Below are 57,005 nucleotides of genomic sequence, written 5' to 3' on the forward strand. Positions count from 1 at the left end.
ATAGCTGTGCAGCACGAAGGCGGGCTGGCCATTGACCCGCGTTTCGCGGATCGGGGTGCGGCTGCGGCGCACGGCCGGCGGCGGCGCATAGGCCGGGCTCGCTTCTGCGACTCCCAGGACGGGCGGCTGCATCTCTGTGATGCGCAGTTCCGCCACCGGCATGTCGTTGACGGCCGGAGACGCTGCCGGCGCCTCCGGCACATCGGGCGCCGCCGCAGCGTGGTCGGGATCGTGGTTGTCGAGGCTCGTCATGCGTGGGAGGCGAACCGTGCAGGCTTATTCGTAGCCGTAGGCGCGCAGGCCGGCTTCGTTGTCGGCCCAGCCGGATTTGACCTTGACCCAGATCTCCAGGTACACGGGGCCGTCGAACAGCTTTTCCATGTCCAGGCGCGACTGGGTCGAGATTTCTTTCAGGCGCGCGCCCTTGTTACCGATGATCATCGATTTATGGGTATCGCGTTCGACCAGGATGGCGGCAAAGATGCGGCGCAGATTGCCTTCCTGGATGAACTGCTCGATCACCACGGTGCTGGTGTACGGCAGTTCATCGCCCAGGAGGCGGAACACTTTCTCGCGCACGATCTCGGCAGCCAGGAATTTCTCGCTGCGGTCGGTGATGTCGTCCGGCCCGAAGATCGGTGGATTCTGCGGCAGGTGCGAACGGATTTCGCGTTCCAGCGCGTCGACCTGGAAGCGCAGCTTGGCCGACACCGGCACGATGGCCGTGAAGTCGCGCAGGGCAGCCACTTTTTGCGCGAACGGCATCAGCGTGGCCTTGTCCTTCATGCGGTCCGACTTGTTGATCACCAGGATCACCGGCACGTTCTTCGGCAGCAGATCCAGCACTTGCTGGTCGGCCGGGCCGAAGGTGCCGGCCTCGACCAGGAACAGCACCACATCCGACGCCGTCAGCGTGTTCGAGACAGTCTTGTTCAGGGTTTTGTTCAGTGCATTCGCATGACGCGTCTGGAAACCCGGTGTATCGACGTAGATAAACTGGGCATCGTCGTGGGTCTGGATACCGGTGATGCGGTGGCGCGTGGTTTGCGCCTTGCGCGAGGTGATCGACACTTTCGCGCCGATCAGCACGTTCATCAGGGTCGACTTGCCAACGTTCGGGCGGCCGACGATGGCGATATAGCCACAGCGGAAGTTTTCTGGCGTGCCGTCGTTGCTGTCGGCGTCGTCGTGTGGGAGGTCGGTGTTCATATCAGGATGCTTGTTGGGTGTTTGCGCCATCGGCAGTGCCGTCGCCTGCGTTGTTGCCGGCGTTGTTGTCTGCATTGTTATCTGCATCACGGCTCTGGACGGTGGCGATGCCGGCCAGCTTCAGTTGGGCCACGCGTGGCTTGGCCTTGCGCGAGGCGGCGGGGGTCTTGCGCAGCGCCAGTTCGGCCGCTTCGAGCGCCAGGCGGGCAGCGGCCTGTTCGCCGGCGCGGCGGCTGCCGCCGCGGCCGAAGACCTGGATGCCGAGTTTCGGCACCAGGCATTCGATCTCGAATTCCTGGCTGTGGGCGGCGCCATGGGTGGCGATGACGTTATAGGTCGGCAGCGAAATCTTGCGGCTTTGCAGGAATTCCTGCAGCAGGGTCTTGGCGTCCTTGCCCAGGGTGCGCGGGTCGACCGTGTCGAGCAGCGGAATGTAAAAGGCGCGGATCACGCCGCGCGCGGCCTCGAAGCCGGCGTCGAGGAAGATCGCGCCGAGCAGGGCCTCGAGGGTGTCGGCCAGGATCGACGGGCGGCGGAAACCGCCCGACTTCAGCTCGCCCTCCCCTAGTCGCAAAAACTGCGAGAGTTCCAGCTTCTGGGCGATTTCGTAGAGCGACTGCTGCTTGACGAGGTTGGCGCGCAGGCGCGACAGATCGCCCTCGTCGAGGTTGTTGAAACGCTCGTAGAGGATCGAGGCCACCACGCAGTTGAGGATCGAATCGCCCAGGAATTCCAGGCGTTCGTTATGCAAGCTGCTGTGGCTACGATGGGTCAGGGCCTGTTGCAACAGGCCGCTATCCCGAAACGTGTAGCCCAAGCGGGTTTGCAATAACTGTAGATTCATTGTTTATTTTTCGTAGTACAGGCCGGTTCCAGAAATGCCGCAGCCGAAACACCGAGGATACCGGCATTTCGGCTTCCGGCGCGCATGCCGGGCTTTGCGTTGACGGCAGGCGACAAAAGCGCCTGTCCGATGCTGCCAAATGATACGGGCAAATGCGGCCGGCAATCAGTCGGCGCTGGCAGCCACGACGCCGCTCGGGTCGGTCGTGCCGTCGTAGTCGATGACCAGGCTGGCCTTTTCGGTCAACGCAATGCGTTTCTGGTAGGCGAAACTGATTTCAGGCTCGCCGCCGTCCTTGCTGATGATGAGGTCGCGTCCCTTCACGGACTCGACGTTGTTGATGTCCGCAAACTTGTCGAAGGCGCGCTGCATCTCGGGCACGGTGCCGCCTTCCGCCTTGACCCGGACGATGCCGTCCTTGATCGAGCGGTATTCCAGCCAGGACGGGAACACCTTGATGCCGACCACGGCCACCAGGCCGACGACGATCAGCACCAGGATCACGCTGGTGAGCGAGACGCCCTCTTGCTTGCCGAGATGAGTGTTGCGGTGTTCCATCCTGCCTCCTTTGCGAACCGGCCTTACTGGATGCCGCCGATGCGCTTCGGATCACCGAAGTTCATCCACACCAGGAAAGCCTTGCCGACGATATTTTTGTCCGGCACAAAACCCCAGTAACGGCTGTCCGCACTGTTGTCGCGGTTGTCGCCCATCATGAAGTAGTTGCCTTCCGGTACGATACAGGTAAATTTGTCGTACGAATAGTCGCAGGCTTCGCGGTTCGGGAAGTTCTCCACGCCGTCCAGGTTGAACGAACGCGCCGGCTCGTCGTTCAGGATGCGGTGCTCGCTGCCCGGCAGCTTTTCTACGAACTGCTTGTGGTACACCGGCCGTTCTTCATCGAGGTAATCGTCGAGCGGGGTGTATTCCACCGCCTTGCCGTTCACCGTCAGGCGCTTGTTTTCATAGGTGATCTTGTCGCCAGGCACACCGATGACGCGCTTGATGTAGTCCTGGCTCATGTCCTTCGGATACTTGAACACCATCACGTCGCCACGCTGCGGATCGTTCAACTGGATGATCTTCTTGTTGATGATCGGCAAGCGGATACCGTAGGTGTACTTGTTCACGAGGATCAGGTCGCCCACTAGCAGGGTCGGCACCATCGAGCTCGACGGGATCTTGAACGGTTCCCACAAGAAGGAGCGCAGGATGAAGACCAGCGCGATCACCGGGAAGAAGCTGCCCGAATACTCGACCCAGGTTGGCTGGCGCAGGTGCGCCGCCTCGATGGCGGCGCGGTTGCCGTTCGTGTCGACCTTGATGCCTTCGCGCGTCAGCTTGGCATTGCGTTCGTCGTACTCGGCCAGGGCAGCGTCGGCCGCGGCGCGGCGCCCCTTGGCCAATACAAAGACGTCCAGGCACCAGATGATGCCCGTGACCACCATGAGCACGAACAGGATGAGCGCGAAATTCCCCAGGATCGGTTGCAGGTTCATTTATCTTCCACTTGAAGGATAGCCAGGAATGCTTCTTGTGGAATTTCCACCGAGCCCACCTGTTTCATGCGTTTCTTACCGGCTTTCTGTTTCTCGAGCAGTTTCTTCTTGCGGCTGACGTCACCGCCGTAGCACTTCGCCAGCACGTTCTTGCGCAGCGCTTTCACGTTTTCGCGCGAGATGATGGTGGCGCCGATGGCGGCCTGGATCGCCACGTCGAACATCTGGCGCGGGATCAGTTCGCGCATCTTGGCCGCCACCTGGCGTCCGCGGTAAGGGGCATTCGCGCGGTGCACGATGATCGCCAGCGCATCGACCTTCTCGCTGTTGATCAGCATGTCGACTTTTACCACGTCGGCGGCGCGGTTTTCCTTGAACTCGTAGTCCATCGAGGCATAGCCGCGCGAAGTGGACTTCAGGCGGTCGAAGAAGTCGAGCACGATTTCCGCCATCGGGATTTCGTAGTGCAGCTTCACCTGGCGGCCGTGGTAAGCCATGTCCATCTGGATGCCGCGCTTGCCGTTACACAGCGTCATCACCGCACCGACATATTCCTGCGGCATGTAGAGGTTGACGTCGACGATCGGCTCGCGCACTTCATTGATCTTCGAGGTTTCCGGCATCTTCGACGGATTGTCGACGCGGATGATGGAACCGTCGCGCATCTCGACCTCGTACACCACGGTCGGGGCCGTGGTGATCAGGTCCATGTCGAATTCGCGCTCCAGGCGTTCCTGCACGATTTCCATGTGCAGCAGGCCCAGGAAGCCGCAGCGGAAGCCGAAGCCCAGCGCCTGCGACACTTCCGGCTCGTACATCAGGGCGGCGTCGTTCAGCTTCAGCTTTTCCAGCGAGTCGCGCAGGGCGTCGTACTGGTTCGCTTCCACCGGGAACAGACCGGCGAACACCTGCGGCTGCACTTCCTTGAAGCCCGGCAGCGGCGCGGCGGCCGGCTTGTTGGCCAGGGTCACGGTGTCGCCCACTTTTGCGGCGGTCAGTTCCTTGATGCCGGCGATGATGAAGCCCACCTGCCCCGCGGTCAGTTGCGGCAGCGACACCGAGCGCGGCGTGAAGACGCCGATGTTTTCCACCAGGTTCACCGATTCGGTGGCCATCAGCAGGATCTTGTCCTTCGGACGCAGGGTGCCGTTGACCACGCGCACCAGCATCACGACACCGACATACGGGTCGTACCAGGAGTCGACGATCAGGGCCTGCAGCGGCGCGTCCGGGTCGCCTTGCGGCGGCGGCACCTTGGCGATCAGGGTTTCCAGCACGTCTTCCACGCCGAGGCCGGTCTTGGCCGAGCACACCGTGGCGTCGCTGGCGTCGATGCCGATGACGTCCTCGATTTCCTTCTTGGCATTGTCGGGATCGGCGTGCGGCAGGTCGATCTTGTTCAGGATCGGCACCACTTCCACGCCCAGGTCGAGCGCGGTGTAGCAGTTGGCAACGGTCTGCGCTTCCACGCCCTGGGACGCATCGACCACCAGCAGCGCGCCTTCGCAGGCGGACAGCGAGCGCGAGACTTCGTAGCTGAAGTCGACGTGGCCGGGGGTGTCGATCAGGTTCAGGTTATAGGTCTGGCCGTCGCGCGCCTTGTATTGCAGGGCCGCGGTCTGCGCCTTGATGGTAATGCCGCGCTCGCGCTCCAGGTCCATCGAGTCGAGCACCTGCGCGTCCATTTCGCGGTCCGACAGGCCGCCGCACAACTGGATGATGCGGTCGGCCAGGGTCGATTTGCCGTGGTCGATGTGGGCGATGATGGAGAAGTTACGTATGTTGTTCATTAACAAAGCTCAAAACCAAAAAAGGCGAGGCAGGTTACCAGGCGGTGACCGGCGCCGCGATGATGCCAGCGCAATACGAAAAAAGCGCCCCGTGCGGACTGGTCCGTCCTCAGGCGAGCGCCTTATCGCTACATGAGAAGCTGATGTGCTATCGACAGAAGCTTTTCCAAACGGGGCATTTTACCGGATTTCAGGGTAGAAAGCCCGGTTTGTGAGGGAAATTGGCATTGGAGAGGCCGATGTGAGCATCGCAACCGGAGCCGGCGGCAGGAACCGTACGGTGGGCACGCCGTGCCCACGCGAAACGCCGATCAATGTTGGCAGTTGTTCGGCGCGTAAAACGGTGTGTGTTGGCGACGTCTCCACGTGCGTTTCGCTGGCGTTTCCATATGTAGTGACGTTTTGGGGCGAATCATCACGGTTGCAGGCCAACCGGATACGCACGTAACAGCGTGGGCACGTCATCGATTCCCCCGGAATCGATGACCCCACCGTACGTTTCAAGCCGCGTGCCGCGTTTGGCGCTCGACGTAGGCGCGCACCGCGGCTTCGTCGAGGAAGTAATGGCATAGCTCCGGCTCCGCAAGATCGCCATACAGCACCGGCACCAGCTCGTTGAAACGCGCCTCCAGCGCCGGGTCGGCATCGACATCGATCACCTCGACGTCGAACGCCTGCCCGGGCTGTTCGAGAGTGCGCAGGGCCGCCAGCATGTCTTCGCACAGGTGGCACCAGCTGCGCGAATAGAGCGTGAAACGGATCACTTCGCGGCAGCCGGCTTCACGACCAGGTACTGGGTCACGTTCTCGCGCCGCACCAGCACCGCCACGCTCTTCTTCGGATCGAGCTTGCCAGCCAGCGCATTGAACTGGGCCGCATCCTTGATCTCGACATTGTTCATCTGCAGGATCAGGTCGCCCGGACGCACGCCGGCCGTGGCCGCCCTCCCCTCGCTCGAATCGACCAGCACGCCGCCTTCGATGCGCAGTTCGCGGCGCTGTTCAGGCGTCAGGTTCGACACGTGCAGGCCGAGCGCATTCGGGGCCGGCCCCGGCGCCGGCTTGTTCGGTGTCGGCTTTGTGGAGGCGGTCTTCTCGTCCTCGAGCTCGACGATGGTCACCGGCACGTCGAGCTGGGCGCCGCGGCGCCAGACGGTGACGATGGCCTTGGTGCCCACCTTGCTGGCGCCGACCAGGCGCGGCAGGTCGCGCGTGGTGTCGATCGCCTGGCCGTTGAATTTCAGGATGATGTCGCCGACCTTCACGCCGCCCTTCTCGGCCGGGCCGCCCGGCTCGACCATCGAGACCTCGGCGCCGCGCGCCTTGCCCAGGCCCAGCGACTCGGCGACGTCGCGCGTGACTTCGCTGATCTGCACGCCCAGGCGCCCGCGCGTCACGCGGCCGGTTTTCTTCAGCTGGTCGGCCACGCGCATGACTTCGTCGATCGGCACCGCGAACGAGATGCCGTTATAGGCGCCCGACAGGGTGGCGATCTGCGAATTGATGCCGATGACTTCGCCGCGCATGTTGATCAGCGGGCCGCCGGAATTGCCCGGGTTCACGGCCACGTCGCTCTGGATCAGCGGCAGGTATTCGCCGGTGTCGCGCGACTTGGCCGAGATGATGCCGGCGGTGACCGTGTTGTCCAGGTTGAACGGGGAACCGATCGCGATTACCCATTCGCCGACCCGGATCTTGCTCGAGTCGCCGGTGCGCAGGTAAGGCAGATTGGTAGCGCCGACCTTCAACAGGGCGACGTCGGAGCGGCGGTCGGCGCCGAGCACCTTGGCCTTGAATTCGCGGCGGTCGGTGAGCGTGACCGTGACTTCGTCGGCGCCTTCGACCACGTGGGCATTGGTGAGCACATAGCCGTCGTCGGAAATGATGAAACCCGAGCCGACGCCGCGCTCGACTTCTTCTTCCTGGGGCTGCTGCTGGGGCGCGCGGCGGCGCGGGATGGGCTGGCCGAAGAAGCGGCGCAGGAATTCCTGCATTTCTTCCTCGCCCGGACCGCCCTGCCCCAGGCGTACCTTCTCGGTGGTGCGGATATTGACCACCGCCGGGCCGGCCTTGTCGATCAGGTCGGAGAAATCGGGCAGGCCGGTCACGACCGGGGTCGGCACCGGGGCCGCGGCCAGGGCCGTGTTCGTCAGGGACAGGCCGGCGCCGGCCATCAGCAGTGCAGAGAGGACAACGCGAAGGGATTTGCTTGTCATGGGAGTGGGGACTCAGGTCAGGAATTGACGTTATGGTAAGCCAAATCCTGCCGTCTTGTCGCGCAGGCCGCCGCGGGGCGATGAAAGCGGGACGCGCCCGGCAAGCGAAACGCTGCAGCTTGCCCCCAGCGGGCGACGACGCAGAGGTACGTGGATGCGGCGGACACGCAGCGCGCGCCGCCGCGGCGCATCCGCCTCGACCGGCTCAGGACGAGGGCGCCGCGGCCGCGAGGGCTGCCGGCTTGCCCACATCGAGTTCCGCGCCGCTGCTGCGCCGCCCATGCAGGGGCTCGGCCGCCAGGCGTGCGGCGAGACGGCTCGCGAAGCCGTTCGAGAGCGGCGGCGTCTCAAGCGCGCGCAAGGTGTCGCCGATCAGGTGGTAGACTTCCCAAGCTGCGGCCCCATCGGCTGTGCGCAGGGCCAGGCCCGCCAGTTCCAGGTCTTCTTCCGGCAACGCATCGTCGCTGAGCGCGGAGATGTGTTCGCGGTTTTTCTTGTTCGTATCCATCGGTAATTCCGTCACGGTAGTCGTGTGATCCAAAAAGTTAAACAGGTTGTGGTGCAATCATCGCTACCGACGTTTATCACCTGAAATATCGAGCAAAGGCTTCAATTTTTCGACGATGACTTCGCGCGCGCGGAAGATCCGGCTGCGTACCGTGCCGATCGGGCAGGCCATCACTTCGGAGATTTCCTCGTAGCTCAAACCCTCAATTTCGCGCAGGACGATCGCGGTCCGCAGTTCCAGCGGCAGCGCTTCCATCGCGGCATTCACCGTATACGCGATCTGCTTGCTCGCTAACACGGATTCGGGTGTGTTAATGTCGCGCAAGCTGTCCGCATCGTCAAACGCTTCAGCACGTTCCGTATCTGCCTCGGTCGAGGTTGGCGCGCGCCTGCCCTGTGTGACGAGAAAATTCTTTGCCGTGTTGATGCCTATCCGGTACAGCCAGGTATAAAAGGCCGACTCGCCGCGGAAGTGGCGCAATGCGCGGAAGGCCTTGATAAAGGTTTCCTGCACCACGTCTTCGGCCTCGGCGGGGTCGTGCACGAGGCGCGACACCAGCCGCATCAGCCGGCGCTGATACTTTGCCACCAACAAATCGAACGCCTGCCTGTCACCGGCCTGGACGCGTTCGACCAGCAATTGATCACCCTCGCGTTCTGTTGTCACTGACCGCTTCCCGTTCAGCTCGCAACCGGGCAAGCTGGCTCAATCGACCTGCGCCGGACTGGCGGCCTGCGCTGCGCGCCCTGCCAGCTGCGCCCTCGCCTGCTACCGTCCGATCCGCTATGGTTTCTTGAACCGCCTCTCGCTTAAGAGTTGGCCCGCTGCAATAAGTTCAAAGTATTTCGATGCCTGCTGCGGAACGCGCCACCCGTCCATCGAGGACGCCGAGCGCGACGCGCAGGCGCCGGTATTCGGTGGGACTCAGGCTGTCGCGCAGCACCGGCACCGTGTGCGTGGCGCCACCCGCATCGCCCAGGCGCAAGAGCATGAGTTGCGGCCATAACAGGCTCCCGGGCAACAGGCTCACGGCGATGTCGGTAGCGGCCGCAGGGCCGGTTCCCAGCTTCTGTTGTACCGTCAGGTGCAGGGCGCCGGTTCCAGATACATCAATCCGGTGCGTCTTATCGGGACGGGTGCATCCGTGCAGCAAGAAGAGCGCTGCAATGAGGAAAAACAATGCGCATACGGAAGAGAAAAGCAGGCGCTGTGGCAAGACCACGAGGCAGAGCCAACTTGCGCCGAGATGGGCGAACGCATACACACCGAGCGTAATCCGCAAACGGCGTGAGGGAAGGACGAGCGCACTGACGGCGATCGAAGACATGAAAAAGGGAAAATAAAACGGAACGCCTGCCGCGCGCGGGGTGCGGCAGGGTCAGGCGCCCGTTCCGTTAGACAGGAACGGGCGCGGCAGGTTCAGACTTTGGCGAAGATCAGGGTACCGTTGGTACCGCCGAAACCGAAGTTGTTCTTCACGGCGTAGTTGATCGTCATGTCGCGTGCGGTGTTCGCCACGAAATCGAGATCGCAGGCCGGATCCTGGTTGAACAGGTTGATGGTCGGCGGCGACACCTGGTTGTGGATCGCCAGCACCGTGAACACCGACTCGAGGCCGCCGGCGCCGCCCAGCAGGTGGCCGGTCATCGACTTGGTCGAGTTGACGACCAGCTTGTGGGCATGGTCGCCGAAGGTGCGTTTGATGCCCTGCACTTCGGCCAGGTCGCCCAGCGGCGTCGAGGTGCCGTGCGCGTTGATGTAATCCACCTGGTCGGCGTTCAGGCCGGCATTCGCCAGTGCCGAGACCATGCAACGGCTCGCGCCGCTACCGTCTTCGACCGGCGCCGTGATGTGGTTCGCATCGGCGCTCATGCCGAAACCGAGCAGCTCGGCGTAGATCTTCGCGCCGCGCGCTTTCGCGTGCTCGTATTCTTCCAGCACCAGCACGCCTGCGCCCTCGCCCAGCACGAAGCCGTCACGGTCGCGGTCCCATGGACGCGAGGCCGTGGCCGGATCGTCGTTGCGCGACGACAGTGCGCGTGCCGAGGCGAAACCGCCCAGGCCCAGCGGCGAAATCGTCGATTCCGCGCCGCCGGCCACCATGACGTCGGCGTCGCCGTATTCGATCAGGCGGCCCGCCGCGCCGATGCAATGCAGGCCGGTGGTGCAGGCGGTCACGATGGCCAGGTTCGGCCCGCGCAACCCGAATTTGATCGAGAGGTCGCCCGAGATCATGTTGATGATCGAGGCCGGGACGAAGAACGGCGAAATGCGGCGCGGGCCGCGGCCGTCGTATTCTTCCTTGGTCGCTTCGATCATCGGCAGGCCGCCGATACCCGAACCGACGATGGCGCCGATGCGGTCGGCGTTCTCCTCGGTAACCTGAATACCCGAATCCTGCAGTGCCTGGATGCTGGCAGCCATGCCGTAATGGATAAAGGTATCCATGTGACGGCCTTCCTTGCCCGGCAGGTAATCTTCGATATTGAAGTTCTTCACCTCGCCCGCGAAACGGGTCGAAAACGGCTCGGCATTGAACCTGGTGATGTTGGCAATGCCTGACTTGCCTGCCAGTGCCGCATCCCACGCTTCGGCAACGGTGTTGCCGATAGGTGAAACGCAGCCCAGGCCGGTAATGACGACGCGGCGGTTGCGTGAACGACTCAAGCGATTCTCCCGAAAACTAAAGACAGCTTAGGCCTTGACGTGCGCGGTTGCGTAGTCGATGGCTTGCTTGACGGTGGTGATCTTCTCAGCCTGCTCGTCAGGGATTTCCATTTCGAACTCGTCTTCCAGGGCCATCACCAGTTCAACGGTGTCCAGGGAATCTGCGCCGAGGTCGTCAACGAACGAGGACTCGATTTTGATGTCGGCTTCTGCAACACCCAGTTGCTCAGCGACGATTTTTTTAACGCGTTGTTCGATATCCGACATGTTATGGCTCCATTAGGTATGTGTTGCGGAAAGTGCGCGCATTTTATCAGGTTTGCGCGCCGAAAAACTATTTTCGGCGTCTGACGCTATTTCAGCCGAAACTCCTGCTAAAAGATGAGAATTCGCCGGGTAATTAAATCACGCTACGCATAGAAAACGTCGCACCCGGCACTTTCCGCATCAATTCATGTACATGCCGCCGTTCACGTGCAGGGTCGTGCCGGTGACGTAGGCGGCAGTCGGGCCTGCCAGGAAAGCCACCGCGTTCGCGATGTCTTCCGGCTGGCCGAGGCGGCCCAATGGGATTTGCGTGAGCAGCGCTTCGTGCTGGCTGTCGCCCAGGCCTTTAGTCATGTCGGTGTCGATGAAACCGGGGGCCACGCAATTGACAGTGATGTTGCGGCTGCCGATCTCGCGCGCCAGGGCGCGGGTCATGCCGGCCACGCCGGCCTTGGCGGCGGCGTAGTTCATCTGGCCCGGGTTGCCGGCGGAACCGACTACCGAGGTGATGTTGATGATGCGGCCTTGTTTTGCCTTCATCATGCCGCGCAGTACCAGGCGCGACAGGCGGCCGACGGCGGTGAGGTTGGTGGTGATCACGCTGTCCCACTCCTCGTCTTTCATGCGCATGGCCAGGTTATCCTGGGTAATGCCGGCATTGTTGACGAGGATGGACAGGCTGCCGAAGGTCTTTTGCACTTCGTCGACGACGGCGGCGCAGCGCTCGGCATCGGTGACGTTCAGGACCACGCCCTTGCCGCCGAATTCGGCCAGGTAGGCGGTGATCGCTTCGGCGCCGGATTCGCTGGTGGCGGTGCCGACGACTTTGGCGCCCTGGCGGGCCAGCTCGAGGGCAATGGCCTTGCCGATACCGCGCGAGGCGCCGGTGACGAGAGCAACTTGGTTCTGCAAATTCATCTAGTTCTTGTCCTTATCTAAGTACGTAATGCTTCACGCGCCCTTGATCGCTGCCAGCACGCGCTCGAGCGAGGCCTGGTCGACCAGGGCTTCGCCAACCAGCACCGGATCGATACGTTTGGCCATGCCGATCAGGGTCTTGCTCGGGGCGCACTCGATGACCTGGGTCACACCCTCGGCGGCCATCTTCTGCATGGTTTCCACCCAGCGCACGGCGCCGGCGGCCTGGCGCACCAGCGCATCCTTGATTTGCTCCGGATCGTTCAGGATAGCGACATCGACGTTGTTGATCAAATCGATGCGTGGCGCGTTGAACGTCAGGCCAGCCATGTACTCGCGCAGGCGGTCCGAGGCAGGCTTGAGCAGCGAGGAGTGGAACGGCGCCGAGACGGCCAGTTTCATGGCGCGCTTGGCGCCCTTGGCCTTGGCGATCTCGCAGGCGCGGTCGATCGCGGCGGCGTGGCCGGCGATCACGATCTGGGTCGGCTCGTTGAAGTTGACGGCTTCCACGACTTCGCCCTGGGCAGCCTCAAGACAGACGGCGCGCACGTCGTCGGCCTGCAGGCCCAGCACGACGGCCATGCCGCCCTGCCCGACCGGCACCGCTTCCTGCATCGATTGCGCGCGGAAGCGCACCAGCGGCACGGCGTCCTTGAAGTCGATCACGCCGGCGGCAACCAGGGCCGAGTATTCGCCCAGGCTATGGCCGGCCACCAGCGACGGCACCGGGCCGCCGGCCGCGATCCAGGCGCGGTAGACGGCCACCGCGGCGGTCAGCATGACCGGCTGGGTATTCGTGGTGAGGTCCAGGTCTTCCTTCGGGCCTTCGGCGATCAAGCGCTTGAGGTCCATGCCCAGCGCTTCCGAGGCCTCGGCCACGGTTTGCTCGACGACCGGGTTGCCGGCGAAGCCGTTCAGCATGCCGACCGCTTGTGCGCCCTGGCCGGTGAACAGGAATGCGAATTTGCTCATCTTTTTATTTTCCCTATTTAATTACATGCGGGCCAGGATGGCGCCCCAGGTGAAGCCGCCACCCACGCCTTCCATCAGGATATTGTCGCCCGGTTTGACGCGGCCATCGCGCACGGCAATGTCGAGCGCCAGCGGAATCGAAGCGGCCGAGGTATTGCCGTGCTCGTCGACGGTGACGACCATGCGCTCGATCGGCAGGCCCAGCTTCTTGGCGGTGCTCTTCATGATGCGGATGTTGGCCTGGTGCGGGATCAGCCAGTCGACGTCGGATGGCGCCATCTGCGCCGCGTCCAGCACTTCGCCGGCCACCTGTTCCAGCACGGTCACGGCCAGCTTGAACACGGCCTGGCCATCCATGTGCAGGAAGCCGGCATTCGCCGCGGCCGGGCCGCCTTCCGGGTGACCGGGGATCGACAGGATGTCGGCATGGGTGCCGTCGGCGTGCAGCTTGCTCGCCAGGATGCCGGGCTCATCGGATGCCGCCATGACCACGGCGCCGGCGCCGTCGCCGAACAGCACGCAGGTGGTGCGGTCCTCGAAATTCAGGATGCGCGAAAACACTTCGGCGCCGATCACGAGCACGGTCTTGTGCATGCCGGCCTTGATGAAGGCGTCGGCGGTGGACACCGCATAGACGAAGCCGCTGCATACGGCCTGCACGTCGAAGGCGGCGCTGTTGTTGTTCATGCCGAGTTTACGCTGGACGATGCAGGCGGTGCTCGGGAAGCTGCCCTGGAAATCGGGCGTGGAACTGGCGACGATCACCATGTCGATGTCCGCCGGGGTCTTGCCGGCCATCTCGAGCGCGCGCTTGGCCGCTTCGACACCGAGGTCGGAAGAGTTCTGGCCGACAGCGGCGTAGTGGCGCGCGGAAATGCCGCTGCGCGAACTGATCCACTCGTCCGAGGTTTCGATGCCCTTGGCGGCCAGTTGCGCGGTCAGGTCCGCATTCGTGACCCGGCGCTCCGGCAGGTAGCTGCCGGTGCCGATGATTTTGCTGTAGACAGTCATTGCGTCTCCACCTTGTTCCGCTTGTAGGTCAGACCTGGCGCGTGGCGTCAGGCGTATCTGGCATCAGTTCGGCTATCATCGCCGACAATTGCTCTTGTACATTGTATTGTGCTGCATCGTAGGCGCGTTTGATCGCCCACTCGAAAGCGTAGGCATTTGCGCTGCCGTGGCTCTTGAACACCAGGCCTTTCAGCCCCAGCAGGCCGGCGCCGTTGTAGCGCTCCGGGTTCAGTTTCTTGAGCGCGCCGCGCGCGATCAGGGCGCCCAGCATCGACAGCAGGCTCGACTTGAAGACCGACTTCATGTAGCGCGACAGGCCTTCGATCGCCTTCAGGGTCACGTTGCCGACGAAACCGTCGCACACGACCACGTCGGTGGTGCCCTTGAAGATGTCGTTGCCTTCGACATTGCCGTAGAAATTCAGCGAGCCGCGCTCGTGGTCGGCGCGCAGCAGGGTCGCCGTGTTCTTCACCACTTCGTTGCCCTTGATCTCTTCGGTGCCGACGTTCAGCAGGCCGATGGTCGGCTTTTTCACGCCTTCCATGGCCGAGAACAGGACCGAGCCCATGATGGCGAACTGGTGCAGGTGGTGCGGCGAGCAGTCGACGTTGGCGCCGAGGTCGAGCATGTAGGTCGGGCCGTTCTTCTGGTTCGGCAGGATCGAGCAGATCGCCGGACGGTCGACGCCGGCCATGGTTTTCAGCACGTAGCGCGAGACGGCCATCAGGGCGCCGGTGTTGCCGGCCGAGACGCTGGCATTCGCCGTGCCGTCCTTGACCAGCTCGACCGCCACGCGCATCGAGGAATCTTTCTTGCGGCGCAGGGCAACCTCGACCGGATCGTCCATCGCCACCACTTCGGAGGCGTGTTTCACGGTCAGGCGCGGATTCGCGTCGGCATGGTGTTTTTTCAGTTCCGCGCGCAGCACGTCTTCGAGACCGACCAGGATCAGTTCGGCTTCGGGCTGCTTCTTCAGGAAGGAAATTGCTGCAGGGATTGTCACGGAAGGACCGTGGTCTCCGCCCATACAGTCGATGGAAATTTTAATTGTCATTTTGGGAATACGAGCCGCGACTCAGGAGCGAGCGGCAGGATACAAGCCGGCGGGGCGCCAGGCCAGGGCAATGACGGTGCGGATGGTGCAGCCGGGGACAAAGAAAAAGCGGCGCCACGCACTCATCATACGTTGCACCGCTTTCATGGTACAGAAAAGCAAGACGGCGATTACTCGTCGTTCTTGGTCTTCAGGACTTTGCGACCACGGTAGAAGCCGTTCGGGCTGATGTGGTGACGCAGGTGGGTTTCACCGGTGGTCGGCTCGACTGCCAGGTTAGGGGCAACCAGGAAATCGTGCGAACGGTGCATACCGCGCTTCGATGGGGACTTCTTATTCTGCTGAACTGCCATGATGACTCCTAATACTAAAGTTCTAAAATTCTAACACATTCGATTTGCAAAAACATGCGCATCGAGTATCCCACCGGCAATCCTCCGATTGCCGACTCTGTATGAAACGCTGCCCTGACATACTCGACTGTGCACGCGTTTGACACGTTCTGACGTACTACAACTGCTTACTACTTATTCGGATTTCAGGTTCTTCAAGCCGGCGAACGGCGATACCTTTTCGGACTTCAGTGCATCCAACAGCTTGGTGTCGGGGCACACATCGTGCTTCGGCGACTGCGGCAGGGCCAGCAGGGCTTCGTCTTCGAGCAGCTGGAGCAGGTCGCACTCACGGCTGCCGACGATCACGTCGATGCTTTCATCGTCGAGGACTTCCTCGATCCCGTCGGCTTCCTCGTCGTCGACGCCCAGCACCAGCTGGGTGGACGAGTCGATCTCGTAGCCGAACGGTGCCAGGCAACGCTGGCAGGACAACTGGACTGGGCCCGCCACCGACAGGGTCATCGTCGGATAACCCTCGGGCGTGGTGCCGCCCTGGATGGACCAGGTAATATCGCCGCTGGCATCTGCGCAGTCGGCGGCCAGGCGGGTCATTTCCGCCACTGGCGTGACACCTTCGCGATAGCCATGGTTGCGGCAAAATTCAAAGGCGTCGATGACAAAAGCGCTCATTGCAGAAAACGTCCCCGGAAAACCTGCGATAATAACAGGCTTGTCCTCGTGCAGTCAAAGACTTACGCGATTTTTCGGGATGGCGGCGGCGCACTGTTGCACGATGTGCCTGCCTGGCCGCCCTGTCTCTGCGTCATTGCCGATGAACTATCAGCTTTGCTTGCCAGGACCAGCCATCTATCTGTTTTGCTTATACTTCCCGCTTTATATCTCGACAGCGCCGACATGATACCAAGTTCTGCCCCGCCGCGCCTCATTCTCGCATCCAGTTCCAGCTACCGCCGCGAATTACTGTCTCGCCTGCAGCTGCCGTTCGAGGCCATCGCGCCGCACATCGACGAGACGCCGCGCGCCGGCGAGGCGCCGCAGGAGACCGCCCTGCGCCTGGCCCGCGCCAAGGCCGAGGCCATTGCCCGGCTCCACCCCGGTGCACTGGTGATCGGCTCGGACCAGGTGGCCACGCTCGACGGTGCCCAGATCGGCAAGCCCGGCGACCATGCGCGTGCCCTGGCCCAGCTGCAAACGATGCGCGGGCGCGAGGTCGTGTTCCATACGGCGCTGTGCCTGTGGGATGGGCGCGCGGCCGATCCTGCGCAAGCGGCGCAAATCGAGAACGTGCAGGTCTTCGTGCGTTTCCGCGACCTGCCAGACGCCGAGCTCGACGCCTACCTGCGCATCGAGCAGCCCTACGATTGCGCCGGCAGCGCCAAGAACGAGGGCCTGGGCATTGCCCTGCTCGAGCGCATAGAGTCGTCCGACCCGACTGCCCTCACCGGCCTGCCCCTGATCGCCCTGACCGGCATGCTGCGCCGCGCCGGCGTTTCCTTTTTTGGCGTTTGATTTTTTCCTACTGACGATATGCCCGGTACCCTTTTCCTGATTCCCAATACCCTCGGCCCCACCGAAGCCCACACCGGCGCCCTGGACGGCGTCCTGCCCGGCCAGGTGCAGGCGATTACCTCGCAGCTCGGCTATTTCGTGGCCGAGAACGCCAAGACGGCGCGCGCTTTTCTGAAACTGGTGGCGCTCGACCATCCCCTGTCGCGTCCGCTGCAAGAGATCCGCATCGCCGAGCTGAACGTGAATACGCCGGCGGCGGCCTTGTCGGCCCTGCTCGAACCCTTGCTGGCGGGCGAAGATGCGGGACTGGTGTCGGAAGCCGGCGTGCCGGCGGTGGCCGATCCGGGCGCCGACCTGGTGCGCCTGGCGCATGGGCACGGGATCACGGTGCGGCCGCTGGTGGGGCCGTCATCCCTGTTGCTGGCGGTGATGGCAAGCGGGCTGAACGGGCAGAGCTTTGCCTTCAACGGCTACCTGCCGACCGATGCGGCGGCGCGCACCAAGCGGATTCGCGAACTGGAATCGCGCTCGCGGAGCGAAAAGCAGACGCAGTTGCTGATCGAAACACCGTACCGGAACGGGCAGATGCTCGACGCGCTGGTGGCAAGTTGCCAGCCGGGCACGCTGGTGTGCGTGGCGACGGATTTGTCGCTGGCGAGCGAATCGGTGCGGACGATGACGGCGGCGAAGTGGAAGGCGCAACTGGCGGCGGGCAAGGCGCCGGATTTCCACAAGAAGCCGACGGTGTTCCTGTTCCTGGGGCAGTAAGCAGGGTTTCGGTTTTCGTAGGGTGGGCTCTCGAGCCCACGCTGTCTCACCGGTTGATCAAATGCGACGTCGGCAAAGGGTTGCCACCGCCGCCGATCGCTGGATAAGCTGCGTATGATCCGTCGATGAGTCCACGTGTGCACAAGTGCCTACGCCGGCCGCGCCCACCCAACCAAAATCGCCGAACGCCTACGCCGCTTCGCAAGCCAGCTCACGCACCCAATCAAACGCCTCCAGCTCGATCTCGCGCACCTGCTTCGCGGTCAGGCCCAGCCGCTTCAGCGCCGCGGAGAACACCGGCCCCGTATCCGCTTTCTCCAGGCGCTCGACCACATCGAGCATCGCCCCGAACGTGCCTTCACGCTGCAGGAGCGCGGCGCGCACGTCGTCGGCCAGTTCCACATTCTCGAGAATCTCGCCGATCGGCATCGAGAACAGCGCATCGGCCAGCGACATGATGCCCACCGTGAAAGCCCGCTCGGCGCACACGGCATTGTCCCCATGCACATGCAGCGACATCAGTTCGAGCAGCTTGCCACGGGTAGTGGCCAGCTGCAGCAGCGGCGAATGCAGTTCCGCCGGGCTGCCCGAGGTGGCGTAGAGCAGGATTTGCAGCCAGCGCCGCAACTGCTTGCGGCCCAGCTTGGCAATCGCCTCGCTCACCGTTTCGATACTCCGCCCGCTGCCGGCGCGGCTGTTCACCAGGCGCAGCAAATTCAGGCTGGTCAGGGCGTCGCGCTTGACGGCGGTTTCGATGGCGGCGTCGTCGGCCTCGGCCTGCAGCAGTTCCAGCAGCCGCAGGATCACCATCTCCGACGGCGTGATCTTGCGTCCGCTGAGAATCACGGGACGCGCAAAGTAATAGCCCTGGAAGTATTCGAAGCCGAGTTCCATGCACAGCTTGAATTCCTCCACGGTCTCGACCTTTTCGGCGAGCAGTTTTTTGTTCGCCGCGCGCAGCGACGCGGCCAGCGCCGGCAAGGCATGGCGTTCCACGCCCTTCAGGTCGATCTTGATGACGTCGACCAGGCCCAGCAGCTTGTCGACCTCGTCGGTATGGTCGATCACGTCGTCGAGTGCGAACTTGAAGCCGAGCTCCTTGAGCTTGGCCACACGCGCCAACAACGGCTCAGTCGGCTTGACGGTTTCCAGGATTTCGAGGATAACTTTACGCGGCGGCAGAAAACGGACGAAATCGCTCATCAGCACGTCTGCATCGACGTTGATGAAGGCCAGTTGCTCCCCGACCACCTGCTCGAGGCCGAGCTGCGATGCGTGGGAAATGACGGCCGCGGTGGCAGCGGCGCCGTCGGTCAGGCGCGCATCCTCGTGCTCGCCGGCGGCGCGGAACAGCAGTTCGAAGGCAACCAGATGCTGGTCGCGCCCCAGGATAGGCTGGCGGGCCAGGAAGAATTCGTCGGACGGCATGGATGAGACTGCCGTTGCTTCGGCATGCATGTAAAAACTCCCGGAAACTTTTGAAGTGCGGCTACGCGCAGCACGCGGCCCACGCGCACGCGAGCCTTTGCCGACTATACTACAGAACGTAAATATTTATATTTTTACATCGAAACGTGCGCGATGCAGGTGCATCGGGGAGACGTGACGCAGTTGCGTTACGGGGCTGCGTGATCGAGCTGTATGACACAGCTGCATGACACCGCTACGCCACACAGCGGCCCGAGGCCACTGCGTCACGTCCTTCATCGCGCATCCGCCTCAGCCGCGACCGCCGCTGCGCGGCCGCCCGTTTGCGGGGCGTCCGGGGCGAGCACCCTCGCCGCCTGGACCGCCTTCGCGGCGCGGGCCGGCGCTCTTGCCGGCGCCGGCGGGACGGCGCTGGTCGGCATAACGCGGCTGGTTGTCGCCGCGCGAAGGGTCGAAGCGTTCGTCGGGACGCGCATTGCCGCCGGCTGCATTGTCGCGCGAACGCGACACCGGACGGCCTTCACCACGCTCAAGCGCCCCACCCTCCGGGCGCGAGAAGCGCTTCGCACGGCTGGCCGCGCCCGCCTTGGCGCCCGCCGCAGCGTCCGTTGGCGCCTTCTCGGCCGAACGCTGCGGCATCGCCTGGCCCGGCAGGCGCAGGCTGCCCGTGCCCGACAGCGGGCTGGCGCGGCGCGCATTCCCGACCGGCACACGTGGGCCGTTGCTGTTGCCCAGGCGCGCCGCCGCCGCGCCGGTCACCTGGGTGCCGGTCTCGATGACGAAGCTGGCACCCGCATCCTTGCCCAGCACCTGCACCAGGTAAGGCATGACTTCGCGCAGCATCGGCTCCAGCGTGTACGGCGGGTTCAGGATGAACATGCCGCTGCTGTGCAAACCGAAGCCATCCGGACCCGGGGTCGACACGGTGAGCGTGACGTTCAGCCATTCCTTGGCCGGCAGGCGCTTGAGCCTGTCGGCGAACTGGCGCGATTCCATGCGCTGCAGCACCGGATACCAGACCGCATACATGCCGGTCGGGAAACGGCCCAGCGCTTCTTCCAGCGCATCCTTGACCTTGCGGTAATCGTCCTTCACCTCATAGGGCGGGTCGATCAGCACCAGGGCGCGGCGCGATGGCGGCGGCAGCAGTGCTTTCAGGCTATTGAAACCATCGCCGCGCTCGATGATCACGCGGCGGCCGCGGGCGCGCTCGCCCTGCTCGGCGCGGTGCGCCTCGGCCTTGCGGAAGTTATCCGCCAGGATCTTGCTGTCGGCCGGGTGCAGCTCGAACAGGCGCAGGCGGTCTTCCAGGCGCGTCATCTGGTCGGCGACATACGGCGAACCCGGGTAGTAGCGCATCTTGCCGCTCGGGTTCATGCCCTTGACCAGGTTCAGGTATTCGGCCAGCGCCGGCGGCACGTCGCTGCGGCTCCACAACGGGCCGATGCCGGTATCGAACTCGGCGTTTTTCGTGGCGAAATTGCTGTCGAGCGCATACACGCCGGCCCCCGAGTGGGTGTCGATATAGGTATAGGCGGCGTCCTTCTGGTTCATGTACAGGTGCAGTTGCACCTGGACGAAATGCTTGAGGACGTCGGCATGATTACCCGCGTGAAAGGCGTGGCGGTAGCTCAACATAATGGGAATCCTAAAAATCAAAGCGCCGTTCGGGCGAACGGCGGTAACAGGCGTCATTATCGCCTAGAAAGCCCGGACTGCCCAAATCGGCGGCATCGAAACGAAAAAAAGCCGCGGGACAACTGCCCGCGGCTTTTGCCAACCAGCCGAATCGAATCGGCTGGATCAGGTGCGCCGGATCAGGCGACTTTCTTTTCGTCGAAGAACTGTTCGTCTTCAGTCGAGCCGTGCAGCGCCGTGGTCGAGCTCTGGTTCTGCTGGATGGTCTGGGTCACGGCATCGAAGTAGCCGGTGCCGACTTCACGCTGGTGCTTCACGGCGGTGAAGCCCTTCTCGGCGGCGGCGAATTCGGCTTCCTGCAGTTCGACGAAGGCCGACATCTGGCGGCGTGCATAACCGTGGGCCAGGTTGAACATGCCGTAGTTCAGGGCGTGGAAGCCGGCCAGGGTGATGAACTGGAACTTGTAGCCCATCGCGCCCAGCTCTTTCTGGAACTTGGCGATGGTGGCGTCGTCCAGGTTTTTCTTCCAGTTGAACGAAGGCGAGCAGTTATAGGCCAGCATCTTGCCCGGGAACTTGGCGTGGATGGCGTCGGCGAACTGCTTGGCGAATGCCAGGTCCGGCTTGCCGGTCTCGCACCAGACCAGGTCGGCGAACGGCGCGTAGGCCAGGCCGCGCGAAATCGCCTGCTCGATGCCCGGACGGGTTTTGTAGAAACCCTCGACGGTGCGCTCGCCGGTGCAGAAGGCTTTGTCGTTGTCGTCCACGTCCGAGGTCAGCAAATCGGCCGCTTCGGCGTCGGTACGGGCCACGACCAGGGTCGGGGTGCCCATCACGTCGGCCGCCAGGCGCGCTGCGGTGAGCTTTTCCACGGCTTCGCGGGTCGGCACCAGCACCTTGCCGCCCATGTGGCCGCATTTCTTCACCGAGGCCAGCTGGTCTTCGAAGTGCACGCCGGCGGCGCCCGCCTCGATCATCGACTTCATCAGCTCGAAGGCGTTCAGCACGCCGCCGAAACCGGCTTCGGCATCGGCCACGATCGGCGCGAAGTAGTCAATGTCGTCCTTGCCTTCGGACCACTGGATCTGGTCGGCGCGCTGGAAGGTGTTGTTGATGCGGCGCACGACCATCGGCACCGAGTTGGCCGGGTACAGCGATTGGTCCGGGTACATTTCGCCGGCCAGGTTGGCGTCGCCGGCGACTTGCCAGCCCGACAGGTAGATGGCTTTCAGGCCGGCCTTCACCTGTTGCATGGCCTGGTTGCCGGTCAGGGCGCCGAGGGCGTTGACGAAAGGCTCTTCGTTGACCAGCGTCCACAGCTTGTCGGCGCCGCGCTTGGCCAGGGTGTGCTCGATCTGGACCGAACCGCGCAGGCGCACCACATCTTCAGCGGTGTAATTGCGCACGACACCTTTCCAGCGTGGATTGGTGTCCCAGTCGTTTTGCAGTGCGGCGATTTGCTGTTCACGAGTTGCCATGTTGTTCTCCTGATGAAAGGTTTAGCTGATTGCGAAGTGAAATCCGTTAGATGAATCATAAACCTGTTTGTGCAGAGCACAATCACTCTTATATAAGACAGCAAAAGATTTTTTTATCTAATAGAATCAAATACTTGATAACTGCATTCCATGATACGAAATGAAATTTCTTAGAATGAGAGATGCGTCAAGGATGAGCCGGCGCAGGCTTTTCACTGGATGATATGGCTATTTCATGATGTGAAATTTAGTCAAGCCAGACCCGTCCGGTAACGCTGCATCTTCGCCCTCGCCGCGTTTTTTGAATTGAGTACGGGCAATAAAAAAACGCGCGTGCTGTGCAGCGACGCGCGTCCTTCTCCTGTCGCTCGCAGGCAGGACGATTTATGCCTTGTGCGCTAGCGGTGCGCGGCGGCTATTGCCTGCCCCAACAGCCGTGGCAATCGCCAGGGTCTGGAACAGGGCCACGCCGATGAACACCGACGCCGGGTGCCCGCCGTCCATCAGCATGCCGAACAGCAGCGGGCCGACCGACATGCCGGTGTCTAGCCCCGAATACACGACGCCGAACACGCGTCCGGTGGCGTTCGGCGGCGCCGCGGCGCGGATCAGCAAATCGCGCGAAGGGCCGGCCACCCCGGTGGCGAAGCCGATCGCCCCCATCACCAGCACGACCAGCGGTCCCGGTACGACGCTGGCGGACAGCACCAGCGCCAGCGCGGCGGCAAACAGAAAGGCCACCGTGATGGTGCGGTCGTGGTTGCGGGCGCGCGCCGCCAGGAAGCCGCCCGCGATCATGCCGCCGGCCGAGGACAGCATGAAGGTGGTATAGGCGGTGGCGGCGGTGGCGAAGGTGATACCGTACAGCGCCACCAGGCTGGTCGACGAAAAGGCCTGGATGCCGCCCAGCGCAACCGAGGTCAGGAAGAAAAAGCCGAAACACATCCACACCGCCCGCAGGCGCAGGAAGCCGAAGGCACTGCCGCCCTCCACGCCCGGTTTGGCCACGGTGGCTTCATTCGGCAGTACGGCGCGGTTCAGGAACAGCACCAGCAGCATCAGGAAGGGAATCGCGCTGGCCGAGAGCAATGCGACGCGCCAGCTCGAGAGCGTGGCAACGCCGGCCAGGAAGATCGGCGCCGTGGCCCAGCCGATGTTGCCGGAAATGCCGTGCACCGAGAATGCGTAGGCCAGCCGGTCTTTCGAGACGCCATGGTTCAGCAGCGTGTAGCCGGCCGGGTGGAACACCGCGTTGCCGCAGCCGGCGACGAAGGAACCGATCACCAGCACGGCATAGCTCGGCGCCGAGGCCAGCACCAGCGCCCCCACGCCCAGCAAGGCCTGGCCGGTGAACAGCACGCGGCGCGCGCCGACCCGGTCGACCACGAAGCCCGACAAGGCCTGGCCGACACCGGAGACCACGAAGAACACCGTCATCAGCAAGCCCAGCTCGGAGTAGGACAGCCCGAAGGCTTCCTTCAGCCAGGGAAACAGACCGGCCAGGATCAGGTGGTAGAAGTGCGACACCCCGTGCGAGGTGCCGACCAGGCCGATGACGCGGGCGTCCTGGCGCAAGCTGCTTGTGCTCATTGAACTGACCGGAAAGAGGAAGAAGCAGCCAGTGTAGTCAAAAGTGCCAGGCTTTGCCGGGCAACGGCATTTGCCGCCGCCCGGATATCGCGTTATTGACAGTGCACTCAGTCGAAGCTGACTCGGTTAAAGCTCAGTTAAAGCTCAGTCAAAGTTCACTCAGTTAAAACTCATGCTGGCGCTATCCGCATTTCCGATCTTCTTGCCCTTCAGGTCGATCGTGAAGCGGTCGCTCGGCTTGCCCGAACCCAGGCCCTTGAAGATGGCGAACACCTGCTTGAACTGGTTCTGGTATGCCACCTGCACGGCATTCTGGTCCGAGACCTTGTCGCCGATGCGCACGACCGGCGCCGGATTGGCCGGGAAGGCACGCATCAGGAGCTTGTACTGGTTGACGCGCTCCTGGCCCATGTCGCGCAGCGCCAGCTCGCCGGCGTACACGGTACGGTGGAAGTCGCCATAGAAGTCGTAGGGCGTGATCTTGGCGAAGTCGTCCAGCTTCAGTCCGGCGCCGGCGGCCAGCAGCTCGGCGCGCACCGTGGCTTCGCGCCAGTCGGTCGTCAGCTGGGCGGCGGCAACCGCCGTGCCCGATGGCGTACCCGTGGCGGCGCAGTTTGCCGTCAGCGGCACCACGCCCGGATTGTCCCTCAGCTGGGCCAGGGTCACGCGCGTGTCCAGCTGCGACATGATCAGCATCTGCCTGCCGTCCAGCGCCATCGCCGCTTCCTTCATCTCGCACGGCCAGTATTCGTCCATGAAGCGCAGGCGCGAGAGTTCGCCGAAGTAGGTGTGGGTGAACTCGCCGTACGAGCGCGTATCGAGGATGCCGCGCTCCCAGCGCTTGGCCACGTCGGCCGGCAGCACGCTGCCGCGCAGGTAATCGTATTCCACCTGGTAGTAGGGGAAGAGCTCATTAAAACGCGGTACCGACTTCAGGGCCACGGTCTGGACGTCGACCGTATCCAGGTCCTTGTAGGTGATGATCTTGTAGGCCGCGCCATACACCGCCAGCGACGGCGATTGCACGTTCACCAGGTAGTTGCCGTTGGCATCGGCGAAGTCGTTGGTGCCGTTGAAGTGCATATGGCCGCCCACGTGCCAGCGCAGGCCCGTGGCCGCCACGCCGGCGGCGGTGGCCGCATCGGGCACGCGCGCGGTCTGGAAGGCGCCCGGCTTGAAGGCCGCCTTCATCGCCTCGGTCTGGTTGGCGTAGAAGTCCATGGTCGGGTAGTGCGAGTAGGCCATCAACTGCTTGCCCTCGGCCTTGGCGCGCGCGCTCACCGACTTGATCCATTCGACCAGGTGCAGCTTGTGGGTCAGGACCTTGTTCCAGCCGGCGTTGCCGGCGCCGTCGTAGCCGCTGAATTTCTTCGGATTGGCCGGGTCGAACTTCGCATTCGGGATGAAGACGTTGGCGTCGATCGCCAGCAGCCACAGGCCTTTCACCGGCTCGACCAGGTAGCTGCTGTCGACCATGGCCGTGCAGCGCGTGTACGACTTGCCGAGCTTCGCTTCGCCGGCCGCCTTGTACGCGCCGCCCGCACCTTCGGCGCAGATCTCGAATTCGCGCTTCGCTACCGCCGACTGGGCCACGGCTTCCTCGTAGCTGTACTTGCCGCCCGTGTACTTGCTGAACGGGGTTTCCCAGTGCAGGTCGGCCTTGTTCGGGTTGAAGCCGAACTCGCCCAGCTTGGCCATCAGTTTTTCGTAGCCCTGCTCCATCAACTGGTCGGTGCAGACCACGCTCGGGTCCTTGGCCACGCAGGCGGCGTTCGAGGTGGCGTAGACCTTCTGCTCCTTGCCGTCCTTGGTGAGGAAGTCGTTCTTGCCGGCTTCCAGGTCGTCGTAGGGCTCGACCGGATCGTGGTTGCCGGGCGCCAGGAAGAAGCGCATGCCCTTGGCTTGGTATTCCTTCAGCACGGTGGCGATGCCGTCGACGTTCATCGGCTGGGCGTCGTCGGAATAGTCGCCCGGGAAGGCGACGATGCGGATGCCCTTGGCGTAGGCGTCGTCGAGCGCGGTGCGGAAGGCAAAATAATTTTCGTTGAACAGGCGCGTCGAGGTCAGCTGCGCGTACATCGTGCGGATGGTCGCGTTCTTGCCGTCCTTGGTGGGGATGCCCGCGAACTGGGTGCTTTTCAAGTCGCCGTAGACGTCGTGGAAGTGGACGTCGGACATGAAGGCGACGCTGGTGTTGGCGGCGGCTGCCGGCGGCGTGGTCGGCGCCGGCTGCTGGCCTACCGGTGCTTGGTCTAGCGTGTCGTCATGGTCGCTGCCGCAGGCGGACAGCAGGGCCAGCGCAGCGATTGCGGTACCGGCGCACGAGACGAGGGAACGGGACATGCATATCTCCAGTCGATGAAAGTGCCGGCATGGTGGCACCCGTGCATGACTGGATCATGACAAAAGCTTACTGCGAGATATGTGGAACAGCGAGGATTCGTAGGGGGGACGGCTCTGCCGTCCACGCGTCGATCGTTGGGAGCAAGATCATCCGGTACACAAGCGGAGCAGATAGCGATCGACGCGTGGACGGGGAACCCGTCCACCCTACATTTTATTTCGCCAGCTCGACCGCAGGCTCCTCGCCGAACACCAGCTGGCCGCCGCGCACGCGCACCGGGATGGTGTCCTTCGGCCCGAACTGGCCCGACAGGATCGCCTTCGACAGCGGATTCTCGATCTGCTGCTGGATCGCGCGCTTCAAAGGACGTGCGCCGTACACCGGGTCGAAACCGGCTTCCGCGATCTTTTGCAGGGCCGCGTCGTCGATGTCGATCGCCATGTCCATCTTCGCCAGGCGCCCTTCCAGGTTGCGCAGCTGGATGCGGGCGATGTCGCCGATGTTGCGCTCGTCGAGGGCGTGGAAGACCACGATCTCGTCGATGCGGTTGATGAACTCGGGGCGGAAGTGTCCGCGCACCTCGGCCATCACGGCCAGCTTCACCACCGCCGGCTCGTCGGTGTCCATCGACTGGATCTTGTGCGAACCCAGGTTCGAGGTCATCACGATCACCGTGTTCTTGAAGTCCACCGTGCGGCCCTGGCCATCGGTCATACGGCCATCATCCAGGGCCTGGAGCAGCACGTTGAACACGTCCGGATGCGCCTTCTCGATCTCGTCTAACAGGATCACGCTATAGGGCTTGCGGCGCACGGCTTCGGTCAGGTAACCGCCCTCCTCGTAGCCCACATAGCCCGGCGGCGCGCCGATCAGGCGGGCGACCGAATGCTTCTCCATGAATTCGCTCATGTCGATGCGGATTAGGGCTTCCTCGGTATCGAAGAGGAAGGCGGCCAGCGCCTTGCACAGCTCGGTCTTGCCGACGCCGGTCGGGCCCAGGAACATGAAGGAGCCGTAAGGACGGTTCGGGTCCGACAGGCCGGCGCGCGAGCGGCGGATCGCGTCCGACACCGCCTCGATGGCTTCGTCCTGGCCGACCACGCGCTCGTGCAGCTTTTCCTCGATGTGCAGCAGCTTGTCGCGCTCGCCCTGCATCATGCGCGAGACCGGAATGCCGGTCGCGCGCGAGACCACTTCGGCGATTTCCTCGGCGCCGACCTGGGTGCGCAGCAGCTTCGGTTTTTCCGCTTCGCCTTCATTGCGCGACGCGGCTTCCTCGGCGTGTTTCAGCTGGGCTTCGAGTTCCGGCAGGCGGCCATATTGGAGTTCGGAGACCTGCTGCCAGTTCGACTGGCGCTTGGCTTCCTCCATCTGGTGGCGGATGCGCTCGATCTCTTCCTTGATGTGAGTGGTGCCCTGCACCGCCGCTTTCTCGGCTTTCAGGATTTCCTCGAAGTCGTTGTACTCGCGTTCCAGGCGCGCGATCTCCTCGCCGATCAAGTCGAGGCGGCGCAGCGAGGATTCGTCGGTTTCCTTGCGCACGGCTTCGCGCTCGATCTTCAGCTGGATCAGGCGGCGCTCCAGCTTGTCCATCACTTCCGGCTTGGAGTCGATCTCGATCTTGATCTTCGAGGCCGCCTCGTCGATCAAATCGATGGCTTTATCAGGCAGGAAGCGGTCGCTGATGTAGCGGTGCGACAGCTCGGCCGCGGCAATAATCGCCGGGTCGGTGATCTCCACCTGGTGGTGCAGCTCGTATTTCTCCTGCAGGCCGCGCAGGATGGCGATCGTCGCCTCCACGCTCGGCTCGTCGACGATGATTTTCTGGAAGCGGCGCTCGAGGGCGGCGTCCTTTTCCACGTACTTGCGGTATTCGTCGAGCGTGGTCGCGCCCACGCAGTGCAGCTCGCCGCGCGCCAGGGCGGGTTTCAGCATGTTGCCGGCGTCCATGGCGCCTTCGGCCTTGCCGGCGCCGACCATGGTGTGGATCTCGTCGATGAAGACGATGGTCTGGCCTTCGTCCTGGGCCAGTTCCTTCAGCACGGACTTCAGGCGTTCCTCGAACTCGCCGCGGAATTTCGCACCGGCCAACAGGGCCGCCATGTCGAGCGACAGCACGCGCTTGCCCTTGAGCGAATCGGGGACTTCGCCGTTCACGATGCGCTGGGCCAGGCCCTCGACAATGGCGGTCTTGCCAACGCCCGGTTCGCCGATCAGCACCGGGTTGTTCTTGGTGCGGCGCTGCAGCACCTGGATCGCGCGGCGGATTTCGTCGTCGCGGCCGATCACCGGGTCGAGTTTGCCCAGGCGGGCACGCTCGGTCAGGTCGAGCGTGTATTTTTTCAGCGCCTCGCGCTGGCCTTCGGCGTCCTGCGAATTCACGGATTCGCCGCCGCGCACGGCGGCAATCGCCGCTTCCAGCGCCTTGCGGGTCAGGCCATGTTCGCGCGCCAGGCGGCCGGCGTCGGATTTATCTTCGCTCAGGCCGAGCAGGATCATTTCGCTCGACAGGAACTGGTCGCCGCGCTTTTGCGATTCACGGTCGGCCAGGTTCAGCAGCGACATCAGTTCGCGCCCGACCTGGGTTTCGCCGCCGGTGCCCGAGACTTTCGGCAGGCGTTCGAACGCGCTGCGCAGCGCGTTGGTGAGGCCGCCCACGTTCACGCCGGCGCGCTGCAACAGCGAGCGCGCGCCGCCGTCGTCCTGGTTCAGCAGGGCGGTGAGGAGGTGGACCGGTTCGATGTACTGGTTATCGTTGCCGACCGCCAGGCTCTGGGCATCCGCCAGCGCTTCCTGGAGCTTGGTCGTCAATTTGTCTTGCCGCATGGTAGTGCTCCCTAGAGAGGTGTTCTTGGATGGAAAAGAAAATTGGGATGCGGACGCACTTTTCAAGATCGTCTAGCACGAAGCGCAACACATGCCGCCGATCCTTCGAAAAAACCTGAACGATACTCAAGGAAACCTCGGTTTCTCATTTGACTGCGGACACTTAAGCTGGATCCGTCAATAACAACCGAGTGAGAACACCATGCGATTCTGTGCTACCGATAGTCCCGACGCCGTCTGCCGCCTGCTGGCCCTGTCGATGATCGTGGACGGCCACCTGGCCCCATCCGAAATGAAGGCGCTGCACCACAGCGCCATCCTGGAACGCCTCGGCGTCGATGCCGACCGCTTCGACGACGCCGTCGTGGCCCTGTGCGACGACTTGCTGGCGGGCGCGCGCCGCCATGGCCGCGAGGACATCGAGATCGACAACGCCACCCTCGACCGCCTGCTCGACGACGTCGCCGACCCGCTGCTGCGCATGCACGTGCTGAAGGCGATGCTCGACATCGTGCATGCCGACCGCCAGATCGACAGCCGCGAGCATTTGCTGCTGCAGCGCGCCCAGCGCAAGTGGTCGACGCCGGCGCCGGCCGGCGCCCTGATGGAGGCGTGATGCCATGGACTTCCTGAGTGTCGTCTGGCTGGGCGCACCTGTATGGATGTGGCTGGTGTTCCTGGCTGTCGTCGTCCTGCTGCTGGCCTTCGACCTGGGGGTCCTGCACCGTGACGACCACGTCATCGGCGTGGCCGAGAGCCTGAAACTCTCGGCCCTCTACCTCACCGCCGGCCTGACCTTCGGGCTGTGGGTCTGGCACGGTTTCGGCAGCGAAAAGGCGCTGCAGTTCTATACCGGCTTCCTGATCGAGAAGAGCCTGTCGCTCGACAATATCTTCGTGATCTCGCTGATCTTTTCCACGCTTGCCATTCCGCCGCTCTACCAGCACCGCGTGCTGTTCTGGGGCATCCTGGGCGTGATCGTCACGCGCGGCATCATGATCGGCGCCGGCTCGGCCCTGGTGGCCAGCTACTACTGGGTGCTGTACATCTTCGGGGCGATCCTGGTCGTGACCGGCATCAAGATGCTGTTCGTGTCGGAGAACCCGAACCAGGTGCGCGACAGCGCCCTGCTCGCCTGGCTGCGGCGCCACCTGCGCGTCAGCCCCACCACCCACGGCCACAATTTCCTGGTGCGCCTGCCGCATCCGAACCAGCCGGGGCGCAAGCTGCTGTACGCCACGCCGCTCTTGCTGGCGCTGCTGATGGTGGAATTCACCGACGTCATCTTTGCGGTGGACAGCGTTCCGGCGATCTTTGCCATCACCAGCGATCCTTTCATCGTCTACACCTCGAACATCTTCGCCGTGCTGGGCCTGCGCGCCCTGTACTTCGCGCTGGCGGACGTGGTGCAGCGCTTCCGCTACCTGAAGTATTCGCTGGCGGCGGTGCTGGTGTTCATCGGCTCGAAGATCTTCCTGGGTGACTTCGTGTTCGGCGGCAAGGTGCCGGCCAGTTTGTCGCTGGCGGTGACGGTGGTGCTGATCGGCGCCGGGATTGCCTACTCGCTGTGGCGCAGCAGGGGCGAAGCGAAAGGGGAAGCGGCGTAGGGGCAAATAGAAAGCGGCAGTCCGCGTGTGGCGGGCTGCCGCTGTCGACCCTGCAAGTGTTTACAGCTCGCTCTACAGCTCGCTCGAGCGGACCGCGCTTGCGCTGTCCGGCTCGAGACTGCCCAGGTCACGCACGTTTTTCTGTACCGCCACCACGGCAAACAGGCTCAGCACGAAGGACATGGCATAGAAACCTTTTTCGCTTGGCGCCAGGGTGGCGTTCCAGAGCCCGATCGTCAGCAGGGTCATCACGGCGATCAGGGAAAACCAGCAGATGCCGAAATACAGGCCGGTGACGGGAATGCCCTCGCTGCGGTCGCGCACCGACTTCTGCAGCGAGATCGCGGAAAACAGGCCGTACAGCAGCAAGGTGAAGTAATAACCCTTTTCATTCAGCGGCATCGTTGCATTCCATAAACCCCAGAGGAAGGCGATGGCGCCGATCAGCAAGGCACCCCAGGAAGCGCCGACAAACGCGGCGGTCGGTCGTTGAACGGTGGTCACGGCGGGCTCCAGTTGTTTGTTTGGCGGCAAGTCTAGCATCAAGATAATCGCCTGGCTTGCGTAATTGCCGGTTACTCACGTCGTATCGCGCGGCGCTACCCGCGGGTCAAGCGCGCAGGACGCGCCAGGTTGCAAAGCCGGCAATGCAGAGCAGGATCGAGCCGACCAGGTGCAGCAAGGTATGCCCCAACGCCCAGCCGTACGCGCCACGCTGCAGGAGCGCAACCGATTCGCCGGAAAAGCTGGAAAAGGTCGTCAACCCGCCCAGGAAGCCGGTGACGATGAACAGGCGCCATTCTGGCGACAGGTGCGGGTTGCTGGTAAAGAAGCCGAGGGCGATGCCGATCAGGTAGCCGCCGGCCAGGTTGGCCGCCAGGGTGCCGGCCTGGACCTGGGCGTGGACGTTCGCCAGCCACAAGCCCAGTCCCCAGCGCAACCAGGCGCCGATGGCGGCGCCCGCCCCCACCGCCAGCCAGCTCAGGGGGTTGCCCACTTGGCTTTCGCGGAGTCGTCCGAGAGACGCGCATCGACCCAGCGCGCACCCTCGGGCGTCTGTTCCTTTTTCCAGAACGGGGCGTCGGTCTTCAGGTAGTCGATGATGAACTCGCAGGCAGCAAAGGCTTCGCCGCGGTGGGCGGCGCTGCAGGCGACCAGCACGATCTGCTCTAGCGGCGCCAGCGGGCCGACGCGATGGATCACCAGCGCGTTGTACAGCGGCCAGCGCGCCTCGGCCTGGGCGACGATGTCTTCCAGCGCTTTTTCCGTCATGCCGGGATAGTGCTCCAGCTCCATTTCCGAAACCGAAGAACCGTCGTTCATGTCGCGCACGGTGCCGACGAAACTGACCACGGCGCCCACCCGCGCATCGCCTGCACGCAGGCGCGCCAGTTCCTGGCCGAGGTCGAAGTCGGCGGTTTGTACCCGCACCTTGCTCATGTTACTTGCCCTCCCGCGCCGTACGCATGAGCAATTGTTCGATGCGCAGCGCGGTGCGCTCGTCGACCAGGGCTGGCAGCGCGCACAGCTGGCGCAGGCCGCTCGTCTTGTGGCCTGGCTTTTCGCCAGCCTTCAGCGTCGATTGCAGGGCCTCGACCTGCAGTTTCAGGCGCTCGCGGGCGAACTCGGCGCCGCTGTCGATGCCGGCCGCCACTTCCTGGCGCAGCAGTTCCTGCAGCAGGGTGGCGCGGTTGGCCTCCAGCAAGCGCGCATAGCCGGCACGGTCGCCATCGGCGGCGTTCAGTGCCGCCTCGAAGCGGGCGTCGAGCACCGGGTCGTATTCGGCGCCGGCCGGCAACAAGGCTGCCCAGCGCGCACGCCAGTCGGCGGCGCTGATCGTCTGTCCCGGCTGGGCCAGCGAATCTTCCAGTTCCTGGCAGGCGCGCAGCTTGTCGCGCAGGGCGCCGGCCAGCGCCAGCCCGGCGGCGCGGCGGGCCAGGTCGGCGTGGTGCTGCACCTTGGCCACGGCCTCGTGATAACGCTTTTCCACGCGCGCCTCGTGGGCACGCGGCACCGGACCGATGGCATGCCATTCGGCCGCCGCTTCGCGCAGCAGCTTGCCGGCAGTGACCGGCGTGGCGTCAGGCGCTGCCGCTTCCAGGCGCGCCGTGATCGCTTCCTTGGCGGCCTCGTGGGCACGGCGCTCGGCGTCGGCCGCATGCGCGCTTTCCTTGCGGGCGGCAAACAGTTCGTCGCAGGCGGCGCGGAAGCGCTGCCACAGCGCCTGCTCGGCCTTGCGTTCGAGCGGCAGCGCCCGCGCATGCTCTTGCCAGCGGGCCTGGATATCGCGCAGGCGGTCGACGGCGTGGCGGTCGTGCGGGTCGATGCTCGCCACTTCGTCGATCAATTGCTCGCGCCCGGCCATCTCTGCCTTGCGCTGCTCTTCGAGCGGCCCCTGCAGCGTGGTCAGGGCGGCGGCAAACTGCTGGTCGAGGCGCTTCTTGTCCTTGCGGTCGATGGCGCCCAGGTGGCTCCAGGCCAGGCGCATGCGCTGGACGGTGCCGGCCACGTGTTTCCAGTCGGCTTCACCCGATTCCAGCCTGGCGATCTCGGCCTGGGCCTCGGCCACCAGGGCTTCGCCGCGCGCGGCGTTGGTGTGGCGCTCGTCGGCCAGGTGCTTGAAGTGGGCCGCGGCCGGGGCATAGGCCACGGTGCAGGCGTGGTCGAAGCGTTCCCACAGGCTTTTCGGGGCGGCGCCGGACAGGCTGTCGAGCGCCTTCCAGCGATCGCGCATGCTGCCGACCTTCTTGGCCAGCTCGGCCATCGGCAGGTTCTGGGTGGACAGGGTTTCCACGGTCTTGATGAGTTCTTCGCGCGAAACGTTGCCGCCCCAGCGCGCCCAGTCCGACAGGCGTTTCAGTTCGGCGCGCAGGTGGCTCAGGCGGTCGGCCTGGGCAGCGGAGAGGCGCATGCCCTTGCCCTTGGTTTCTTTCAACGCCTTGTCGAGTTCGGCGGCGGTGCCGAGCGAACCTTGCTGCAGCGCTGCCTCCAGCGCATCCATGGTGTCGATGAAGCCCTGGTCGGCGCCTTTTTGTACCGGCTTGACGGACTGCGCCGTGGCTTGCACGGCCGGCGATACCGGCGCCTTGCGCACGGGTTGCGGCAGCGTTCCCAGCAGGGCATCGAAGCTTTCCTGCAAGGCGGCAGCGGCGGCGCCCTGCGGCAGCGCCGGCAATTTCTGCCAGGCCTGGCGCAGCTTGTCGGCTTGCAGCTCGGCAACGGGCTGGGCCTGCCACTCGGCGAGCGCGGCTTCACGTGCGGCCAGGGCGGCCTGGGCCTGTTCCAGCGTGGCGAGGCTGGCGCTCAGGCGTGCGTGTTCGTTGACGAACTCGGCCGGCAGCGCACGCGGCAGCGTGGCGTGTTCCGGCGCGGCCAGCGCCGCGTTCTGCTCCTGCTGCAGCGCGTCCAGGCGCGCGGCCAGTTCGGCGGCGTTCAGGCCTGCCGTTTCCAGGGCGCGCAGGCTGGCCACGCGGTCGATCATGGCGCGCTGCAGCTGCACTTGCGCTTCCAGGCGCTTGCCCAGCTGGGCACGCACGGACGTGAATGCGTCGGCCAGCTCGGGAGCGGAGATGACCGCCCATTTACGGTCGAGCTCGGCAACGTGGTTCGGGGTAAGCAATTGATCTTGCAACAGGGAGCGTGCCTGATCCAGGGTGGCCTGGCCGCGCGCCAGTTCGGCGTCGTGGTGGCGAATCGCATCCAGGCGCGACTGCATCAGCTTGGCGACGCGGCGGTCGACGTTGCGCATCGCAGCATGCACGCGCTCCAGGGCTGTGCGGCTATGGACATGCTCGGCCGCGGCCAGGCGCAGTTCGGAAAAATCGGCTTGCAGGATGAATTCCACGGCGCGCGTTTCATCGCCGTCGAGCTGGCGCAACGCTTCGGTCTGCTGTTCGCGCCCCTGCTGGGCCGGCCTGGCCTGGCCTGGCGCGCCCTGCGCTGCGCCGGGCGCGGACGGCGCGGCCCCGGCTGCAGGCTTGGCGCCCTTGTCGGCAGACTTGCCGCCTGCCGCGGCCGGCGCATTGCCGGGTTTGTCGCCCTGGCGCTTGAATAGGAATTCGAACATGATGAAATCGCACTTCCAAAACCCCCATCATAACAAAGAACCATGACAGTTTTGGGCGCACTCGACAGGCGCGCGGGCCGTTGCCGGGTGCTGGCAGCGAAAGCTTGCCGCCAGGTAGGACGCTTGAAGTCGGGCCGGCTGCCGGCTCGGGTATGGCTGCCGGCCTGTCCCGACCTCGTGCAGTTGGCGCAGGCCGGGGCACCAGATGCGCAAGCCCCAGGCAAGCGCGCCGCGCGTTGCCGGCACGCAGCCGGGTTCGCTCTTTATTCAGTGCACATACGACACCGGCGGCGCCTGGCGGTGGCTGTGCTCGACGCGGGCCGCCCGGCTGGCGGGCGGAGTGACCAGGTGCACCCGGTGTTCCTCGCGGTAGGCATCGTGCGCCAGCATCTGGTGCGCCATTGCAAACCAGGTTTCACCGGCAATCGCCACGCGCGCCACCGGGAACAGTTCCAGCTCCTCGCGCTCGAAACGCAGCGTCAGCGCCGCGCAGAAGCGCTCGACGGCTGTGCAGAAGGCTTCCACGCCCTCTTCGCTGTCGATGCCGCCCTGCAGCAGGCCGTTCGCCGTGGCCAGGGCCTCGACCGCGTCGCGGCTGAGCTGCTCGAGCTCGGCCACCAGCGCATCGGCATTCGCGCTGGCGCGGCGCAGGGCCGGCAGCAGGAAGCGGTCGAGCTTGCGACGCTGGCAGCTTTCGTAGAGGCCGCGCAGGGTATCGCAGACGTATTCGGCCTGCCCGGTCGTCAATGCCGTCTGGCGTGCATAGCTTTTCTGGACGAGTTGTTGGACAGCGTGCAGGCTGACGCGCATATTCGTTTGTTCAACTGACAAGGCCACGAGCGTGTAGGTAGCGGTAAGCATTCGGTCTCCTCTCGATTTCTCCAACGCAAGCGCATGCTCCGCAAGGGAGCGCGGCATGGCGGGAAGTCTGGTTTTGGACAGGCTGTGCTTGTTGTGTTTTTCTTCAGCCCGAAAGAACTCGTAGTGTAAGGAGCGCACCCTGGCCGGCGTTTGATCTGGGTCAAACTCGGACCGAAGGACACGGAAGCGACAGTCAACCATACGAAGCCTGCCGCGTTGGCGAGCGCGGGCGCTGAAGCGGCCCTTACCAGCGTGCCCGGTAGTCTTCGGCCAGGCCGCTCAGGCCCGTCACCGCACGTTTTGGCGCATCGGCCGAGGCCCGGACCCAGCCGTCGAAGCGGCCCAGGTGCTGGCGCAAGTGACTGCTGGCCAGGAGCAATTGCTTGTCGTCCTGGCGCGTACCCTCGGGTGTGAAGCGCAGGGCCAGCAGGCCGTCGGCGGTAGTCATGGTCCAGGCGCCGTCGGCCTCGATGCGGCAGTCCAGCGCGCCGAGCGCGATCAGTTCGCCGTCCAGCCAGAGCGCGTTCTCGGCGTCGCCAAAGTATCCGCTCTGCAGATTGACGCCCAGCCCGCGCCCATGCGCCGAGATCCAGCGCCAGGCACTGCGCCGGCCCAGCAAGCCGTTCGAATAATCGTAGCTGGCCACCCCGCCGTCGAGGCGGAAGCGCCTCCCGCCGGCGTCGGCCGTGCCGTGCAGCAGCAGGCCGGGCGACTTCTGCGTGCTGTGCACGGCGCCGCCGTCGAACACCGGGCCCACCGCCAACAGGCGCGGCGCCGCGCCGCCGTATTCGGCGTCGATGCGGAAATTGCCGGCGCGCAGGCGCAAACGGTGGCCGCATGCGCCATCGGCCTCGATGACGATGCGCCGGCCCGGCATCGCAAAGCGCGCGCCCGCGGCCACGGTGGCGCCGACCTCGGCCGTCAAGGCCGGCAAGCCGACGGGAGAAAATGCCTCGACCACCTCCCCCAGTGTACGGTCGAAGGCATAGGCAAAGGCGCTGTTGTTCCAGCCGATGTCGATCACGACCAGGCCGACGAAGAGTTCGTCGGTGACCAGCGACACGAAATGCCAGCGCTTGTGGTGCAGGCGCCGCCACAAGGCGCCGCGCGCGAACGGCGGCGCCAGCCGCTCCCAGCCCGGCGCACCGGCCAATCCCTGGTAACGTCCGCACAGCGGCAGCCCGTCCGCGCCCACCACGTCCAGCGGGGCGGCGGGCAGGCTCATGCGGCTGCCTGGCGTGGCGCCGCGCCGCCCTCGAGCGCCAGCGCCAGCCGCCCCGCCATCTCGCTAGGTTCGGTGCGCCCAAGCACGACCTGGGCGCAGCCATGCCAGCGCGCGCAGCGCAGCAAGGCGCCGGCGACTTCGCGCAGCAGGGCGTCGCTGGCGCGCAGGCCGGGCTCGAACAGGGCCGCCTTGACCTCGAAGATGCCGGCGCGGCGGTGCGCCTTGGCGTCGATGCGGCCGACCAGCGCGCCGCGGCGCAGGATCGGCAGCGTGAAGTAGCCATAGCGGCGCTTGGCGGCCGGCGTATAGCATTCGAGGCGGTAATCGAAACCGAACAGTTCCAGCGCGCGGCGCCGGTCCCAGACCACCGGGTCGAAGGGCGAGAGGATGGTGGTGAGTGTCGGCGCCAGCGAGCCATCGGCTGCGCGCCGCGCCAGTTCGGCATGGTCGGGATGGATGTAGACCGGGTCGGCCCAGCCTTCGACGCTGGCGCGCAGCAACAGGCCCTGCTCCGCCAGCGCGGCCGGGTCGACGTGCGGGCGCCGGGTGCGGTGGTAGTCGGGAATCCAGGCGGCGCGCGCCAGGCCCAGGGCCTTGACGGTCCGCAGCGCAAAGCTGCGGCGCACCTCGGGCAGCGTGGGCAGCTGCGCATCGTCCCAGCCGGGCAGCACGCGCTCGGCCAGGTCGTACACGCGCTGGAAGTTGTGGCGCCGGGCGATCATCAGCGCGCCCGAGGTGAACAGCACTTCGAGCGAACGCTTTTCCGGCTTCCACTCCCACCAGCCGCCGCTTTTTCCGTCGGTGCGTTCGAAGTCCGAGGAACGCACCGGCCCTTCCCGGCGGATGTGCGCCAGCAACGCCGCCACCTCGCCGGCGCGCTCGCGCATCCAGGTGGCCGAATACTTCCAGCCCATCGCCGCCGGATCGAGCATGCGGTGGCGGTAGAGGCCGTAATCCTCGATCGGCAGGAAACAGGCTTCGTGGGCCCAGTATTCGAACAGCTTGCCTTCGGCCAGCAATGCGTCCAGCCATTCCGGCGGGTAATCGCCGAGCCGGCTCCACAAGACGAGATAGGGACTGCGCGCCACGACGTTGATGGTGTCGATTTGCAACATCTCCATGCGGCGGATGGCATCGAGCACGTCGGCCTTGACGGCCTTGCGCCGGCGCGGCTGCAGCAAGCCCTGGGCCGCCAGGTGCAGGGCACGGGCGCCGGCTATAGTTAAGTGCAACTTATTCGCGTCAATACTCATGCAATTATTCTAATGAAGTTTCGGCATTGCCTGCCGCGCCGGCCGGACATTTTTTTGTGGACGCGCGCCAGCTGCGTTATAGTTCAGCCGATTCTTCCCTCTCCCCCATTTCCGATTCCCCATGCGGCTGTTGCACACTTCCGACTGGCATCTCGGCCAGACCCTGCACAATTACGACCGGACCTACGAACACCAGTGCTTCCTCGACTGGCTGCTCGACACCATCGTGAGCGAAGAGGCCGACGCCCTCCTGATCGCCGGCGATATCTTTGACAACGCCAATCCGTCGTCGGCCGCCCAGCGCCAGCTCTACGGTTTCTTGCAAAGGGCGCGGGCGCGCACGCCGCACCTGCAAATCGTCGTCATCGCGGGCAACCACGATTCGCCGGGCCGCCTGGAAGCGCCGGGGCCGCTGCTCGAAGCGCACGGCACGGTCGTGATCGGCAACGTGGTGCGCGGGCGCGACGGCGCCATCGACCTCGAACGCCTGCTGGTGCCGCTGCAGGACAAGCATGGCGCCACCCGCGCCTGGTGCCTCGGCATTCCCTTCCTGCGCCCGGGCGACGTGCCGCGCGTGGACGCCGAGGGCGACGCTTACCTGAACGGCATCGCCGCCCTCTACCGCCAGGCCTTCGAGCTGGCGGTAGCGCGCCGCGAAGAAGGCCAGGCGATCCTGGCGATGGGCCACTGCCACATGGTCGACGGCCAGTCTTCGCAAGACTCGGAACGCCGCATCGTGATCGGCGGCACCGAGGCGCTGCCGGCCTCGATGTTCGACCCCGAGATTGCCTACGCCGCCCTGGGCCACCTGCACCTGGCCCAGCGCGTCGGCAAGAAGGAACACCTGCGCTATTGCGGCAGCCCGCTGCCGCTGTCGTTCGCCGAAGTCGGCTACCAGCACCAGGTGCTGCGCATCGACCTCGAGGGTTCGGTGGCGCGCGAAGTCACGCCTATCCTGGTGCCGCGCGCGGTGGACATGCTGCGCGTGCCGGCGAAACCGGCGCCGCTGGTGGAAGTGCTGGCCGCGCTGGAGTTGCTCGAACTCGACCCCGACTTGCCGCCCGCCTGCCACCCCTACCTGGAAGTACGCGTGCTGCTCGACGGCCCGGAACCGGGCCTGCGCGCCCAGGTGGAAGCGGCCATCGCCGATAAACCGGTGCGCCTGGCGAAGATCGAGCCGACCCGCAAGACCACCGCCGGCGAAGCGGCCGAGGCGCTGACCCTGGACCAGCTGGCCCAGCTCCAGCCCGACGACATCTTCAGGCGCCTGTGGCAGCAGCGCTATGGCGAAGATGCGCCCGACGACCAGCTCTCGGCCTTTGCCGAGCTGATGCTGCCCGGCGACCGGGAGGGTGCATGAAGATCCTGCGCATCGCCGGACGCAACCTGGCTTCGCTGGCCGGGGATTTTTGCGTCGATTTCGAGGCTGAACCGCTGGCGTCGAGCGGCCTGTTTGCCATCAGCGGCCCGACCGGCGCCGGTAAAAGCACCCTGCTCGACGCCCTCTGCCTGGCCTTGTATGGCAACACCCCGCGCCTGCCGCGCAGCGGCGGCCGCGGCGGCAGCGCCCTGCCCGACGCCGGCGGCGACACCGTCTCGACCTTCGATCCGCGCAACCTGCTGCGCCGCGGCACCGCCGAGGGCTATGCCGAAGTCGACTTCGTCGGCAACGATGGCCTGCGCTACCGCGCGCGCTGGAGCGTGCGCCGCTCGCGCAACAAGGCCAGCGGCCTGCTGCAGCCGCCCGCCATGAGCCTGCACCGCCTGCCGGAAATGGTGGCGCTGGGCGCGACCAAGACCGAGGCGGCGCAGGAGATTGCCCAGCGCGTCGGCCTGTCGTTCGAGCAGTTCACGCGCTCGGTGCTGCTGGCCCAGAACGAGTTCTCGGCCTTCTTGAAAACCGACGAGAACGAGCGCGGCGAGCTGCTCGAAACCCTGACCGGCAGCGCCGTCTACAGCGAAATCTCGAAGCGCGCCTACGAGCGCTACAAGCTGGAGCAGGAAAACGTGCGCCGCATCAGCGCGCGCCTGGCCGACCAGACCCCGCTGGCGCTGGAGGCGCGGGCCGAACTCGACGCCGCCAGAACCGCTGCCGAAGCCGCCCTGCAAGCAATCGACGTCCAGCGCGCGCTGCTGGAAACCCAGTTACGCTGGCACCAGGAACGCGACAAATTGCGCCGCAACGAGCTCGATGCGCAAGCCCTGCTGGCCCAGGCGCGGGTGGACTTCGAGGGCGCCCGCGAGCGCCGCATCCGCCTGGCCACGCTCGACGTGGTGCAGGACGCGCGGCCGCTGATGGCCGACCTGGTGCGCTTCGAAAAGGAACGCGTGGAGGCCGAGACGGCGCTCGCCAACGGCCAGCGCGACCTGCAACGCGTGCAGGACGCAGCGCGCCAGGCGGTGCAGGACGTGACCCTCGCTACCGATGCGGTCCACGCCGCCGAGGCCGCCCAGCAGGGAGCCGCGCCGCAGCTGGACGCGGCCAAGGCGCTCGACGCCACCATCACGACCCTGCGCGAGGCCCACGCGAACCTGACGGCCCAGCGCGACGAAGCGGCAGGCGCCGCCGCCCAGGCCCAGGCCGCGCTGGCGCAGGCCGGCCAGCAGCTGGACGCCACCCGCGCGCAAGAACAACGCAGCGCGGCCTGGCTCGACGCCAACCGCCGTTTCGAAGCGCTCGCTGCGCAATGGCCGCGCTGGGACAAGCTGTTCGGCCAGCTCGATAGCGCCGCCCAGGCCAGCCGCGCGAATGCCACCCGGCTGGCGCAGGCCGAACGCGCCCTGCTCGACGCCACCGCCCGCGCCACGGCCGGCAAGGAAGCGGTGCTGGCGGCGTCCACCCGCATCGAACAGCAGGAAAGCGCACGCGCGCAGGCCGTGCAGGCGCTGGCCCAGTTCGACCTCGACGGCCTGCTGGAAGGCCGCGCGGAAGGGGAAGCGCGGCGCGATGCCTTGTCCGCCGCCGAGAAAATCTGGCACGGCCTGGCAAGCGCCCGCCAGCGCCTGCAGCGCATCGACCAGGAGCTGGAAAAGACCGCCGCCGCGCGCCGGGCCGCCGACACCGCGCTGGCCGCCGCCGCCGACGCCGCCCCGGCACTGAAGGCTGCCGCAGCCCAGGCCCAGGCCGCACTCAGCGCCGCCGAACTGGCCTGCGCCGCCAAGGTCGAGGACCTGCGCGGCCGGCTGGTCGAGAACGAACCCTGCCCCGTGTGCGGCAGCGAAGCGCACCCCTACGCCCACCCCGACGTGCGCCTGCACGCCGTGCTCGACACCCTGCGCGACCAGCTCGACGGCCTGCGCGCGCAGGTGCAGGCCAACCTGTCGGCCCAGGCCACGCACCGCGCGGAACTGGCCGCGGGCCAGGAGCGCCTGGAACTGCTGGGCGAGGAACGCGCCGGCCTGCAGGACGACGTCCAGGAACTCGACAGCGCCTGGAATGCGCATCCGCTGGCGCTGCAAGCCCCGTCCGAGGCGGCGCGGGCCGACTGGTTCGGCGCCCAGCTGCTCGAGGTGCGCGAAGCCTTGCGCGCCAACGACCTGCAGCAGGGGGCGGCGCGGCGCGCCTTCCAGGCACGCGATGCGGCCCAGGCGGCGTTTGACGCCGCCAATGCGGAACTCAAGCGCGTGCAGGACGCGGCGCAGCTGGCGTCGGCCGCGCAGCTTGAAGCCCAGCATGCGCAGGCGACGCTGGCCGCGCAGGCCGAACGCGACGCGGCAACGCTGGCCGCCCTGCTGGCCGAACTCGACCCAAGCATGTGCGCCTCCTGCGGCGATGGCTGGCAGACAGGCTGGCGCGCCGATCCCGCCGGCTGGCACCGGGACCGCGCGAGCGAGGCGCAAGCCTGGACGGCGCAAACGGCGCAGCTGGCCGAGCAGCGCGCCGCACTCGGCAGCGTCGAAGCCAGGGCCCGCGAAGCCGGCGTGCGCGCCGAGCATGCCGCGCAAGCTGCGCAAGCCGCGCAGGAAGCCTGGGCGCGCAGCGAGGCAGCCCTGCGCGAGCGCCGCCTGGAACGCGCCGCCTTGTTCGAAGGGCGCGCGGTGCAGGACGTCGAGGCAAGCTTGCGCCAGAAATTGACGGCCGCACGCGATGCCCTCGCGGCGCGCCAGCTGGCCGCCAACAAAGCGGCCCAGCAGGAAACCCGCATCCGCGCCGGCATCGCCCAGGCCGGCGAGCGCATCGCCACCCTGCAGGGCGATGCGCGCGATGCCGCCACGCGCCTGTCCGACTGGATCGAGGACTATGCCGCCCGGCATGCGGACCTGGAGCCGGTGGAGAACGGGGCGGCCCTGGCCACGCTGCTGGCCGTCGGCGCGCAGTGGATGTCGAACGAACGCGCGGCCCTGGGCGAGATCGACGGCGCCGTTGCCAGGGCGGCCGCCGTGCTGGCCGAACGCAAGAACCAGCGCGCGCTGCACGAAGCCAGCGCCGATCCGTCATCGGCCACGCAGGATGCCGACGCGGTCGCCGCCGCTTTGCAGAAGGTGCTGGACGAACGCCAGGGCCTGCACGAGCAGGCCACGACGCTGCGCCTGCAAGCCGCGCAGGACGACGAACGCCGCGTCAAGGCGCAGGCGATGCTGGCCGAGATCGAGCGCCAGCAAGCCATCGAGGCGCGCTGGGGACGCTTGTCGGAGCTGATCGGCTCGGCCGACGGCAAGAAATTCCGCAATTATGCCCAGCAGTTCACGCTGGAAGTCCTGCTCGGCTACGCCAACAGCCACCTGGCCCACCTGGCCAAGCGCTACCGCCTGGAGCGCGTGGACAACGCCGGCGCTCCGTCGCTGGCGCTGATGGTGCGCGACCACGACATGGGCGGCGAAATCCGTTCCGTCAATTCGCTGTCGGGCGGCGAGTCCTTCCTGGTGTCGCTGGCGCTCGCGCTGGGCCTGGCCTCGCTGTCGTCGAACCGGGTGCGGGTGGAATCACTGTTCATCGACGAGGGGTTCGGTTCGCTCGACAGCGACACCCTCACGGTCGCGATGGATGCGCTCGATGCGCTGCAGTCGATGGGCCGCAAGGTTGGCGTGATCTCGCACGTGCACGAGATGACGGAGCGGATCGCGGCCAAGATCCAGGTGCGGCGCGCCGGAGGCGGGAGCAGCGCGGTGACGGTGCTGTAACGATGTGCGTCAAACGGGACGCGGGGCCGGGCGCCGATACTGGCCGTTTACTTCAGGAGAAATGAACATGCCGCGCTTGCCCGTCTTTGCCGCCCTGCTGCTGTTATCCGCCACCGGCACGGCCGGTGCCGAACCACGCGCCGAACCACAGGACCTGGTCGCAGCAGCCCGCGAGCAGATCGGCGTCACGCTGCATTACGATCCGGCCTACGTCAAGCTGGCCTACCCGCGCGGCGACGTCCCGATCGAGCGCGGCGTGTGTACCGATGTCGTGGTGCGGGCGTTCCGGCGCGTGGGCTACGATCTGCAGGAACTGGTGCACCGCGACATGAAGAAGGCCTGGGCGGCCTATCCGCATCCGGCCAACTGGAAGCTGAAACGGCCCGACACCAACATCGACCACCGCAGGGTGCCGAACCTGGCCACGTTCTTCGGCCGCCATGGCGTGGCGCTGGGCGTGAGCAAGGATGCCAAGGATTACGCGGCGGGCGACATCGTCACCTGGCGGGTGCCGCCGGGCCTGCCGCACATCGGCCTGGTTGCCGACGTGCGCACGGCTACCGGCGTGCCGCTCATCATCCACCACATCGGGAACGGCACGCGCATGGAAGACTGCTTGTTTTCATACACGATCACCGGGCATTACCGCTTTCCGCACCCGCGGGCGCGCTCAAACCGCTAGCGATTCTCGGCACCGGCTTCGCAAGGGGCGCCGTCTTGCGTGCTTCATGGACCGCACGCAGATACCTGCCATAGGTGTCGCCCGCAGCATGCCACTGCGGCGGCTCGCCTTCCCGCCCGGATGTGCGTTCGAACGTGAACTCCGCCTGGAGGATACCGAACGACGCCCTGACGCCGCTGCTCGGTGGCTTGCCGAGTTGGAGCATCACGTTGCAAGCGTAGCGTTGGCCGCCTCCCGCGGCGCGGCAGGCGCCCAGCGGTTCCACTTGCGAGATCGGCGCGCCGGTCGTGAACAGGTGCGCCGAATCGAGGGTCGCGCGCAGGGTGCGCTCGACGTTGTCACGCCCGACCGGCTCGGCCTTGTTGCCGAAATCGCCGTCGCGGTCGAGATTCCCGAACCGTGCGGCGACGAGCAGTGGGTGCGCCTCCGTGACCTCGAACTTCACTTTCCTGCCATCGCGTGGCGAGACAATGTAGGCATAGGTAAGCAGTTCTTCTCCTGCGCGCACGGTCGCAACACAGCCACGCTCGCGGCGCGCGCTGGCATGTCCGATCTGCTCCGCCTTTAACACTGTCGGGAGCGCAGGCACCACGCTTTCGTCCATCGCGCGCAGCGCATCCCAGGCCGACAACGCGATCGACTCACGGACCGACCCGGAGGCGCACCAGGGAATCGCGTTATACCAACTGAAAAGAAGGTAGGCGCCGCCCAGCACGGCCGTATAGACCGCGACCGTCTTCAGGCGGCCGAGATGGTGCGACGCGGCCGATGTGCTGATCGATTTGTTCATGATTGTGCGTTTCATGTTACCCCGCTAGAAAATTCTCAGAGTAAATGTACCGTCCTGCCAACGCCGCTGCACCACATTGCGCAAGCTTCAGGCCCGGCCTGGAGGGGCGGAGGGGACGGAAGGCTTTGCATCCTTGTACAATGCGCGCTTTGCATTCCACACCTTTTACCGACCATGAAACCCGCCCGCACCCTCACGTTCAAATGCGCCAAGTGCGCCAAACCCGTTACCGTCTACCTGCAGAAAGTCTCGGCCTGCTCGCACATCCAGCCTTACCAGGGCATCTGCGGCTGCGGCGAAGTCAAGCTGCACGCCACCGGCAGCGCCGATGCCGTGAAGTCCTTCCTCGACTCGAACGGCACCAACTGGCACCACCACCATTAATATGACGCAGATCGAATGGGTGGAAGGCGGCCAGCAACGCTCGGCGCTGTGGCGTTCGGAAAGCGGCTGGCCGGCGCCGAAAAAGGTCGTGCTCGCCGACGACACCATGTCCGCCGATACGGCTTACCGCCTGGCGCTGGACGGCACCGCCCTGCTCTGGCGCGGCGACTTCCAGAATGCGCGCCAACTGGTGCAGGCACTGGCGCGCCGCATCGACCACAAAGGGTCGCACTCCAGGCGGGCGAAAGCCGGCAAGGCTGCGCCGACGCCGACCGAAGGGTTCCATCGCCACCGCCTGTCGCAGCTGCAGCGCGCGCGCACCCTGGCGATGCTGCTGATCCCGTTCGAGGCCGACTACACGATCCCGCTGCGCCGCGCGCCCGAGGTGCAGGAAGCCTGCCGCGAAGCCTGGGGGCCCGCCATTGAACCCAGCGTCGCCTCGCTGCGTGAGCTGCTGGGCCTGATCGGCGCCCACGAATGGCGCCGCAAGGGCGTGCACATCGCGGCGCTCGACGGCCGCATCCACCCCTGGTACGGCGTGTTCTCGCCAGTGCGCGGCGAATACGTCGACCTGGTGGCGCAGGCCCCGCTGCCGGCGCATGCGAAGCTGGCTTTCGACATCGGCGCCGGCACCGGCGTGCTGTCGAGCGTGCTGGCGCGGCGCGGCCTGCAGCGCGTGGTGGCCACCGACATGGACGAGCGCGCCCTCGGCTGCGCCCGCGAGAACGTGGAGCGCCTGGGCCTGTCGAAGCAGGTCGAGATCGTGAAAGCCGACCTCTTCCCCGAAGGCCAGGCCGACCTGGTGGTCTGCAATCCGCCCTGGCTGCCGGGTAAGCCGAGCTCGGCCATCGAATACGCGATCTACGATCCGGACAGCCGCATGCTGCGCGGCTTCCTCGGCGGCCTGAAGGCCCACCTGGCCGAACACGGCGAAGGCTGGCTGGTCATCTCCGACCTGGCCGAGCACCTGGGCCTGCGCACGCGCGAGCAATTGCTCGACTGGATAGGCGCAGCGGGCCTCGCAGTGGCGGGACGGCACGACGTGCAGCCGACCCACGGCAAGGCCCAGGATGCCGACGATCCCTTGCACGCGGCGCGCTCGCGCGAAGTGACTTCCTTGTGGCGCCTGCGCGTCGCCTAGAAGCAATCCCAAGCGGCATTTGCGTCAGGCCGCCAGACGCGGTACAATGCTTGCCTCAGACGCGGGGTGGAGCAGTCTGGCAGCTCGTCGGGCTCATAACCCGAAGGTCACAGGTTCAAATCCTGTCCCCGCAACCAAACACTTAGCACGAAACGAGCCCGACTCTTGTAGCCGGGCTTTTGTTTTCTGGGGCACCAACACCAGATACGCCGATGAGAGACAAGAAAGACAACGCGACGTTCGACCTGCCGGGTTTTGAGGCGGCCGCACCGCTCGAACCCAGCGTTGTCGAGCCGAAGCGCGCTTCCCGTCCTCGCCGTGCCTCCATGAAACAGGAGCAGCTCACCCTGCTCGAAGAAACCGACACCACCGGCCTGCCAGTCTGGCGCCGCGACGACAACCTCGATTTGACCGGTCTACCGGTCTGGGCGCCGGCGACTCCGGCCTGAGCGCGTGAAAAATCGCCAGGGCTGCGTTGCGTCGTCTCGCCGTACGTTTGTACTGTCTTCGCCGACGCGCCTTGCCCTGGCGTTTTTTCACACGCTCCAATCGCTGGATATCTGATGACCCATCCTTTCTCCGCGCTGCCGCTGGCACCGCAATTCCTGTCCAACCTCGACACCCTCGGCTACCGCGAGATGACGCCGATCCAGGCCGAAAGCCTGCCCGCCGTGCTGGAAGGCCGCGACCTCATCGCCCAGGCCGCCACCGGCAGCGGCAAGACGGCGGCCTTCGGCATCGGCATCCTGCAGAAGCTGAACCCGGCGTGGTTCGCGGTGCAGGGCCTGGTGATGTGCCCGACGCGCGAGCTGGCCGACCAGGTGGCTGGCGAACTGCGGCGCCTGGCGCGGGGCGTCGGCAACGTCAAGGTGCTGACCCTCACCGGCGGCGTCGCCATGCGTCCGCAGATCGCTTCGCTCGAACACGGCGCCCACATCGTGGTCGGCACCCCGGGCCGCATCCGCGACCACCTGGGCCGCAACACGCTCGACTTGTCGAAGGTGCAGACCCTGGTGCTGGACGAAGCCGACCGCATGACCGACATGGGTTTCTACGACGAGATCGCGAACATCGTGCGCGCCTGCCCGGAACGCCGCCAGACCCTGCTGTTCTCGGCCACCTACCCGGACGACATCCGCCACGCCACCTCGCACTTCCTGCGCGATCCGCTGGAAGTGGTGGTCGAGAGCCAGCACGACGAATCGACCATCGAGCAGCGCTTCTATGAAGTCGGCTTCGACAACCGCGACGACGCGGTGGCACGCCTGCTGAGCCACTACCGCCCGGTCTCGGCCCTGGCCTTCTGCAACACCAAGGCCCATTGCCGCGAACTGGCCGACTCGCTGCGCGCGCAGGGCTTCTCTGCCCTCGCCCTGTACGGCGAACTCGAGCAGCGCGAGCGCGACGAGATCCTGATCCTGTTCGCGAACCGCTCCTGCTCGGTGCTGGTGGCAACCGACGTCGCTGCACGCGGTCTCGACATCTCGAACCTGGAAGCGGTGATCAACGTCGACGTGTCGAAGGACGCCGAAGTCCACGTGCACCGCATCGGCCGCACCGGCCGTGGCGGCGAGTCGGGCCTGGCGCTGTCGCTGTGCGCGCCGAACGAAAAGAAGTGGGTGCGACTGATCGAGGAATACCAGAACGCGCCGGTCGCCTGGCACAAGCTGGACGAGCTGGGCGACAACGACCTGGCCGCCGATCCGGCGCCGATGGTGACGCTCGTCATCTCCGGCGGCAAGAAGGACAAGCTGCGTCCGGGCGACGTGCTCGGCGCGCTGACCGGCGACGCCGGCTTGCTGAAGGAACAGGTCGGCAAGATCAATGTGTCCGAGTTCCAGACCTATGTGGCACTCGACCGCCGCGTGGCCCACGATGCCTTTGACCGCTTGAATGCCGGCAACCGCCTGGGCCCGGATTTCGGCACCATCAAGGGCCGCAACTTCAAGATGCGTTTCCTCGACGTCTGACACGCTCCAGGCTGGGTCGGCCGCGCACGGTTGACTCAGCAGCGACACGCTCGCGCCAAATCTGGCATAGTTTTGCTAAAAATAAACGGTTAGCAAAATGACCAGCCAAAACACAGTCCTTTACACGCCATTCGCAGGCGGACGCACGGTCCGCGACATCGTCGAGCACAGCCCCGCGCTCGCGAGCGAAGCGTGGTGCCGCCAGATCGTGCAGCACATCCTGCAATCGCTGGAGCAGCAATACGCCAGCCATGCGCCGCACCGCATCATCACGCCGGACACGGTGGCCGTGCTGGAAAGCGGCGAGGCCCTGCTGCTGCCCTCGCCCGATGGGCTCGCCTCTGACGAAGCCGACAGCGCGCAGGACATCCACGCCCTGGCCCTGGTCATCCACTATGCCATCAGCGCCGAATTCCCTCCGGAAGGCCCGCTCGGCCCGCGCCTGTATGACAATTACAGCGATGAATTGACCCGGACGATAGACCGCTGCCTGGGTCCGAACCTGCGGCTGCGGCCGAAAACCATCTCCGAGCTGCGCGCCATGCTCGGGATCGATGCCGCTGCGGCCGAGCCTGCGCTGCCTGCCGGTGAAGCAGTCGTTCCCGCGCCCGCACCCAAGATTGCGCAGGCCGGGGAAGCGCCGCCAGGCATGCCGGTGCCGGCCGCACCGGAAGCGACACCCGACACGGCGCCCCAGCTGAGCAAGACCGAAGAGCCGGAGCTTGTTACGCCGACGCCGGCGCCGGCACCGGCCCACGAAGCGCAAGCGGACCAGCCGATTGCAGCCACGCCGCGCAAGCCCTCGGCCCATTCCGCGGCCGCGCCTGCAACCACTTCTGCAACGGCTACTGCGGCACCAGCGCGTCCGCCAGCCGGGACGCCGCCCCAGCCCACCCGCAAGAAAGCCGGCGTCGAGCGCTGGGCCATGATCGCCGGCGCCGCCATCGTGCTGCTGGCGGCCGGCAGTGCGCTGTACGCCCACCTGAACCAGGACAATTCCGACGATACCCTGGCGCTCTCGTTACCGCAGGAACAGGCCGCGCAGGGACTGGACGCCGGCGAAGCCGTGCTCACGCCACCGGCCGCAAGCGCCGGCGCCATGCCAGGCGGCACTCCGGCCGCAGCCCTGCCGGCTGCCGGCACCACGGATGCAGGCGCCGCGTCCGGTGCGCTGCCGGATGCCGGCAACACCACCGCGCCGGCCGCCCGCCAGGCCGACGCCGTCGTCAACGGCACCACCTATAAATTGCTGATCAAGCCCTGGGGCACGGTGTACGTGAACGGTGTCGACCGCGGCGTCAGCCCGCCGGTCAAGCGCCTGACGCTGGGCCAGGGCCAGCACACGATCCGCATCGTCAACCCGAACTTTGCGGAGCACGTGATGACCGTCAATGCCGGCGCCGCGGAAAGCGCGACCATCGAACACGATTTTGCGGCGCAAGCCGAAGGAGGCCAATAAACGATGAACCGAAACACTTGCCATCGCTTGCTGCTGGCCATCCTTGCCGGAAGCGCCCTGGGCGGCTGCGCCCAGATCGCGCCCCTGCTCGAGCGCAATCCGTCGAGCCAGCATCCGAAAGCCGAGCCGCGCCCCGAGCCGCGCAGCGAAAGCCGTCCACGCGCCGATACCCGTCCCGACGCGTCGAGCGGACGCGAACAGCTGGCCCTGCGCGAAGGCATCCGCCTGTACAACGAAGGCGACTTCAACGGCGCCATCAAGCGCCTGAATTCGAACGATATCCGCAGCGGCGCCCCGCTGCAGACCCGCACCACGGCCCTGAAATACACGGCCTTCAGCTATTGCGTCACCTCGCGTCCCAAGCAATGCCAGCAGGCCTTTGAAAAGGCCCTGAAGATCGACCCCGGCTTCTCGCTCGAGCCGGGCGAACAGGGCCACCCGCTGTGGGGCCCGGCCTTCGAGCGCGCCAAGCGCGGCTGAGCGCGCCTGCAGGCTTACACCTGGACGTTCACCGTGGCCGGGAAGCTTGGCGCGCGGCGCCGCTGCGAAGCCTGCTCGTAGGCATAGGCCATGCCGATCAGCGTGGCCTCGCTCCAGGCCGTACCGACGAAGGAGAGCCCGACCGGCAAGCCGCGCGTCTGCCCGGCCGGCACCGTGATGTGCGGATAGCCCGCCACCGCCGCCGGCGAAGAAAAACTCATGCCGTAGTGGTCGCCGTTGATGTAGTCGGTCAGCCAGGCCACGCCGCCGGTCGGGGCCACCAGGGCGTCCAGGCGATGCGCGCGCAGCACCAGGTCGATGCCCTCCTCGCGCGCATAGCGCAGGTTGTTGGCCAGGGCCTCGCGGTAGACCTTGGCGTCCAGCCCGCGCTTCGCATGGGCGGCAATCAAATGCTCCTGGCCAAAATACGGCATCTCGCGCGCCGCCTGCTTTTCATTAAACGCAATCACGTCGGCCATGTTCTTCACCGGCGCATGCGGGGCATAGGCCGCCAGCCAGGCCTTCAGGTCCGGGGCGAACTCATGCAGCAGCACCTCGATTTCGGTCTCGCCATACTTGTCGGTGTTCGGAACCGTGACGTCGACCAGCACCGCGCCTTGCGCATGCAGCAGCGCCAGTTCCTTGTCGACGATCGCGTCGATTGCCGTGCTGCCGCCAAAGAAATTGCGCGCCACACCGATGCGTTTGCCGCGCAGGCCGTCAAGCCGCAGTGCCGCCGCATAATCGGGGACCTTGCCCTGGCTCTCTTTCGTCACGCTATCTTCGGTATCGACGCCGGTCATGGCGGCCAGCATCAGGGCGGCATCGGCCACACTGCGCGTCATCGGCCCGGCCGTATCCTGGGAATGGGCGATCGGGATGATGCCGCTGCGGCTGACCAAACCGAGGGTCGGCTTCAGGCCGACGATGCCGCAGCTCGAGGCCGGCGAGACGATCGAGCCGTCGGTCTCGGTGCCGACTGCCAGGGTCGCCAGGCTGGCGGCGATGGCCGCACCGGAACCGGAACTGGAACCGCTCGGGTTGCGGTCGAGGGCGTACGGGTTGCGGGTCTGGCCGCCGCGCGCGCTCCAGCCGCTCACTGAATGGGTCGAGCGCATGTTCGCCCATTCCGACAAATTGGTCTTGCCGATGATGACGGCGCCGGCCGCGCGCAGGCGCGCCGCGACAAAGGCGTCGCGGCTGGCGCGCACGCCGTCGAGCGCCAGCGAACCGGCGGTGGTGCACATGCGGTCGCCGGTGGCGATGTTGTCCTTGAGTAGCACGGGGATGCCGTGCAGCGGGCCGCGCAGCTTGCCGCCGGCGCGCTCGCGGTCGAGCTCCTGGGCAATCTTCAGGGCTTCGGGATTGGTTTCGATGACCGCGTTCAGGCGCGGGCCGGCCTTGTCGATGGCGGCGATGCGCGCCAGGTAGCGCTGCACCAGGACCTGGGACGTGATGGTCCCGGCCGCCATCGCCGCCGACTGTTCGCGCACGCCTGCTTCGAGGATGTCCGATTCGGCACGCGGCCTGGGCTTGGGCGTTACCGCGGAAGCCGCTCCTGCCGCGCCAACGAATGCGCTGGCGGCCATGCCGATCCGAACAAAGTCCCTACGATCCATTTCCGCTCCTTTATATTGTTAGAGCAATAGAATAGCAGCGCCACGGGCCGAAGACGCTCCTGCCGCGCCGCGCAGGGACGAAAAAAAACGCTGCCGTGAGGGGCAGCGTTTTTCTCGACAGCGTGATCGATCAGTTACGAACGACCTTCTTGTATTCGTTGGTGCGGGTATCGATCTCGATGACGTCGTCCTGGCTGACGAACAGCGGCACCATCACGGTGTGCTGGTGGGCTTCGATGGCGTTCTCGATTTTCGCTTCTTTCAGGACGTTGCCCGAAGTGTTGCCCTTGACGGCTGGCTCCGAGTACACGATCTGGCGTGCGATGATGGTCGGCAGTTCGACCGAGATCGCCTTGCCGTCGTAGAACACGGCTTCGCATTCCATACCGTCTTTCAGGTAGTGCAGTGCGTCGCCCAGGTTCTCTTCTTCGATTTCGAACTGGTTGTACTCTTCATCCATGAAGACGTACAGCGGGTCAGCGAAGTACGAGTAGGTCACCGGCTTCTTGTCCAGCACGACGACGTCGAACTTGTCATCGCCACGGAACACGTTTTCCAGCGGAGCATTCGTCAGAAGATTCTTCATCTTCCACTTGTAGGTGAAGCCCGTGCGGCTCGATCCGTTGACATCGGAACGCAGCACGATAAAAGGCTTCTCGTCAACCATGATGATGTTGCCGACACGGATTTCTTTTGCGGGTTTCATATGAATTATGATCGAAAAAAGGGGTTGCAGTAACCGAGCATCATATCATGTTATGTGCGGCGTGCCTAACGAAGTGAAGCGGCAAAGCCGAGCAGGTTCGACGTTACGTCGCCGTTCTCCAGCATTTCCGCTTCCCACGTTCCTGCCCGCCCGGCAATGGCAGGCAGTTCGGCTTGCAGCGCCAGCCACAGCGCCTGCCAGTCCTGCTCTTCGGCCAAGCCCGGGCCGGCGCCGTTCCAGTGCAGGGAAACATCGCGCAAACTGTCGAGCCCCTGTGCATACCGGTCAAGGAAAGCGCGCAGTTTCTTGTGGTGCAGATTCTCGTCCTGCAAATAGATATGCCAGACGAAGGGCCGGTTCGCCCATTGGGCCCGGACCCAGGAATCCTCGCCGCGCACGAAGTTCAGGTCGCAGGCCCAGAGCAGGCGGTCGTAATCGGGCTGTGCCACGAAAGGCAGCACGCGCACGGTCAGCGCCCCGCGCGTGGCGCAGTCGCCGGCCTGCGCGGCCCTGCCGAAAAAGGCGGCCACGGCATCGGCTGCCACGCCTTCCGGTACCAGGCAGGCGACCGGTTCGGCATTTCTTTCCCAGGCCCCGAACAGCGCGGCCACCGGGGCGAACGGATAGCAGAACAGCGACACCTTGAAGGCAGCGATCTCGCTTTCCCCCAGTCCCAGCCCGCGCAGGAAGGCTTGCGCCCGGCCCGGTTCGGACTGGAAGGCGCCCCGCTCGGCGCTGAGGGCGCGCTCGCGCAGCAGGCCGCCGGTCCGGTTCGTGAAGCCGGGGAAGAAGAAATGCTTGGTCAGCTTCAGGCGCGGGTGCATCGACGGCAAGCGGTGGCAGCCCTCGACCCACTCCTCGGCGCTGAGACCCTCGTAGTTCAGCCAGACCGGGCGCGGGCTGCGTTGCGCCATCGCCTCGACATACCCCGGCGGCAGCTCGCAGCCGAAGAACTCGATGACGATGTCGTCGACCTCGGCGGGCGTGTAGCCGCCTTCCTGGCCGAGCCAGTGGCGCACCCGCACCCCTTGCACCTCCTGCTGCGCGGCGTCGACATCCACCTCGGGGCAGATGCGGCGGAAACTCTTCAGGTCGTCCACCCACAGGGTGACGGCCACGCCGTGCTCGTGCCGCAGCTGGCGGGCCAGGCGCCAGCAGATGCCGATATCGCCATAGTTGTCGACGACCTTGCAGAAGATGGTCAGGGTGGTCTGGGGTGGATTCTGAGACATGTTCAAAGAGGAATACGGAGGGGTTACTGCGGGAAAGCGCGCCATTCTAACCCATTCATCGGGCCTGACTGCCGCTTGTCTGCGCCAGCGCAAACCACTCTCCGCAAACCGGGCATGGTGCCGAATCGCCTCAAACTTCATGGAAGACACCCGGTCCAATCCATACCCGCAGGAAGGCGGACACCGATTCGTCCCCTGCCCTTTGTCCACGCACCGGCCCCATGCGGCGCGCGGACTCCACGTACGCGGCCGCTTGCAACGCGTGAGCGAGGAAAATCAACATCAGCCAGGCACGCCGTCGCGTGCCCACCGCCGGCGTCGTTGCCGGCAGCCGCATTCCCTACAAGGAGTCAAGCATGAACGAATTCCAGCAGTTCGGATATGGCCAGCCCGAGATCGCCCCGCAATCCCTGTTGGGCGGACTGATCGGCGCGCCGGCCGGTGGCGCCGTTGGCCGCGGCGTCGGCGACATCTTCGGCAACCCGAATCTGGGCAGCCGCATCGGCCAGTTTGCCGGGGGCCTCATCGGCAGCCTGTCTCCGTTCGGCGCCGATCCAACAGCCGCCTACGGCCAGCAGCAGGACCCGCAGCAGGCCCAGCAACTACAGCAACTGCAACAGCTGCAGCAGCTACAGCAGTTGCAGCAATTGCAGCAGCAGGGGCAGGCCGACCAGTTTGCCCCGCAAGGCCTGGGCAGCTGGGTCAGGAAACTGGCCAAACCCGCCGGTGCCGTGCTCGACCAGGTGACCCGCAATCCCTCATTGGGCGGCATCGTCGGCGGCGGCCTGCAGAACATCGGCGGCTTCCTGCCGCAATCCGTCGACGCCCAGGGCGGCATGCAGCAGCAACAACATCCACTGGTCCAGCAGCTGCAGAAACTCCAGGCCCAGCAACAGCAGCTGCAGCAGGCATTGCAGCAAGTGCAGCAACAGGCCGTGGCACTGCAGCGCCAGCTGTCGGCCCAGGCGCAGGCCCAGGTACAGGGCGGCGGCCAGATTGCACCGCAGAGCTGGCTGAGCGACCTGACCGGCCTGGCTGGCCAACTCGCGCAGCCGGTTGGCGGCCTCATCGGTGGCGCGTTCGGCAACCAGCAGCTGGGCAGCCAGATCGGCGGCATCGCCGGCCAACTCACCGGCCAGTTGGGCCGCATGTTGCCGCAGTCCGTCGACCCGTACACGGCCTATGCCCAGCAGGCACAGCAGGCCGGCGGCCAGATTGCACCGCAAAGCTGGCTGAGCGACCTGACCGGCCTGGCTGGCCAGCTCGCGCAGCCGGTTGGCGGCCTCATCGGTGGCGCGTTCGGCAACCAGCAGCTGGGCAGCCAGATCGGTGGCATTGCCGGCCAACTGACCGGCCAGCTGGGCCGCATGTTGCCGCAGTCCGTCGACCCGTACGCGGCCTATGCCCAGCAGGCACAGCAGGCCGGCGGCCAGATTGCACCGCAGAGCTGGCTGACCGACCTGACCGGCCTGGCCGGCCAGATCGCACAGCCGCTCGGCGGCTTCATCGGCGGCCAGCTCGGCAACCAGCAGCTGGGCAGCCAGATCGGCGGCATTGCCGGCCAACTGACCGGCCAGCTGGGCCGCATGTTGCCGCAGTCCGTCGACCCGTACGCGGCCTACGCCCAGCAGGCGCAGCAGGCCCAGCTGGCGCAAATGGCGCAGATGGGCGGCCAGCAGACCATGCATTAACGCTTGCCGGCGGCGGCGGAAGTGGCCAGGTGTCGCGTCCGCCACTCATTGCAGCCAGGCTGACGGGCGCCTCCCGCCTGCGGGCGGGAGGTTCGAACAGGAGGACATGCCGATGCCGAGTTCCGCAGGACCGGGTAGCGCAGGACCGAGAAGCACAGGACCAACCCGCGCAGGACCGGTCCGTTACATCGTGCGCGCAGCCAACGATGACGGCGCACTCGCCAATTTCGTCGCCAGCATCCGCAACGACCCGGCGGTACGCCTGGTCGACACCATCGGTCCCAGCGCCGGGCCGCCGCACACCGTCGTCGTCGAAACCGACCCGGCGACCGCCGAAGAATGGAAGCAACGCTCCCGCAACCAGTTGATGTTCGAACCCGACAGCCCACTGTCGCTGTTCTGATGCGGCCAAGGCGGCTGGTCAGGACGGCCGGCCAGGAGGCCCCGAAAAAAAAACGAAAGAAAGGAAAACGACATGCCGAAAACTCCTCAAGGCGGCCCCGGCGATACTCCCGAGCACGGCGGCCAGCCGAATGGCCCCGACGGCCCAGCCGGCGTCGACGGCGCAGCACGGGAACCGCGCGGCCGCAGCGTGGCCGAACGCAAGAAGAAATACCTGGTCGCGCCGCGCCAGCCGCTGGGCGGCTTCGGCACCCTGGGCCTGGAGGCCGCGGGCCTGGCGCCGCTGTCCCTGTCGGCCATCGAGCGGGCCCTGCAGGCCAGCCCCGACATCGACGTGGTCGACAAGATCGCCCCGCGCAGCACCCTGGAAGCGTCCGGCATCGACGGCGGCGGAACCGAAGGCGTGCTGGTGGCGCGCATGACCGACCGCCAGGCCGCGGACCTGCACGGGCGCGGCGGCGGACGCCTGCTGGTCGAGCGCGACCAGCACCTGCAACTGCTCGACCCGATGCTGCGCCGGCCCGACCTGGTGTCCTCGCTGACGCCGTACAGCGGCCCCGCCGTCGACGTCACCATTTCCGTGGCGGGCCAGGACGGCAAGCCCCTGCCCGAGGCGGAAGTGTCCCTGTTCGGCGGCATGCTGCCGGCCTCGGGCGTCACCGACACCAACGGCATGGTCCAGCTGCGCCTGTACGGCGACGATCCGCGCACCATCAGCGGCCTGTACGTGAAGCCGCGCGTCGACTACTGGAGCTTCTACCAGCGCGATCCCGACCTCAGCATGGACGAGCCGAACCTGGTCACCCTGCATGCGCTGTCCGAATCGCCGTCGCTGCAGGGTTTCCCGCGCCAGAACGCCCTCGGCTGGGGTGCGCGCGCCATGCGCCTGGATCAATTACCGCCCCATTTCCGCGGCCAGGGCGTGAAAATCGCCGTCATCGACTCGGGTGCGGCGCTCAGCCATGGCAACCTGAACCGCATCCGCGCCGGCTTCGACATCATCAACAAGCGCACCGACCCGGGCACCTGGAGCGAGGACACCCTGGGCCACGGCTCGCACTGCGCCGGCGTGATCGCGGCCAGCGACCCGGCATGGGGCATCCGCGGCTTTGCACCCGAGGCCGAGATCCATGTCTGCAAGCTCTTCCCCGGCGGCCAGGTCAGCCAGCTGATCGAGGCGCTCGAATACTGCATCGAACACGGGATCGACGTCGTCAACATGAGCCTGGGCGGCGGCGCCCCGTCCGAAGCCCTGGAACGCCAGATCGTGCGTGCACGCCAGGCCGGCGTGGCCTGCATCGCGGCCGCCGGCAATTCCGGCGGGCCGGTGCAGTATCCCGCCGCCTCGCCGAACGTGCTGGCCGTGGCGGCGCTGGGCAAGCTGGGCGAGTTCCCGACCGACAGCTATCACACCGAAACCGTCAG

Annotated in this window: 51 protein-coding genes, 1 tRNA gene and 1 pseudogene (2 of these 53 cut by a window edge); 17 read left to right on the forward strand and 36 right to left on the reverse strand. The window is 65.6% G+C overall.

The genetic code is table 11. From position 1 onward, the window contains the following. The 19 genes from recO to ACWYRN_RS00340 all read right to left on the reverse strand — a co-directional run. Window positions 1-252: the 5' end (the start) of a DNA repair protein RecO gene (gene recO / locus ACWYRN_RS00250; protein WP_488690572.1), read on the reverse strand. Its footprint begins 666 nt before the window's first position; only the first 252 of its 918 coding nucleotides appear in the window; its start codon is at window positions 250-252; the stop codon falls past the left edge of the window. A 24-nt stretch (window positions 253-276) separates the two neighbouring features. Then, window positions 277-1,209, reverse strand: coding sequence for a GTPase Era (gene era, locus ACWYRN_RS00255; protein WP_488690573.1), 933 nt, complete (start codon window positions 1,207-1,209; stop codon window positions 277-279). A 1-nt stretch (window position 1,210) separates the two neighbouring features. Continuing rightward, window positions 1,211-2,053, reverse strand: coding sequence for a ribonuclease III (gene rnc, locus ACWYRN_RS00260; protein WP_488690574.1), 843 nt, complete (start codon window positions 2,051-2,053; stop codon window positions 1,211-1,213). Between the two features lie 165 nt (window positions 2,054-2,218). Continuing rightward, complete coding sequence (locus tag ACWYRN_RS00265; RefSeq protein WP_488690575.1) at window positions 2,219-2,611, reverse strand: DUF4845 domain-containing protein; 393 nt, start codon at window positions 2,609-2,611, stop codon at window positions 2,219-2,221. Window positions 2,612-2,634: 23 nt separating this feature from the next. Next, window positions 2,635-3,552, reverse strand: a complete 918-nt coding sequence (lepB, locus tag ACWYRN_RS00270) for a signal peptidase I (protein WP_488690576.1) — start codon at window positions 3,550-3,552, stop codon at window positions 2,635-2,637. Next, the gene (gene lepA / locus ACWYRN_RS00275; protein WP_290422515.1) at window positions 3,549-5,342 is read right to left on the reverse strand and encodes a translation elongation factor 4; all 1,794 of its coding nucleotides are present in this window, start codon (window positions 5,340-5,342) and stop codon (window positions 3,549-3,551) included. The genes lepB and lepA overlap by 4 nt, the downstream gene beginning before the upstream one ends. A gap of 500 nt (window positions 5,343-5,842) precedes the next feature. Further along, the gene (locus ACWYRN_RS00280) at window positions 5,843-6,103 is read right to left on the reverse strand and encodes a glutaredoxin family protein (RefSeq protein WP_488692891.1); all 261 of its coding nucleotides are present in this window, start codon (window positions 6,101-6,103) and stop codon (window positions 5,843-5,845) included. After that, window positions 6,103-7,557 carry a DegQ family serine endoprotease gene (locus ACWYRN_RS00285; RefSeq protein WP_488690577.1) on the reverse strand — a complete coding sequence of 485 codons (1,455 nt, stop codon included), beginning with the start codon at window positions 7,555-7,557 and terminating at the stop codon, window positions 6,103-6,105. The genes ACWYRN_RS00280 and ACWYRN_RS00285 overlap by 1 nt, the downstream gene beginning before the upstream one ends. A gap of 205 nt (window positions 7,558-7,762) precedes the next feature. Next, window positions 7,763-8,065 carry an RseA family anti-sigma factor gene (locus tag ACWYRN_RS00290; protein ID WP_488690578.1) on the reverse strand — a complete coding sequence of 101 codons (303 nt, stop codon included), beginning with the start codon at window positions 8,063-8,065 and terminating at the stop codon, window positions 7,763-7,765. Between the two features lie 63 nt (window positions 8,066-8,128). Then, window positions 8,129-8,731, reverse strand: a complete 603-nt coding sequence (gene rpoE, locus ACWYRN_RS00295) for an RNA polymerase sigma factor RpoE (RefSeq protein ID WP_488690579.1) — start codon at window positions 8,729-8,731, stop codon at window positions 8,129-8,131. A 169-nt stretch (window positions 8,732-8,900) separates the two neighbouring features. Further along, entirely contained in the window at window positions 8,901-9,392 is a 492-nt protein-coding gene (locus tag ACWYRN_RS00300) for a protein YgfX (RefSeq protein WP_488690580.1), read from the reverse strand. 92 nt (window positions 9,393-9,484) lie between these two features. After that, complete coding sequence (gene fabF / locus ACWYRN_RS00305) at window positions 9,485-10,732, reverse strand: beta-ketoacyl-ACP synthase II (RefSeq protein WP_229436945.1); 1,248 nt, start codon at window positions 10,730-10,732, stop codon at window positions 9,485-9,487. 27 nt (window positions 10,733-10,759) lie between these two features. Next, window positions 10,760-10,999, reverse strand: coding sequence for an acyl carrier protein (acpP, locus tag ACWYRN_RS00310; RefSeq protein ID WP_020653257.1), 240 nt, complete (start codon window positions 10,997-10,999; stop codon window positions 10,760-10,762). A 180-nt stretch (window positions 11,000-11,179) separates the two neighbouring features. After that, complete coding sequence (fabG, locus tag ACWYRN_RS00315; RefSeq protein WP_488690581.1) at window positions 11,180-11,917, reverse strand: 3-oxoacyl-ACP reductase FabG; 738 nt, start codon at window positions 11,915-11,917, stop codon at window positions 11,180-11,182. Window positions 11,918-11,950: 33 nt separating this feature from the next. After that, a complete protein-coding gene (gene fabD, locus ACWYRN_RS00320) occupies window positions 11,951-12,889 on the reverse strand; it encodes an ACP S-malonyltransferase (protein ID WP_488690583.1) in 939 nt (312 codons plus the stop codon). 21 nt (window positions 12,890-12,910) lie between these two features. Further along, entirely contained in the window at window positions 12,911-13,900 is a 990-nt protein-coding gene (locus ACWYRN_RS00325) for a beta-ketoacyl-ACP synthase III (RefSeq protein ID WP_488690584.1), read from the reverse strand. 28 nt (window positions 13,901-13,928) lie between these two features. Then, on the reverse strand, window positions 13,929-14,954 hold the full coding sequence (gene plsX, locus ACWYRN_RS00330) for a phosphate acyltransferase PlsX (protein WP_488690586.1): 1,026 nt from the start codon (window positions 14,952-14,954) through the stop codon (window positions 13,929-13,931). 170 nt (window positions 14,955-15,124) lie between these two features. Then, window positions 15,125-15,307: a 50S ribosomal protein L32 gene (gene rpmF, locus ACWYRN_RS00335; RefSeq protein WP_028104096.1), complete on the reverse strand. Its 183-nt coding sequence runs from the start codon at window positions 15,305-15,307 to the stop codon at window positions 15,125-15,127. Window positions 15,308-15,481: 174 nt separating this feature from the next. After that, the gene (locus ACWYRN_RS00340) at window positions 15,482-15,979 is read right to left on the reverse strand and encodes a YceD family protein (protein ID WP_229436954.1); all 498 of its coding nucleotides are present in this window, start codon (window positions 15,977-15,979) and stop codon (window positions 15,482-15,484) included. Between the two features lie 225 nt (window positions 15,980-16,204). Between ACWYRN_RS00340 and ACWYRN_RS00345 the strand changes: the two genes are divergently transcribed. Together ACWYRN_RS00345 and ACWYRN_RS00350 are read left to right on the forward strand one after the other, a co-directional pair. Continuing rightward, the gene (locus tag ACWYRN_RS00345; protein ID WP_488690587.1) at window positions 16,205-16,819 is read left to right on the forward strand and encodes a Maf-like protein; all 615 of its coding nucleotides are present in this window, start codon (window positions 16,205-16,207) and stop codon (window positions 16,817-16,819) included. Window positions 16,820-16,837: 18 nt separating this feature from the next. Beyond that, window positions 16,838-17,587, forward strand: a complete 750-nt coding sequence (locus ACWYRN_RS00350) for an SAM-dependent methyltransferase (RefSeq protein ID WP_488690588.1) — start codon at window positions 16,838-16,840, stop codon at window positions 17,585-17,587. 189 nt (window positions 17,588-17,776) lie between these two features. Here ACWYRN_RS00350 and ACWYRN_RS00355 read toward each other — a convergent pair whose 3' ends face one another. From ACWYRN_RS00355 to clpB, 6 genes and pseudogenes are all read right to left on the reverse strand, one after another. Continuing rightward, entirely contained in the window at window positions 17,777-19,045 is a 1,269-nt protein-coding gene (locus ACWYRN_RS00355) for an EAL and HDOD domain-containing protein (protein ID WP_488690589.1), read from the reverse strand. A 735-nt stretch (window positions 19,046-19,780) separates the two neighbouring features. Continuing rightward, window positions 19,781-20,653: pseudogene (locus tag ACWYRN_RS00360) on the reverse strand (23S rRNA (adenine(2030)-N(6))-methyltransferase RlmJ); the annotation flags it as partial. 179 nt (window positions 20,654-20,832) lie between these two features. After that, the gene (gene aceA / locus ACWYRN_RS00365) at window positions 20,833-22,131 is read right to left on the reverse strand and encodes an isocitrate lyase (protein ID WP_229436964.1); all 1,299 of its coding nucleotides are present in this window, start codon (window positions 22,129-22,131) and stop codon (window positions 20,833-20,835) included. A 384-nt stretch (window positions 22,132-22,515) separates the two neighbouring features. Then, the gene (locus tag ACWYRN_RS00370) at window positions 22,516-23,721 is read right to left on the reverse strand and encodes an MFS transporter (RefSeq protein ID WP_488690590.1); all 1,206 of its coding nucleotides are present in this window, start codon (window positions 23,719-23,721) and stop codon (window positions 22,516-22,518) included. A gap of 159 nt (window positions 23,722-23,880) precedes the next feature. After that, window positions 23,881-26,064 carry a metallophosphoesterase gene (locus ACWYRN_RS00375; protein WP_488690591.1) on the reverse strand — a complete coding sequence of 728 codons (2,184 nt, stop codon included), beginning with the start codon at window positions 26,062-26,064 and terminating at the stop codon, window positions 23,881-23,883. A 214-nt stretch (window positions 26,065-26,278) separates the two neighbouring features. Continuing rightward, complete coding sequence (clpB, locus tag ACWYRN_RS00380; protein WP_488690592.1) at window positions 26,279-28,891, reverse strand: ATP-dependent chaperone ClpB; 2,613 nt, start codon at window positions 28,889-28,891, stop codon at window positions 26,279-26,281. 202 nt (window positions 28,892-29,093) lie between these two features. Here clpB and ACWYRN_RS00385 point away from each other — a divergent pair, with 202 nt between their 5' ends. After that, entirely contained in the window at window positions 29,094-29,507 is a 414-nt protein-coding gene (locus ACWYRN_RS00385; protein ID WP_488690593.1) for a tellurite resistance TerB family protein, read from the forward strand. A 4-nt stretch (window positions 29,508-29,511) separates the two neighbouring features. Then, window positions 29,512-30,498, forward strand: coding sequence for a TerC family protein (locus tag ACWYRN_RS00390; RefSeq protein ID WP_488690594.1), 987 nt, complete (start codon window positions 29,512-29,514; stop codon window positions 30,496-30,498). Between the two features lie 72 nt (window positions 30,499-30,570). Here ACWYRN_RS00390 and yiaA read toward each other — a convergent pair whose 3' ends face one another. From yiaA to ACWYRN_RS00425, 7 genes are all read right to left on the reverse strand, one after another. Next, a complete protein-coding gene (yiaA, locus tag ACWYRN_RS00395; RefSeq protein ID WP_488692893.1) occupies window positions 30,571-31,041 on the reverse strand; it encodes an inner membrane protein YiaA in 471 nt (156 codons plus the stop codon). Window positions 31,042-31,108: 67 nt separating this feature from the next. Next, entirely contained in the window at window positions 31,109-31,495 is a 387-nt protein-coding gene (gene crcB / locus ACWYRN_RS00400; protein WP_488690595.1) for a fluoride efflux transporter CrcB, read from the reverse strand. Beyond that, a complete protein-coding gene (moaE, locus tag ACWYRN_RS00405) occupies window positions 31,480-31,938 on the reverse strand; it encodes a molybdopterin synthase catalytic subunit MoaE (RefSeq protein ID WP_229436982.1) in 459 nt (152 codons plus the stop codon). The genes crcB and moaE overlap by 16 nt, the downstream gene beginning before the upstream one ends. A gap of 1 nt (window position 31,939) precedes the next feature. Beyond that, entirely contained in the window at window positions 31,940-34,564 is a 2,625-nt protein-coding gene (locus tag ACWYRN_RS00410; protein WP_488690596.1) for a DUF349 domain-containing protein, read from the reverse strand. Window positions 34,565-34,831: 267 nt separating this feature from the next. Continuing rightward, entirely contained in the window at window positions 34,832-35,425 is a 594-nt protein-coding gene (locus ACWYRN_RS00415; RefSeq protein ID WP_229436986.1) for a hypothetical protein, read from the reverse strand. Between the two features lie 244 nt (window positions 35,426-35,669). Beyond that, window positions 35,670-36,650, reverse strand: a complete 981-nt coding sequence (locus ACWYRN_RS00420; RefSeq protein WP_488690597.1) for a DUF2804 domain-containing protein — start codon at window positions 36,648-36,650, stop codon at window positions 35,670-35,672. Beyond that, window positions 36,647-37,903: a winged helix-turn-helix domain-containing protein gene (locus tag ACWYRN_RS00425; RefSeq protein ID WP_488690598.1), complete on the reverse strand. Its 1,257-nt coding sequence runs from the start codon at window positions 37,901-37,903 to the stop codon at window positions 36,647-36,649. Before ACWYRN_RS00425 ends, ACWYRN_RS00420 begins: the two co-directional genes overlap by 4 nt. A 121-nt stretch (window positions 37,904-38,024) precedes the next feature. Between ACWYRN_RS00425 and ACWYRN_RS00430 the strand changes: the two genes are divergently transcribed. The 3 genes from ACWYRN_RS00430 to ACWYRN_RS00440 all read left to right on the forward strand — a co-directional run bounded on the left by ACWYRN_RS00430 (window position 38,025) and on the right by ACWYRN_RS00440 (window position 43,706). Further along, entirely contained in the window at window positions 38,025-39,263 is a 1,239-nt protein-coding gene (locus ACWYRN_RS00430; protein ID WP_488690599.1) for an exonuclease SbcCD subunit D C-terminal domain-containing protein, read from the forward strand. Beyond that, complete coding sequence (locus tag ACWYRN_RS00435) at window positions 39,260-43,024, forward strand: AAA family ATPase (RefSeq protein WP_488690600.1); 3,765 nt, start codon at window positions 39,260-39,262, stop codon at window positions 43,022-43,024. The genes ACWYRN_RS00430 and ACWYRN_RS00435 overlap by 4 nt, the downstream gene beginning before the upstream one ends. Before the next feature lie 67 nt (window positions 43,025-43,091). Continuing rightward, window positions 43,092-43,706 carry a DUF1287 domain-containing protein gene (locus ACWYRN_RS00440; protein ID WP_488690601.1) on the forward strand — a complete coding sequence of 205 codons (615 nt, stop codon included), beginning with the start codon at window positions 43,092-43,094 and terminating at the stop codon, window positions 43,704-43,706. On the opposite strand, the gene ACWYRN_RS00445 is transcribed toward ACWYRN_RS00440, so the two are convergent. Next, entirely contained in the window at window positions 43,657-44,496 is an 840-nt protein-coding gene (locus ACWYRN_RS00445; RefSeq protein ID WP_488690602.1) for a hypothetical protein, read from the reverse strand. The two genes, ACWYRN_RS00440 and ACWYRN_RS00445, sit on opposite strands and share 50 nt — an antisense overlap. A gap of 174 nt (window positions 44,497-44,670) precedes the next feature. Between ACWYRN_RS00445 and ACWYRN_RS00450 the strand changes: the two genes are divergently transcribed. From ACWYRN_RS00450 to ACWYRN_RS00480, 7 genes are all read left to right on the forward strand, one after another. Then, window positions 44,671-44,880, forward strand: coding sequence for a hypothetical protein (locus ACWYRN_RS00450; protein WP_229436999.1), 210 nt, complete (start codon window positions 44,671-44,673; stop codon window positions 44,878-44,880). 1 nt (window position 44,881) lies between these two features. Then, on the forward strand, window positions 44,882-46,021 hold the full coding sequence (locus tag ACWYRN_RS00455) for a methyltransferase (RefSeq protein WP_488690603.1): 1,140 nt from the start codon (window positions 44,882-44,884) through the stop codon (window positions 46,019-46,021). Between the two features lie 60 nt (window positions 46,022-46,081). After that, a tRNA-Met gene (locus ACWYRN_RS00460) sits at window positions 46,082-46,158 on the forward strand. A gap of 75 nt (window positions 46,159-46,233) precedes the next feature. After that, window positions 46,234-46,470, forward strand: a complete 237-nt coding sequence (locus tag ACWYRN_RS00465; protein ID WP_229437003.1) for a hypothetical protein — start codon at window positions 46,234-46,236, stop codon at window positions 46,468-46,470. 114 nt (window positions 46,471-46,584) lie between these two features. Beyond that, window positions 46,585-47,991: an ATP-dependent RNA helicase DbpA gene (gene dbpA, locus ACWYRN_RS00470; protein WP_488690604.1), complete on the forward strand. Its 1,407-nt coding sequence runs from the start codon at window positions 46,585-46,587 to the stop codon at window positions 47,989-47,991. A gap of 97 nt (window positions 47,992-48,088) precedes the next feature. Continuing rightward, the gene (locus tag ACWYRN_RS00475; RefSeq protein ID WP_488690605.1) at window positions 48,089-49,450 is read left to right on the forward strand and encodes a PEGA domain-containing protein; all 1,362 of its coding nucleotides are present in this window, start codon (window positions 48,089-48,091) and stop codon (window positions 49,448-49,450) included. Between the two features lie 3 nt (window positions 49,451-49,453). After that, complete coding sequence (locus ACWYRN_RS00480) at window positions 49,454-49,930, forward strand: TssQ family T6SS-associated lipoprotein (protein ID WP_488690606.1); 477 nt, start codon at window positions 49,454-49,456, stop codon at window positions 49,928-49,930. Between the two features lie 14 nt (window positions 49,931-49,944). Here ACWYRN_RS00480 and ACWYRN_RS00485 read toward each other — a convergent pair whose 3' ends face one another. The 3 genes from ACWYRN_RS00485 to earP form a co-directional block, all read right to left on the reverse strand. After that, complete coding sequence (locus tag ACWYRN_RS00485) at window positions 49,945-51,549, reverse strand: amidase (protein ID WP_488690607.1); 1,605 nt, start codon at window positions 51,547-51,549, stop codon at window positions 49,945-49,947. A gap of 130 nt (window positions 51,550-51,679) precedes the next feature. Further along, complete coding sequence (locus ACWYRN_RS00490) at window positions 51,680-52,255, reverse strand: elongation factor P (protein ID WP_229437013.1); 576 nt, start codon at window positions 52,253-52,255, stop codon at window positions 51,680-51,682. 65 nt (window positions 52,256-52,320) lie between these two features. Then, on the reverse strand, window positions 52,321-53,487 hold the full coding sequence (earP, locus tag ACWYRN_RS00495; protein WP_488690608.1) for an elongation factor P maturation arginine rhamnosyltransferase EarP: 1,167 nt from the start codon (window positions 53,485-53,487) through the stop codon (window positions 52,321-52,323). A gap of 356 nt (window positions 53,488-53,843) precedes the next feature. Here earP and ACWYRN_RS00500 point away from each other — a divergent pair, with 356 nt between their 5' ends. From ACWYRN_RS00500 to ACWYRN_RS00510, 3 genes are all read left to right on the forward strand, one after another. Further along, window positions 53,844-55,178: a hypothetical protein gene (locus ACWYRN_RS00500; RefSeq protein ID WP_488690609.1), complete on the forward strand. Its 1,335-nt coding sequence runs from the start codon at window positions 53,844-53,846 to the stop codon at window positions 55,176-55,178. Window positions 55,179-55,368: 190 nt separating this feature from the next. Further along, window positions 55,369-55,581 (forward strand): hypothetical protein, encoded by a 213-nt coding sequence (locus tag ACWYRN_RS00505; protein ID WP_488690610.1) that lies wholly within the window; start codon window positions 55,369-55,371, stop codon window positions 55,579-55,581. Between the two features lie 72 nt (window positions 55,582-55,653). Continuing rightward, window positions 55,654-57,005, forward strand: the 5' portion of a protein-coding gene (locus ACWYRN_RS00510) for a S8 family serine peptidase (RefSeq protein WP_488690611.1). 598 nt of this gene lie beyond the right edge of the window; 1,352 of the gene's 1,950 nt are visible here — the first part of the coding sequence; the start codon lies at window positions 55,654-55,656; the stop codon falls past the right edge of the window.

The organism is Massilia sp. BAP21, assembly GCF_057801335.1.

Excerpts from the sequence above, each read along its gene's own strand:
- ACWYRN_RS00420 (WP_488690597.1), bottom strand. The coding sequence starts at position 36,650 with ATGAGCCTGCCCGCCGCCCCGCTGGACGTGGTGGGCGCGGACGGGCTG.
- ACWYRN_RS00410 (WP_488690596.1), bottom strand. The coding sequence starts at position 34,564 with ATGTTCGAATTCCTATTCAAGCGCCAGGGCGACAAACCCGGCAATGCG.
- yiaA (WP_488692893.1), bottom strand. The coding sequence starts at position 31,041 with ATGCTAGACTTGCCGCCAAACAAACAACTGGAGCCCGCCGTGACCACC.
- ACWYRN_RS00465 (WP_229437003.1), top strand. The coding sequence starts at position 46,234 with ATGAGAGACAAGAAAGACAACGCGACGTTCGACCTGCCGGGTTTTGAG.
- ACWYRN_RS00345 (WP_488690587.1), top strand. The coding sequence starts at position 16,205 with ATGATACCAAGTTCTGCCCCGCCGCGCCTCATTCTCGCATCCAGTTCC.
- lepB (WP_488690576.1), bottom strand. The coding sequence starts at position 3,552 with ATGAACCTGCAACCGATCCTGGGGAATTTCGCGCTCATCCTGTTCGTG.
- aceA (WP_229436964.1), bottom strand. The coding sequence starts at position 22,131 with ATGGCAACTCGTGAACAGCAAATCGCCGCACTGCAAAACGACTGGGAC.
- ACWYRN_RS00285 (WP_488690577.1), bottom strand. The coding sequence starts at position 7,557 with ATGACAAGCAAATCCCTTCGCGTTGTCCTCTCTGCACTGCTGATGGCC.
- ACWYRN_RS00500 (WP_488690609.1), top strand. The coding sequence starts at position 53,844 with ATGAACGAATTCCAGCAGTTCGGATATGGCCAGCCCGAGATCGCCCCG.
- ACWYRN_RS00445 (WP_488690602.1), bottom strand. The coding sequence starts at position 44,496 with ATGAACAAATCGATCAGCACATCGGCCGCGTCGCACCATCTCGGCCGC.
- ACWYRN_RS00370 (WP_488690590.1), bottom strand. The coding sequence starts at position 23,721 with ATGAGCACAAGCAGCTTGCGCCAGGACGCCCGCGTCATCGGCCTGGTC.
- ACWYRN_RS00490 (WP_229437013.1), bottom strand. The coding sequence starts at position 52,255 with ATGAAACCCGCAAAAGAAATCCGTGTCGGCAACATCATCATGGTTGAC.
- lepA (WP_290422515.1), bottom strand. The coding sequence starts at position 5,342 with ATGAACAACATACGTAACTTCTCCATCATCGCCCACATCGACCACGGC.
- earP (WP_488690608.1), bottom strand. The coding sequence starts at position 53,487 with ATGTCTCAGAATCCACCCCAGACCACCCTGACCATCTTCTGCAAGGTC.
- ACWYRN_RS00350 (WP_488690588.1), top strand. The coding sequence starts at position 16,838 with ATGCCCGGTACCCTTTTCCTGATTCCCAATACCCTCGGCCCCACCGAA.
- ACWYRN_RS00440 (WP_488690601.1), top strand. The coding sequence starts at position 43,092 with ATGCCGCGCTTGCCCGTCTTTGCCGCCCTGCTGCTGTTATCCGCCACC.
- dbpA (WP_488690604.1), top strand. The coding sequence starts at position 46,585 with ATGACCCATCCTTTCTCCGCGCTGCCGCTGGCACCGCAATTCCTGTCC.
- fabG (WP_488690581.1), bottom strand. The coding sequence starts at position 11,917 with ATGAATTTGCAGAACCAAGTTGCTCTCGTCACCGGCGCCTCGCGCGGT.
- era (WP_488690573.1), bottom strand. The coding sequence starts at position 1,209 with ATGAACACCGACCTCCCACACGACGACGCCGACAGCAACGACGGCACG.
- ACWYRN_RS00455 (WP_488690603.1), top strand. The coding sequence starts at position 44,882 with ATGACGCAGATCGAATGGGTGGAAGGCGGCCAGCAACGCTCGGCGCTG.
- ACWYRN_RS00450 (WP_229436999.1), top strand. The coding sequence starts at position 44,671 with ATGAAACCCGCCCGCACCCTCACGTTCAAATGCGCCAAGTGCGCCAAA.
- ACWYRN_RS00375 (WP_488690591.1), bottom strand. The coding sequence starts at position 26,064 with ATGTCCCGTTCCCTCGTCTCGTGCGCCGGTACCGCAATCGCTGCGCTG.
- rpmF (WP_028104096.1), bottom strand. The coding sequence starts at position 15,307 with ATGGCAGTTCAGCAGAATAAGAAGTCCCCATCGAAGCGCGGTATGCAC.
- ACWYRN_RS00485 (WP_488690607.1), bottom strand. The coding sequence starts at position 51,549 with ATGGATCGTAGGGACTTTGTTCGGATCGGCATGGCCGCCAGCGCATTC.
- ACWYRN_RS00415 (WP_229436986.1), bottom strand. The coding sequence starts at position 35,425 with ATGCTTACCGCTACCTACACGCTCGTGGCCTTGTCAGTTGAACAAACG.
- ACWYRN_RS00430 (WP_488690599.1), top strand. The coding sequence starts at position 38,025 with ATGCGGCTGTTGCACACTTCCGACTGGCATCTCGGCCAGACCCTGCAC.
- plsX (WP_488690586.1), bottom strand. The coding sequence starts at position 14,954 with ATGACAATTAAAATTTCCATCGACTGTATGGGCGGAGACCACGGTCCT.
- ACWYRN_RS00475 (WP_488690605.1), top strand. The coding sequence starts at position 48,089 with ATGACCAGCCAAAACACAGTCCTTTACACGCCATTCGCAGGCGGACGC.
- ACWYRN_RS00390 (WP_488690594.1), top strand. The coding sequence starts at position 29,512 with ATGGACTTCCTGAGTGTCGTCTGGCTGGGCGCACCTGTATGGATGTGG.
- ACWYRN_RS00480 (WP_488690606.1), top strand. The coding sequence starts at position 49,454 with ATGAACCGAAACACTTGCCATCGCTTGCTGCTGGCCATCCTTGCCGGA.
- acpP (WP_020653257.1), bottom strand. The coding sequence starts at position 10,999 with ATGTCGGATATCGAACAACGCGTTAAAAAAATCGTCGCTGAGCAACTG.
- ACWYRN_RS00385 (WP_488690593.1), top strand. The coding sequence starts at position 29,094 with ATGCGATTCTGTGCTACCGATAGTCCCGACGCCGTCTGCCGCCTGCTG.
- clpB (WP_488690592.1), bottom strand. The coding sequence starts at position 28,891 with ATGCGGCAAGACAAATTGACGACCAAGCTCCAGGAAGCGCTGGCGGAT.
- ACWYRN_RS00340 (WP_229436954.1), bottom strand. The coding sequence starts at position 15,979 with ATGAGCGCTTTTGTCATCGACGCCTTTGAATTTTGCCGCAACCATGGC.
- ACWYRN_RS00290 (WP_488690578.1), bottom strand. The coding sequence starts at position 8,065 with ATGGATACGAACAAGAAAAACCGCGAACACATCTCCGCGCTCAGCGAC.
- fabD (WP_488690583.1), bottom strand. The coding sequence starts at position 12,889 with ATGAGCAAATTCGCATTCCTGTTCACCGGCCAGGGCGCACAAGCGGTC.
- rnc (WP_488690574.1), bottom strand. The coding sequence starts at position 2,053 with ATGAATCTACAGTTATTGCAAACCCGCTTGGGCTACACGTTTCGGGAT.
- ACWYRN_RS00435 (WP_488690600.1), top strand. The coding sequence starts at position 39,260 with ATGAAGATCCTGCGCATCGCCGGACGCAACCTGGCTTCGCTGGCCGGG.
- ACWYRN_RS00300 (WP_488690580.1), bottom strand. The coding sequence starts at position 9,392 with ATGTCTTCGATCGCCGTCAGTGCGCTCGTCCTTCCCTCACGCCGTTTG.
- ACWYRN_RS00425 (WP_488690598.1), bottom strand. The coding sequence starts at position 37,903 with ATGAGTATTGACGCGAATAAGTTGCACTTAACTATAGCCGGCGCCCGT.
- ACWYRN_RS00325 (WP_488690584.1), bottom strand. The coding sequence starts at position 13,900 with ATGACTGTCTACAGCAAAATCATCGGCACCGGCAGCTACCTGCCGGAG.
- moaE (WP_229436982.1), bottom strand. The coding sequence starts at position 31,938 with ATGAGCAAGGTGCGGGTACAAACCGCCGACTTCGACCTCGGCCAGGAA.
- ACWYRN_RS00265 (WP_488690575.1), bottom strand. The coding sequence starts at position 2,611 with ATGGAACACCGCAACACTCATCTCGGCAAGCAAGAGGGCGTCTCGCTC.
- ACWYRN_RS00355 (WP_488690589.1), bottom strand. The coding sequence starts at position 19,045 with ATGCATGCCGAAGCAACGGCAGTCTCATCCATGCCGTCCGACGAATTC.